The organism is Bacillus hominis (assembly GCF_030348325.1).
Lineage (GTDB): Bacteria > Bacillota > Bacilli > Bacillales > Bacillaceae_G > Bacillus_A > Bacillus_A hominis.
In genome coordinates, this window is record NZ_JAUCFS010000005.1 from 3,535,523 (window position 1) to 3,593,193 (window position 57,671).

At 36.2% G+C, this 57,671-nt stretch carries 64 protein-coding genes (2 of these 64 running past the window's edge); 15 read left to right on the forward strand and 49 right to left on the reverse strand.

The window, feature by feature from the left end; translation table 11 throughout:
• The 10 genes from spoVE to panE all read right to left on the reverse strand — a co-directional run.
• Positions 1 to 56, reverse strand: the start of a protein-coding gene (spoVE, locus tag QUF93_RS20735) for a stage V sporulation protein E (protein WP_002121901.1). The gene continues 1,036 nt to the left of window position 1, outside the view; 56 of the gene's 1,092 nt are visible here — the first part of the coding sequence; it begins with the start codon at positions 54 to 56; the stop codon falls past the left edge of the window.
• A 90-nt stretch (positions 57 to 146) separates the two neighbouring features.
• Positions 147 to 1,499: a UDP-N-acetylmuramoyl-L-alanine--D-glutamate ligase gene (murD, locus tag QUF93_RS20740; protein ID WP_289360054.1), complete on the reverse strand. Its 1,353-nt coding sequence runs from the start codon at positions 1,497 to 1,499 to the stop codon at positions 147 to 149.
• Positions 1,500 to 2,474, reverse strand: a complete 975-nt coding sequence (mraY, locus tag QUF93_RS20745; RefSeq protein WP_002121906.1) for a phospho-N-acetylmuramoyl-pentapeptide-transferase — start codon at positions 2,472 to 2,474, stop codon at positions 1,500 to 1,502.
• Between the two features lie 22 nt (positions 2,475 to 2,496).
• Complete coding sequence (murE, locus tag QUF93_RS20750) at positions 2,497 to 3,972, reverse strand: UDP-N-acetylmuramoyl-L-alanyl-D-glutamate--2,6-diaminopimelate ligase (RefSeq protein ID WP_002121908.1); 1,476 nt, start codon at positions 3,970 to 3,972, stop codon at positions 2,497 to 2,499.
• A gap of 211 nt (positions 3,973 to 4,183) precedes the next feature.
• Complete coding sequence (locus tag QUF93_RS20755) at positions 4,184 to 6,100, reverse strand: stage V sporulation protein D (RefSeq protein WP_289360056.1); 1,917 nt, start codon at positions 6,098 to 6,100, stop codon at positions 4,184 to 4,186.
• A gap of 81 nt (positions 6,101 to 6,181) precedes the next feature.
• Positions 6,182 to 8,332 carry a penicillin-binding protein gene (locus QUF93_RS20760; protein ID WP_434476084.1) on the reverse strand — a complete coding sequence of 717 codons (2,151 nt, stop codon included), beginning with the start codon at positions 8,330 to 8,332 and terminating at the stop codon, positions 6,182 to 6,184.
• Positions 8,333 to 8,354: 22 nt separating this feature from the next.
• Complete coding sequence (ftsL, locus tag QUF93_RS20765; protein ID WP_002014745.1) at positions 8,355 to 8,717, reverse strand: cell division protein FtsL; 363 nt, start codon at positions 8,715 to 8,717, stop codon at positions 8,355 to 8,357.
• A 15-nt stretch (positions 8,718 to 8,732) separates the two neighbouring features.
• Entirely contained in the window at positions 8,733 to 9,665 is a 933-nt protein-coding gene (gene rsmH, locus QUF93_RS20770) for a 16S rRNA (cytosine(1402)-N(4))-methyltransferase RsmH (protein ID WP_002014746.1), read from the reverse strand.
• A 366-nt stretch (positions 9,666 to 10,031) separates the two neighbouring features.
• Positions 10,032 to 11,648: a bacillithiol biosynthesis cysteine-adding enzyme BshC gene (gene bshC / locus QUF93_RS20775; protein ID WP_289360060.1), complete on the reverse strand. Its 1,617-nt coding sequence runs from the start codon at positions 11,646 to 11,648 to the stop codon at positions 10,032 to 10,034.
• 79 nt (positions 11,649 to 11,727) lie between these two features.
• Complete coding sequence (gene panE, locus QUF93_RS20780; RefSeq protein ID WP_289360061.1) at positions 11,728 to 12,615, reverse strand: 2-dehydropantoate 2-reductase; 888 nt, start codon at positions 12,613 to 12,615, stop codon at positions 11,728 to 11,730.
• Between the two features lie 294 nt (positions 12,616 to 12,909).
• Here panE and QUF93_RS20785 point away from each other — a divergent pair, with 294 nt between their 5' ends.
• Positions 12,910 to 13,383: an N-acetyltransferase gene (locus QUF93_RS20785; protein ID WP_002121924.1), complete on the forward strand. Its 474-nt coding sequence runs from the start codon at positions 12,910 to 12,912 to the stop codon at positions 13,381 to 13,383.
• Positions 13,384 to 13,417: 34 nt separating this feature from the next.
• Here QUF93_RS20785 and QUF93_RS20790 read toward each other — a convergent pair whose 3' ends face one another.
• From QUF93_RS20790 to QUF93_RS20800, 3 genes are all read right to left on the reverse strand, one after another.
• Entirely contained in the window at positions 13,418 to 13,924 is a 507-nt protein-coding gene (locus QUF93_RS20790) for an RsfA family transcriptional regulator (RefSeq protein WP_002121925.1), read from the reverse strand.
• Between the two features lie 129 nt (positions 13,925 to 14,053).
• A complete protein-coding gene (gene rpmF, locus QUF93_RS20795) occupies positions 14,054 to 14,227 on the reverse strand; it encodes a 50S ribosomal protein L32 (protein ID WP_001984764.1) in 174 nt (57 codons plus the stop codon).
• Between the two features lie 61 nt (positions 14,228 to 14,288).
• A complete protein-coding gene (locus tag QUF93_RS20800; RefSeq protein WP_002121927.1) occupies positions 14,289 to 14,789 on the reverse strand; it encodes a YceD family protein in 501 nt (166 codons plus the stop codon).
• Positions 14,790 to 14,942: 153 nt separating this feature from the next.
• Between QUF93_RS20800 and QUF93_RS20805 the strand changes: the two genes are divergently transcribed.
• Entirely contained in the window at positions 14,943 to 16,184 is a 1,242-nt protein-coding gene (locus QUF93_RS20805; RefSeq protein ID WP_289361005.1) for a nucleotidyltransferase, read from the forward strand.
• Between the two features lie 25 nt (positions 16,185 to 16,209).
• Here QUF93_RS20805 and QUF93_RS20810 read toward each other — a convergent pair whose 3' ends face one another.
• Positions 16,210 to 17,235: a SepM family pheromone-processing serine protease gene (locus QUF93_RS20810; RefSeq protein WP_002121931.1), complete on the reverse strand. Its 1,026-nt coding sequence runs from the start codon at positions 17,233 to 17,235 to the stop codon at positions 16,210 to 16,212.
• Complete coding sequence (locus QUF93_RS20815) at positions 17,228 to 18,019, reverse strand: patatin-like phospholipase family protein (protein ID WP_098778504.1); 792 nt, start codon at positions 18,017 to 18,019, stop codon at positions 17,228 to 17,230. The genes QUF93_RS20810 and QUF93_RS20815 overlap by 8 nt, the downstream gene beginning before the upstream one ends.
• 112 nt (positions 18,020 to 18,131) lie before the next feature.
• On the opposite strand from QUF93_RS20815, the gene ylbJ reads away from it, so the two are divergent.
• Entirely contained in the window at positions 18,132 to 19,361 is a 1,230-nt protein-coding gene (gene ylbJ / locus QUF93_RS20820; protein ID WP_289360063.1) for a dipicolinic acid transporter SpoVV, read from the forward strand.
• Here ylbJ and coaD read toward each other — a convergent pair.
• Complete coding sequence (coaD, locus tag QUF93_RS20825; protein ID WP_002121935.1) at positions 19,353 to 19,844, reverse strand: pantetheine-phosphate adenylyltransferase; 492 nt, start codon at positions 19,842 to 19,844, stop codon at positions 19,353 to 19,355. The genes ylbJ and coaD overlap by 9 nt on opposite strands.
• On the reverse strand, positions 19,841 to 20,407 hold the full coding sequence (gene rsmD, locus QUF93_RS20830) for a 16S rRNA (guanine(966)-N(2))-methyltransferase RsmD (RefSeq protein WP_289360064.1): 567 nt from the start codon (positions 20,405 to 20,407) through the stop codon (positions 19,841 to 19,843). Before rsmD ends, coaD begins: the two co-directional genes overlap by 4 nt.
• A gap of 515 nt (positions 20,408 to 20,922) precedes the next feature.
• Between rsmD and QUF93_RS20835 the strand changes: the two genes are divergently transcribed.
• Complete coding sequence (locus tag QUF93_RS20835) at positions 20,923 to 21,312, forward strand: DUF7147 family protein (protein ID WP_002014762.1); 390 nt, start codon at positions 20,923 to 20,925, stop codon at positions 21,310 to 21,312.
• A 54-nt stretch (positions 21,313 to 21,366) separates the two neighbouring features.
• On the opposite strand, the gene QUF93_RS20840 is transcribed toward QUF93_RS20835, so the two are convergent.
• The 6 genes from QUF93_RS20840 to QUF93_RS20865 form a co-directional block, all read right to left on the reverse strand.
• The gene (locus QUF93_RS20840; RefSeq protein ID WP_002088292.1) at positions 21,367 to 21,633 is read right to left on the reverse strand and encodes a YlbG family protein; all 267 of its coding nucleotides are present in this window, start codon (positions 21,631 to 21,633) and stop codon (positions 21,367 to 21,369) included.
• 127 nt (positions 21,634 to 21,760) lie between these two features.
• Positions 21,761 to 22,213, reverse strand: a complete 453-nt coding sequence (locus tag QUF93_RS20845) for a YlbF/YmcA family competence regulator (protein ID WP_128281152.1) — start codon at positions 22,211 to 22,213, stop codon at positions 21,761 to 21,763.
• 115 nt (positions 22,214 to 22,328) lie between these two features.
• Complete coding sequence (locus QUF93_RS20850; RefSeq protein ID WP_070144654.1) at positions 22,329 to 22,901, reverse strand: histidine phosphatase family protein; 573 nt, start codon at positions 22,899 to 22,901, stop codon at positions 22,329 to 22,331.
• Positions 22,902 to 22,978: 77 nt separating this feature from the next.
• The gene (locus QUF93_RS20855) at positions 22,979 to 23,224 is read right to left on the reverse strand and encodes a YlbE-like family protein (RefSeq protein ID WP_002121947.1); all 246 of its coding nucleotides are present in this window, start codon (positions 23,222 to 23,224) and stop codon (positions 22,979 to 22,981) included.
• Positions 23,225 to 23,235: 11 nt separating this feature from the next.
• The gene (locus QUF93_RS20860; protein ID WP_002121950.1) at positions 23,236 to 23,673 is read right to left on the reverse strand and encodes a YlbD family protein; all 438 of its coding nucleotides are present in this window, start codon (positions 23,671 to 23,673) and stop codon (positions 23,236 to 23,238) included.
• A 228-nt stretch (positions 23,674 to 23,901) separates the two neighbouring features.
• On the reverse strand, positions 23,902 to 24,936 hold the full coding sequence (locus QUF93_RS20865; RefSeq protein WP_002121953.1) for a CAP domain-containing protein: 1,035 nt from the start codon (positions 24,934 to 24,936) through the stop codon (positions 23,902 to 23,904).
• A gap of 208 nt (positions 24,937 to 25,144) precedes the next feature.
• Here QUF93_RS20865 and QUF93_RS20870 point away from each other — a divergent pair, with 208 nt between their 5' ends.
• On the forward strand, positions 25,145 to 25,510 hold the full coding sequence (locus QUF93_RS20870; RefSeq protein ID WP_289360066.1) for a YugN family protein: 366 nt from the start codon (positions 25,145 to 25,147) through the stop codon (positions 25,508 to 25,510).
• Between the two features lie 36 nt (positions 25,511 to 25,546).
• Here QUF93_RS20870 and ctaG read toward each other — a convergent pair whose 3' ends face one another.
• The 6 genes from ctaG to ctaB all read right to left on the reverse strand — a co-directional run bounded on the left by ctaG (position 25,547) and on the right by ctaB (position 31,455).
• Positions 25,547 to 26,452, reverse strand: a complete 906-nt coding sequence (gene ctaG, locus QUF93_RS20875; protein ID WP_002121958.1) for a cytochrome c oxidase assembly factor CtaG — start codon at positions 26,450 to 26,452, stop codon at positions 25,547 to 25,549.
• A gap of 81 nt (positions 26,453 to 26,533) precedes the next feature.
• Positions 26,534 to 26,866 carry a cytochrome c oxidase subunit IVB gene (gene ctaF / locus QUF93_RS20880; protein ID WP_289360067.1) on the reverse strand — a complete coding sequence of 111 codons (333 nt, stop codon included), beginning with the start codon at positions 26,864 to 26,866 and terminating at the stop codon, positions 26,534 to 26,536.
• A gap of 3 nt (positions 26,867 to 26,869) precedes the next feature.
• The gene (gene ctaE, locus QUF93_RS20885; protein ID WP_289360068.1) at positions 26,870 to 27,493 is read right to left on the reverse strand and encodes a cytochrome c oxidase subunit III; all 624 of its coding nucleotides are present in this window, start codon (positions 27,491 to 27,493) and stop codon (positions 26,870 to 26,872) included.
• Positions 27,493 to 29,328: a cytochrome c oxidase subunit I gene (gene ctaD / locus QUF93_RS20890; RefSeq protein ID WP_289361006.1), complete on the reverse strand. Its 1,836-nt coding sequence runs from the start codon at positions 29,326 to 29,328 to the stop codon at positions 27,493 to 27,495. Before ctaD ends, ctaE begins: the two co-directional genes overlap by 1 nt.
• 60 nt (positions 29,329 to 29,388) lie before the next feature.
• Positions 29,389 to 30,438, reverse strand: a complete 1,050-nt coding sequence (gene coxB, locus QUF93_RS20895; protein WP_002088304.1) for a cytochrome c oxidase subunit II — start codon at positions 30,436 to 30,438, stop codon at positions 29,389 to 29,391.
• 93 nt (positions 30,439 to 30,531) lie between these two features.
• On the reverse strand, positions 30,532 to 31,455 hold the full coding sequence (ctaB, locus tag QUF93_RS20900; RefSeq protein WP_002146014.1) for a protoheme IX farnesyltransferase: 924 nt from the start codon (positions 31,453 to 31,455) through the stop codon (positions 30,532 to 30,534).
• Positions 31,456 to 31,952: 497 nt separating this feature from the next.
• Between ctaB and ctaA the strand changes: the two genes are divergently transcribed.
• Positions 31,953 to 32,894, forward strand: coding sequence for a heme A synthase (ctaA, locus tag QUF93_RS20905; RefSeq protein WP_289360069.1), 942 nt, complete (start codon positions 31,953 to 31,955; stop codon positions 32,892 to 32,894).
• An 81-nt stretch (positions 32,895 to 32,975) separates the two neighbouring features.
• On the opposite strand, the gene pyc is transcribed toward ctaA, so the two are convergent.
• The 3 genes from pyc to QUF93_RS20920 form a co-directional block, all read right to left on the reverse strand.
• Complete coding sequence (gene pyc / locus QUF93_RS20910) at positions 32,976 to 36,422, reverse strand: pyruvate carboxylase (RefSeq protein WP_289360071.1); 3,447 nt, start codon at positions 36,420 to 36,422, stop codon at positions 32,976 to 32,978.
• Positions 36,423 to 36,754: 332 nt separating this feature from the next.
• Positions 36,755 to 37,933: a putative lipid II flippase FtsW gene (gene ftsW / locus QUF93_RS20915; RefSeq protein WP_289360072.1), complete on the reverse strand. Its 1,179-nt coding sequence runs from the start codon at positions 37,931 to 37,933 to the stop codon at positions 36,755 to 36,757.
• A gap of 125 nt (positions 37,934 to 38,058) precedes the next feature.
• Positions 38,059 to 38,346, reverse strand: a complete 288-nt coding sequence (locus QUF93_RS20920) for an Fpa/YlaN family protein (RefSeq protein WP_000135698.1) — start codon at positions 38,344 to 38,346, stop codon at positions 38,059 to 38,061.
• A 150-nt stretch (positions 38,347 to 38,496) separates the two neighbouring features.
• Here QUF93_RS20920 and QUF93_RS20925 point away from each other — a divergent pair, with 150 nt between their 5' ends.
• Positions 38,497 to 38,994, forward strand: a complete 498-nt coding sequence (locus QUF93_RS20925) for a peptidyl-prolyl cis-trans isomerase (RefSeq protein WP_144503936.1) — start codon at positions 38,497 to 38,499, stop codon at positions 38,992 to 38,994.
• 49 nt (positions 38,995 to 39,043) lie between these two features.
• Here QUF93_RS20925 and QUF93_RS20930 read toward each other — a convergent pair whose 3' ends face one another.
• Positions 39,044 to 40,372 carry a PhoH family protein gene (locus QUF93_RS20930; RefSeq protein ID WP_002088317.1) on the reverse strand — a complete coding sequence of 443 codons (1,329 nt, stop codon included), beginning with the start codon at positions 40,370 to 40,372 and terminating at the stop codon, positions 39,044 to 39,046.
• 247 nt (positions 40,373 to 40,619) lie between these two features.
• A complete protein-coding gene (locus QUF93_RS20935; RefSeq protein ID WP_289360074.1) occupies positions 40,620 to 41,075 on the reverse strand; it encodes a pyridoxamine 5'-phosphate oxidase family protein in 456 nt (151 codons plus the stop codon).
• A 145-nt stretch (positions 41,076 to 41,220) separates the two neighbouring features.
• On the opposite strand from QUF93_RS20935, the gene QUF93_RS20940 reads away from it, so the two are divergent.
• A complete protein-coding gene (locus QUF93_RS20940) occupies positions 41,221 to 41,421 on the forward strand; it encodes a YlaI family protein (protein ID WP_002111485.1) in 201 nt (66 codons plus the stop codon).
• Positions 41,422 to 41,456: 35 nt separating this feature from the next.
• Here QUF93_RS20940 and QUF93_RS20945 read toward each other — a convergent pair whose 3' ends face one another.
• The 3 genes from QUF93_RS20945 to typA all read right to left on the reverse strand — a co-directional run bounded on the left by QUF93_RS20945 (position 41,457) and on the right by typA (position 44,055).
• The gene (locus QUF93_RS20945) at positions 41,457 to 41,732 is read right to left on the reverse strand and encodes a hypothetical protein (RefSeq protein WP_002121986.1); all 276 of its coding nucleotides are present in this window, start codon (positions 41,730 to 41,732) and stop codon (positions 41,457 to 41,459) included.
• Between the two features lie 17 nt (positions 41,733 to 41,749).
• Positions 41,750 to 42,052 carry a YlaH-like family protein gene (locus QUF93_RS20950; protein ID WP_002066917.1) on the reverse strand — a complete coding sequence of 101 codons (303 nt, stop codon included), beginning with the start codon at positions 42,050 to 42,052 and terminating at the stop codon, positions 41,750 to 41,752.
• 158 nt (positions 42,053 to 42,210) lie between these two features.
• The gene (gene typA, locus QUF93_RS20955) at positions 42,211 to 44,055 is read right to left on the reverse strand and encodes a translational GTPase TypA (protein ID WP_071746870.1); all 1,845 of its coding nucleotides are present in this window, start codon (positions 44,053 to 44,055) and stop codon (positions 42,211 to 42,213) included.
• Between the two features lie 140 nt (positions 44,056 to 44,195).
• On the opposite strand from typA, the gene QUF93_RS20960 reads away from it, so the two are divergent.
• A complete protein-coding gene (locus tag QUF93_RS20960; protein WP_071746871.1) occupies positions 44,196 to 44,375 on the forward strand; it encodes a DUF5325 family protein in 180 nt (59 codons plus the stop codon).
• A 44-nt stretch (positions 44,376 to 44,419) separates the two neighbouring features.
• Here the strand turns inward: QUF93_RS20960 and QUF93_RS20965 are convergent, their stop codons facing one another.
• A complete protein-coding gene (locus QUF93_RS20965) occupies positions 44,420 to 45,211 on the reverse strand; it encodes an inositol monophosphatase family protein (RefSeq protein ID WP_289360076.1) in 792 nt (263 codons plus the stop codon).
• 88 nt (positions 45,212 to 45,299) lie between these two features.
• Positions 45,300 to 45,488 (reverse strand): YkzI domain-containing protein, encoded by a 189-nt coding sequence (locus QUF93_RS20970; RefSeq protein WP_002121995.1) that lies wholly within the window; start codon positions 45,486 to 45,488, stop codon positions 45,300 to 45,302.
• Positions 45,489 to 45,692: 204 nt separating this feature from the next.
• Here QUF93_RS20970 and QUF93_RS20975 point away from each other — a divergent pair, with 204 nt between their 5' ends.
• Positions 45,693 to 46,319: a YktB family protein gene (locus tag QUF93_RS20975; RefSeq protein WP_289360077.1), complete on the forward strand. Its 627-nt coding sequence runs from the start codon at positions 45,693 to 45,695 to the stop codon at positions 46,317 to 46,319.
• Positions 46,320 to 46,399: 80 nt separating this feature from the next.
• Here the strand turns inward: QUF93_RS20975 and QUF93_RS20980 are convergent, their stop codons facing one another.
• Positions 46,400 to 46,669: a UPF0223 family protein gene (locus QUF93_RS20980; RefSeq protein ID WP_002111491.1), complete on the reverse strand. Its 270-nt coding sequence runs from the start codon at positions 46,667 to 46,669 to the stop codon at positions 46,400 to 46,402.
• Between the two features lie 382 nt (positions 46,670 to 47,051).
• Between QUF93_RS20980 and speA the strand changes: the two genes are divergently transcribed.
• Complete coding sequence (gene speA / locus QUF93_RS20985) at positions 47,052 to 48,524, forward strand: arginine decarboxylase (protein ID WP_289360078.1); 1,473 nt, start codon at positions 47,052 to 47,054, stop codon at positions 48,522 to 48,524.
• Between the two features lie 499 nt (positions 48,525 to 49,023).
• Positions 49,024 to 49,854 (forward strand): protein-glutamine gamma-glutamyltransferase, encoded by an 831-nt coding sequence (locus tag QUF93_RS20990; RefSeq protein WP_151624433.1) that lies wholly within the window; start codon positions 49,024 to 49,026, stop codon positions 49,852 to 49,854.
• Between the two features lie 37 nt (positions 49,855 to 49,891).
• On the opposite strand, the gene QUF93_RS20995 is transcribed toward QUF93_RS20990, so the two are convergent.
• The 4 genes from QUF93_RS20995 to QUF93_RS21010 form a co-directional block, all read right to left on the reverse strand.
• The gene (locus QUF93_RS20995; protein WP_289360079.1) at positions 49,892 to 50,020 is read right to left on the reverse strand and encodes a GapA-binding peptide SR1P; all 129 of its coding nucleotides are present in this window, start codon (positions 50,018 to 50,020) and stop codon (positions 49,892 to 49,894) included.
• 44 nt (positions 50,021 to 50,064) lie between these two features.
• On the reverse strand, positions 50,065 to 50,193 hold the full coding sequence (locus QUF93_RS21000; RefSeq protein WP_002033839.1) for a GapA-binding peptide SR1P: 129 nt from the start codon (positions 50,191 to 50,193) through the stop codon (positions 50,065 to 50,067).
• A gap of 59 nt (positions 50,194 to 50,252) precedes the next feature.
• A complete protein-coding gene (locus tag QUF93_RS21005) occupies positions 50,253 to 50,381 on the reverse strand; it encodes a GapA-binding peptide SR1P (RefSeq protein WP_000536778.1) in 129 nt (42 codons plus the stop codon).
• 196 nt (positions 50,382 to 50,577) lie between these two features.
• The gene (locus tag QUF93_RS21010; RefSeq protein WP_000462037.1) at positions 50,578 to 50,874 is read right to left on the reverse strand and encodes a DUF3055 domain-containing protein; all 297 of its coding nucleotides are present in this window, start codon (positions 50,872 to 50,874) and stop codon (positions 50,578 to 50,580) included.
• Between the two features lie 132 nt (positions 50,875 to 51,006).
• Here QUF93_RS21010 and QUF93_RS21015 point away from each other — a divergent pair, with 132 nt between their 5' ends.
• Positions 51,007 to 51,399 carry a DUF1885 family protein gene (locus tag QUF93_RS21015; protein WP_002014853.1) on the forward strand — a complete coding sequence of 131 codons (393 nt, stop codon included), beginning with the start codon at positions 51,007 to 51,009 and terminating at the stop codon, positions 51,397 to 51,399.
• A gap of 1 nt (position 51,400) precedes the next feature.
• Here the strand turns inward: QUF93_RS21015 and QUF93_RS21020 are convergent, their stop codons facing one another.
• The 5 genes from QUF93_RS21020 to pdhA form a co-directional block, all read right to left on the reverse strand.
• A complete protein-coding gene (locus QUF93_RS21020; RefSeq protein ID WP_002122012.1) occupies positions 51,401 to 51,628 on the reverse strand; it encodes a hypothetical protein in 228 nt (75 codons plus the stop codon).
• 212 nt (positions 51,629 to 51,840) lie between these two features.
• Entirely contained in the window at positions 51,841 to 53,253 is a 1,413-nt protein-coding gene (gene lpdA, locus QUF93_RS21025) for a dihydrolipoyl dehydrogenase (RefSeq protein ID WP_289360080.1), read from the reverse strand.
• A gap of 5 nt (positions 53,254 to 53,258) precedes the next feature.
• Positions 53,259 to 54,551, reverse strand: coding sequence for a pyruvate dehydrogenase complex dihydrolipoyllysine-residue acetyltransferase (gene pdhC / locus QUF93_RS21030; protein WP_002033838.1), 1,293 nt, complete (start codon positions 54,549 to 54,551; stop codon positions 53,259 to 53,261).
• 93 nt (positions 54,552 to 54,644) lie between these two features.
• Entirely contained in the window at positions 54,645 to 55,622 is a 978-nt protein-coding gene (pdhB, locus tag QUF93_RS21035) for a pyruvate dehydrogenase complex E1 component subunit beta (RefSeq protein WP_000068166.1), read from the reverse strand.
• Positions 55,623 to 55,625: 3 nt separating this feature from the next.
• Positions 55,626 to 56,741, reverse strand: a complete 1,116-nt coding sequence (pdhA, locus tag QUF93_RS21040; protein WP_000536893.1) for a pyruvate dehydrogenase E1 component subunit alpha — start codon at positions 56,739 to 56,741, stop codon at positions 55,626 to 55,628.
• 513 nt (positions 56,742 to 57,254) lie between these two features.
• On the opposite strand from pdhA, the gene QUF93_RS21045 reads away from it, so the two are divergent.
• Both QUF93_RS21045 and def read left to right on the forward strand, forming a co-directional pair.
• Positions 57,255 to 57,404: a YjcZ family sporulation protein gene (locus QUF93_RS21045; RefSeq protein WP_000274565.1), complete on the forward strand. Its 150-nt coding sequence runs from the start codon at positions 57,255 to 57,257 to the stop codon at positions 57,402 to 57,404.
• A 166-nt stretch (positions 57,405 to 57,570) separates the two neighbouring features.
• A protein-coding gene (def, locus tag QUF93_RS21050) for a peptide deformylase (RefSeq protein WP_105584704.1) crosses the window boundary here: on the forward strand, positions 57,571 to 57,671 show its beginning. It continues 454 nt past the right edge of the window; 101 of the gene's 555 nt are visible here — the first part of the coding sequence; its start codon is at positions 57,571 to 57,573; its stop codon lies off the right edge, out of view.

Here is a 57,671-nt window from a genome sequence, read left to right on the forward strand (position 1 = left end):
ATTGTTAACAACGCAAGTGTAACGATGATGAGAATAAAATCAGGCGTTTTCTTCATTACCCATGAACACCACCTCTTTGGGCAGAACCTTTTGCCCTATGTAACAAAACATCAGTAGGTGTTAGCCTACTGATGTTTTGATTTACTTTATATAAGTTTATGCACAGCTTGTATAAAAATGTCTCCTCTTTCTTCAAATGTTTTAAATTGATCCCAGCTTGCACATGCTGGTGAAAGAAGAATAACATCACCATCGGTAGAATGAGCATAAGCCTTCACTACTGCATCATCTAAAGTATCGACACTTTCAATTACATCTAATCCTGCTTTTTCTGCCGCTCTTACTAATTTCGGTGCAGTTTGTCCAAATGTTACAATCGCTTTGACATGTTTAAAATATGGAATTAAATCATCAAATTCATTGCCACGATCAAGTCCACCTGCCAATAATACAATCGGTTGTGTAAATGCAGATAATGCTTTTTCTGTCGCTAGCATATTCGTCGCTTTTGAATCATTATAAAATTTACGATTATTAATCGTTGTTACATATTCTAAGCGATGTTTTACACCTGTAAAACTTTTTAATACAGTAGTAATTGCTTCATTAGAAACACCTAGTAATTTAGCAATACTCATTGCTGCTAAAATATTTTCTAAATTGTGCTTACCAGGTAAAACAATATCGCTTACTTTAACTACTTTTTCGCCTTTAAAATAAAGAGCGTTATCTTTTATATACGCACCATCTTCAATTTCTTTCGTCGTCGAAAATAATACTTTCTGCCCTTTACTATATGCCGATAATGCCATTACATCTGCATCATCTGCGTTAATTACACTATAATCTGTTTCAGTTTGGTTTTTGAAAATATTCGCTTTCGCCAAACCATACTCTTTCTTCGTCCCGTGATAATCTAAATGCGCTTCAAATAAATTTAAAAAGGCTGCAATTTTTGGTTGGAACGATTCCACTCCCATCAATTGAAACGATGAAAGTTCCGTAACGACAACTTCATTTTCTTCCGCCAATTGTGCAACTTCACAAGCTACAGTACCTATATTCCCCGCAATAACTGGGTGCTTTTGTCCTTCTTTTAACATTTCAAACGTTAACATTGTCGTTGTTGTTTTGCCGTTAGATCCCGTAATCCCAACAAACGGTGCTGCTGAAATACGATATGCTAATTCAACCTCAGTTACAATTGGAATTTGCTTTTCTTTCGCCGCCACTAAGAGTGGATTAGAATATGGAATTCCTGGGTTTTTTACGACAAGTGAAATGTTTCTCTCCAGTAATTCTAACGGATGCCCACCACATATAACATCCATTCCTTCCGCTTGTAACTCAGCTGCAAGCACATTACCCGCTAATGGTTTCCCATCATTTACAATGACGTTTGCCCCTAATTTTTTTAATAAAGTAGCTGCTGCATAACCACTTTTAGCAATACCTAATACAAGAACATTTTTATTTTGATATTCAGTTACAGTTTTCAATTACATCCACACCCCGATATAAATTCCTAGCACAGCTAATAAAAATCCTACAGACCAAAACGTTACAACAACGCGCCACTCTGACCAACCACATAATTCATAATGATGATGTAATGGACTCATTTTAAAGACACGCTTTCCTGTTGTTTTGAACGAAATAACTTGGATAATAACAGATAAAGTTTCCGCTACGAATACACCACCAATAATAACGAGTAACAATTCTTGTTTTAACAAAATCGCTACAGCTGCGATGGCACCACCTAAAGCTAGAGAACCTGTATCCCCCATAAATACTTTCGCTGGATTCGCATTGAATACTAAAAAGCCAAGTACAGCTCCTACAACTGCCATACAGAAAATCGCTACACCAAATTGTTCTTGAGCTACAGCAATAATACTAAACGCTCCGAATGCAATAGCTGCTGTTCCTGATAATAAACCATCTAAACCATCTGTTAAATTGACCGCATTTGATCCACCAATAAGCATAAATAATACAAGAACAAAATATGCCCAGCCTAATTCAAATTTAACATCAGTTCCCGGAATCATGATATAAGTGTGAAATGCTTGCCCTTTTCCAATTAAAAAGAACGCAATAGCAATTACAAGCTGACCAATCAATTTTTGCTTTGATGTTAAACCAAGATTTCTTTTCTTTACTACTTTTATGTAGTCATCTAAAAATCCGATTAATCCGTATCCAAATGTAACTAATAATAGCAATGATACTTCTGCACCTAAATGGTTAAATTTAATCGCCATAATAAGCGTAGTCACCATCATAGATACATATATGACAATACCACCCATCGTTGGTGTTCCTGATTTCTTTTGGTGTGACTTCGGTCCTTCGTCACGAATACTCTGTCCGAACTTTAACTTTCGTAAAAATGGAATAAATAATGGCGAAAGGGCAACAGAAATTAAGAATGCTACCCCAGCCGTTACTAATAAACCTTGTTCAAGCACATGTAGTCCTCCTCTCATGCTGTTACACTTCGTTGTTTAAACGCTCCGTGATTGCTTCTTTAGCGACTTCACGATCATCAAAATGATGAACTTCTTTACCAATAATTTGATACGTTTCATGCCCTTTACCAGCAATAATAATAATATCTTCTGCTTTCACTTTCGAGATAGCGGAACGTATCGCTTCTTTTCGATCAACAATTACTTCATAATTATTCCCATTTGCATCATTTACCATATCATCTAAAATAGCCTTCGGATCTTCACTTCTTGGATTATCTGATGTATAAATTGCATGAGTTGCATATTTGGTTGCAACACTTGCCATTATTGGTCTTTTCGTTCTATCTCTATCACCACCGCAACCAACGATACAATATACATCACCTTTTGCAAACTGTTTTGCTGTTTTTAGTACGTTCTCTAAGCTATCAGGTGTATGTGCATAGTCAACAATAACTGTGTAATTTTGTCCACCATCAACAACTTCAAAACGTCCAGGAACGCCAGCAAGTTCTTTAATCACATCAATAATTGTTTGTAAGCTCACACCTGAAACAAGACCTGCTGCTGTAGCAGCTAACACGTTGTATACATTAAACTTACCAATTAATTTCATCGTAACATTTACAGTTTCATACGGTGTTACAAGTGTAAATGTTGTACCGCCACTCGTCATTACGATATCTCGTGCCATAATGTCGCTTGCAACATCTATACCGTATGTTACAACAGTAGCTGCTGTACTTCTCATATACTCTTCTGCTACTGGATCATCACTGTTTAATATAGCGTATTTTTCACGATTATGATGATAACTATTGCCAAGCTGTGCAAAAAGCAACCCTTTCGCATGTTTATATTCTTCCATCGTTTTATGATAGTCTAAATGATCTTGTGTTAAATTCGTAAATACTGCAACATCATAATCGCACCCGTGTACACGACCAAGATCTAAAGCATGAGATGAAACTTCCATTACTGTGCTATCCACACCTTGTTCAACCATTTTTGAAAACGTCTGTTGAAGTGTTAGTGCATCTGGTGTTGTATTTTTCACCTCAAATGTTTCATCACCGATTTTCATATTAATCGTTCCAATTAGCCCTGTTTTATGACCATGTGCGCGCATAATTTCATCCATAATATGCGATGTTGTTGTCTTTCCATTTGTACCTGTAATACCGATTAAATGTAACTTGTGTGTTGGTTGGCCATAAAAATAATCAGCTAAAACCGCTAGCGAACGAAAAGTATTTTTCACAAGTACAACTGGAACGTCAACATCAATTGGTCTTTCCGCAACAATAGCAGCCGCTCCTTGTGCGGCTGCTTGCTTAGCAAAGTCATGGCTATCAACCGTATATCCTTTCATACATATAAATAAGCTTCCCTCTTTCACTTTACGTGAATCCGCTTCAATAGATGTTATTTCTGGATTTTCTGTTGGAACAACTGGAAAATCATGCAAACATGATACAAGTGTATGCAACTTCATTTCACTAAACCCTCTCTACATTGTTTATTTATCTCTTATTTTAGCAGGTAACACGTTACCTCCTAGTTATATAAAAATAGGAGGTAAGTGCTACCTATAGTCTAATCAATAGATTTATTTATTAATGAGACACTTATCGTCTCAAATAAAGCAATTTTTCTATAAAGAACTCACTTCCACCAATTGTACCATAAAACACAACCAGTTACCTTTAATTCCCGAAGTAAATTCTAACTTTTGAACCCTCTTTTACTTTAGCTCCTGCTTCTGGTGATTGTTTAATTACTTTCCCACCATCACCACTTATATCAAGCTTCAAGTCTACAAGTTGCGTTTGTAAATCTTTCTTTTTCATACCAATTAAATTCGGAACTTCCACAGTTGGTGTATCGCCCCATTTATATTCTTTCTCAACTTGCTCTTTTCTCGGTTCTACTCCCATTACAGGAAGTGCGTCACGAAGAATATTCCCAACAATAGGTGCTGCTACAACTCCACCAAATTGAGTGACTCCTTTTGGATTATCCACTGCTACATAAACAACAATTTGCGGATCGTCAGCTGGAGCAAAACCGATAAATGATACAATATAGTTATTATCTAAATATTTTCCATCTTTCACCTTTTGAGCAGTTCCAGTTTTTCCACCTACACGATATCCATCAATATAAGCCCCTTTACCAGAACCTTTCGCTACAACATTCTCTAACGCGTAACGAACTTTCTCTGAAGTTTCCTTGGAAATAACTTGCCTTTTCGCAACAGGTGTCTTTTTGCTGACAACTTGATTATTCTTTGGATCGATAAATTCCTTCGCTATATATGGCTGATACAAAGTTCCACCATTTACAGCGGCTGCTACAGCTGCTACTTGCTGAATCGGTGTAACAGAAACACCTTGCCCAAATGAAGTCGTCGCTTGCTCGACTGGACCAACTTTATCTAAATTAAATAAAATCCCGCTACCTTCACCTTGTAAGTCAATTCCGGTCTTCTGTCCAAACCCGAAATTACGAATGTATTTAAACAATCGATCTTTACCAAGACGATCACCGAGTTCAATAAATCCTGGGTTACAAGAGTTTTGAACTACCTCTAAAAACGTTTGGCTACCATGTCCTCCAGCTTTCCAACATCGCAATCTAGCCCCACCAACTTCAGCTGCTCCATCATCATAAAACGTATCTTTCTCTAAGTCTACTAAATTTTCATTCAAGGCTGCAGCTAATGTAATAATCTTAAATGTTGACCCCGGCTCATACGTACTCCATACAGGTAAGTTTCTGTTATATACTTCCGGAGAAACACTTTGGAAATCTGCTGGATCAAAACTTGGCCGACTTGACATACCTAAAATTTCACCATTTTTCGGATTCATTGCAATTGCTATCATACCGTCAGGATTATACGTTGATTCCGCAATATTCATTTCTCTCTCCATAATCCTCGTAATGCGTGAATCAATTGTTAATCCTAAATTCAAGCCGGCTTCTGGTTTTTTGAAATCATCTCCAACGTTAGGCATTCTCTGTCCTTTCGCATCTGCAAAAAATCGCACATGACCTTTATCACCATTTAGCTCTTTATCATAATATTTCTCTAGTCCCATAAGCCCTTGATTATCACTGCCCGCAAATCCTAATACGTGTGATAAAAAATTACCGAATGGATAGTACCGGATGGAATCCTCTGCGATATATACACCCTTTAAACTTAATCCGCGTACTTCTTTCGCTTTGTCATGCGATATTTTTCTTCCGCCTTTATCAAGCCTTACAATCGACTCTTTTTTTGTAATCCGCTTATAAATATCATCTTTTTCCACACCTAATACTGCAGCTAACTTCTCTGCAGTCTCTGCTGGTTTTTCAATTTGCCTCGGCACAACAAAGACGGTCGGTGCACTTTTATTCGTAGCAAGCTCCACACCATTTCGATCTAAAATCTTCCCTCGCTCTGGTTCAAAAGTAATATTACGACTCCATGAATCCTTCGCACGATCCGTTAACATATTTCCAAGAAAAAATTGTACATATCCAAGACGAATATCGATGATGGTAAAAATGAGTATACCCGATATAAGTATAAAAATAAGTCGTTTCCTAACTGTTACATTTGATACACGCATATTGGAACAAGCCTCCCTTACGCCTAGCTTGTTCCAATATATGCTTGTACTTATTTAATTAGAACTTCTTCCTTATTACCATTATGGCTTTTCTGCTTCTTGCTGCGGCTCAAGTGGTGGTACGAGTGTTACACCTAATTCTGTACCAGGTTGCAACAATGTTCCTTCCACCACACTTTGTTCCGTTACATATCCTGTACCAGAAGGTTTTAAGTTAAGCTTTAATGTTTTTGCTAAATTCATAACATCACGCAGTGCCCATCCCTGTATATTTGGCATTGTAGGCTTATCTCCTACTAAGAAGACTCGATCACCTTTTAATGTTTGTTCAGTTGCTTTTGGCACTTGCTGCTGTACTTTCCCTTCACCTAATACGATTGGACGAAGTTTTGCTTTATCAATTGCTTTTTTCGCTTCATCCATCGTTTTTCCGGTTACATCTGGAACGACAGTTTGCTGCTCTTTCACATATTTCTTCGGATCCTTTATTTCATTTGGTTTAATCTTTAAATACTCTAAACTATTTTTCGTTACATATTTAAAGATATCAGCTAAAGGTTTAGCCCCGTTTTCATCATCTTTTAATTTCGGCTGTTTAACGGCCAGATACACAACAAGTTGTGGATCGTCCATCGGTGCCATACCTAAGAATGAGAATATATAATTCTCTCTTCCTGTCATATAGCCACCTTTCCCGTCAGGAATTTGTGCTGTACCTGTTTTACCACCGACTGAATAGCCATCAATTTTATACGCAGTCCCTGTTCCTTTCGGTGATGTAACAACACGTTCTAGTAATTGCCTTACTTGCGCTGCTGTCTCTTTAGAAACAGGTTTTCCTACTTCTTCTGGTTTATGCTCTAGCTGTACTTTACCTGTTATTGGATCAACAATTTTGTCAATTGTATAAGGTTTCATCATTTTCCCATCATTTGCAATCGCTGTTGCAGCTTGTACAAGTTGAATTGGTGTAACTGTAGAACCTTGTCCAAATGCTGTTGTTACTTGTTGTATTTGTTGATCAAATAAAATTGTATTTGACCCTTCACCAGGTAAATCAATGTTTGTTTTTTCATCTAATCCGAAATTATGAATATATTTTCGGAAACGATCTGGACCAAGTTTTTGATCACCTAAAATCGCAAACGCTACGTTTGAAGATCGCTCTACCCCTTCATCAAAAGTAATAGAACCCCATCCAGCGCCGCCGTTATGATCTTTTATTTTTCGATTACCAACTTGATATGTACCAGACTGATAAAAGTCTTGCCCATTGTATACACCTTCATTAATGGCCGCCGCTAATGTGAAAATCTTCATTGTCGATCCCGGTTCAAATGCATTTGCAATTGCGTCGTTATAAAAGTAACCCATCTGCCCCTGGTTCGGATCATAACTAGGTTTACTAGACATCGCTAATATTTTCCCTGTTTTTGGATCTGCGACAATTCCAATTAAATTTTCTGGTTCATAATGTTTACTCGCTTCTTTCATTGCGTCTTCTAAATAACTTTGAATACGTTGATCAAGCGTTAAATATACATTATCTCCATTTTTAGGTGCCTTTACATTCACTTTCCCACCGTCAAGTGATACGCCTTTACGGTCCCCTGTATAAGCTACCTCTCCATTAGAAGCACCTAAGTATTTATCCAAACTCTTTTCTAAGCCAAATTGACCTACTGCGATTCCATCTGCATTCGGTTTCGCGTACCCAATAACGTAAGATGCGAAATCACCGTTTGGATAAACTCTCGCATTTTCAGTAACGAAAGAAATTCCCGGCAATTTTAATGCTTCTATTTGTTCTTTCTTTTCTTTCGTCAAGCCCTTACCTAATGTTCCAAATTCCACTTGACTTCTGCCTTCTTTATTTAAAGTAGCTAAAATTTTATCTTCATCTTTTTCGAGTACTCCTGCGATTTTTTTTGCAGTATCCTCTTTATCCTTAACGGCGTTGGCTCCTTTTAACTCAGCTACAAGTTTATAAGAATTTGCATCTTGCGCTAGGACATGACCATTTTGGTCATAAATTGTTCCTCGATTCGCTTCGAGAACTCCTTTTTTACTATGTTTCTGTTCAGCAAGTTTTTTCAAATCGTGATTGTCCACTGTTCCTGTTACTTGTATGTAAAAAAACCGGGCTAATAACAGCAAAAAGAGCAGGAGGAAAAATATCATAAAATAACCTGCTCCCTTATTGGTATGAAATTTGGTCATAGTTCTCTTCATCTTTTCTTCACACCTATTTGCCTTACTTTAGGCCTTTCACATTATTCGCATTAATTTCTAGCCCGTGTTTTTTTGCAACTTCAGCGATACGTTCATAACGACTTAACTTCTCTACTTCAGCCTGCAATTCTTGATTTTCCTTTTGTTTTTTCACAATTTGTTCTTCTATCGTCGCTGCTTCTACATTAACTTGATATAGACCCGCTTTATTCCCAATAAAAGCTACACAGGCATATAATAAAAATCCAATAAACGTTACGTACAATAGCTTTTCAATTCTCGTAATTTTCGTTTTAACTTTTGGCTTAACCATCTGCTGTGGCGGCGCTTGAATTTGTACCTCTTCTTGCGCCTGTTGTTTATACTTTACAGCTAAATTAGTCATACCTCTCTCTCCTTTTTATCGTTTTTCAGCGATTCTCAACTTCGCAGAACGCGCTCGATTATTTTCTTCTAATTCAATGTCAGAAGGTAAAATCGGTTTCCTTGTAATAAGCTTTAATTTAGGCTTAAATTCATCCGGAATAATCGGTAGTCCCTGTGGTAATTGCGGCGTTGTGCTATTTCGCTTAAACGTCGTTTTACAAATACGATCTTCTAAAGAATGGAATGTTATAACACTAACTCTTCCACCAGGCTTGACCATATCAATTGCAGATTCCAACGCTTCTTCAAATACTTTTAATTCATCATTTACAGCGATACGAATCGCTTGGAATACTCGCTTCGCAGGATGTCCACCTGTTCTACGTGCCGGAGCTGGAATACCTTCTTTAATTAATTCCACTAATTCTCCTGTCGTTTCAATAGCCTTATTCTCGCGATAAGCTTCAATTTTCCTTGTTATTTGCTTTGAAAATTTCTCTTCTCCGTATTGGAAGAAAATTCTTACGAGTTGTTCATATGACCAGCTGTTCACAACATCATATGCTGTTAATGGGGCATCTTGATCCATCCGCATATCTAACGGTGCATCATGATGATAACTAAAGCCACGCTCTGGTGTATCTAATTGTGGGGATGAAACACCTAAATCGAATAAAATCCCGTCTACTTCTGTAATACCTAATTCATGTAGTTTTTCAGATAAATAACGGAAGTTGCTCTTCACTGTTACAAATTGTTCACCATAAGAAGAAAATTTTTCCTTCGCATTTTGAATCGCTATTTCATCTTGATCAAATGCTATTAATTTTCCACCATCTGTTAGCTGAGATAATAAATAAGAACTATGTCCTCCTCCACCCAGTGTACAATCTACATATGTACCACTCGGCTTTATATCTAAGCCATCTACTGTTTCTTTTAAAAGTACTGTTACGTGTTTGAACATTGCTGCACCTACTCTTTTTCCAATTAATTATGTTAAATACATTTCTCACTCTACAAACAAAATTTACTACTAGAGGATGAAATGCTACTAAAGAACGACTCATTTAACTTCCAACAAGGTAGCACGCTATACAAATCGCTATTTTATTTTATTATATACTAAATTTTATCATTTTTTGCGGGAATTTAAACAAAAACCTGTCGAAAAAGATATTAATCCGTTTACATTTTGTGCTATTTTGTCATATATATATACCTGATACATAGCGATTCATTATATCAACACAAGATAGATAATTCAGAAATATTTCACTTCACAGTTAATTCAACGGAATAAAAATAAAATCCTGCTCAAAAGAGCAAGATTCTATAGTTTTATTACATGATGTTTTCCGTCCCACGAAAAAGATTGTTCCATTACCCGGTCAACAAAATCAAGACCGAACTGATTTAAATAATAACAGACATTCCACACACGTTCTTGCGGTGCCCCTAATGGACGAAGCGCAAATTGTAAACGGCGGAATTTATTCAGTTGAACTTCATGTTTCTTCTCAACATTTCTTTTCAACATTCTTTCTAACAGTTCAATTTGCTCATTAATTTTCAGTTCATTTTTCCCAGCAAACTCATTTAACCCTGGATCTATTTTTTTCACGAATTGTTGTAATGATGTATGAATATCCATTATTTCTTTTTTCGCTTCTATAAATCGCTCGTCTATCGGTTCCTCTATTTGATTAGAAAGCCAATTGTCACGCAGATTATCTATATTATTTAGAAATGGATCAATTTCTTGCAAATCTAAATCATATAAATCCGTCGCTATATCTCGCTCCATATAAGTAATCGTAAGACGCGGAACGACAGGTGGCATTTGGAAACCGGCCGTATGAAACACTTGTTGCAATTCACTCCAATAAGCTAACTCCCCCGGACCGCCAATAAACGCTAACGTAGGAAACACATATTCTTGCATAAGAGGGCGCGTTACAACATTATTGCTAAAACGTTCTGGACTTCTTTCCATCTCTTCCATCAATTCTTCATATGAAAATGAATGTACTCCATCTTTTCCAATAAACTTCCCTTGATTCTCTTCAAGCAATACTCGCTCATTATCAATTTCCATAAATATATGCACTGCATTTGTCTTCGTTTCAATAATCGGTTTAAATCCTAATTCCTTAATTACTTCCTGTTGATTACGAAGCCCTACTTGAATTTCTTTATATTTACTTATAATTTGTTGTAAAAACGGTACTTCTAATTTTCTTAATGCAGGATGATGTGAATCTACAAGAATTAAACCAGAATTTGCGAACATTTTCGTAATAAGGCGAGCAAAGAAATCTACATATGTATGCGATTTACCTAAAGAATCATCAACAAATTGTAATACATCCTTTGTAAAATTCGTTTCCGGATATGTTTTAAAAATCTCTTCGACCCATTTTCTACAGTCTTCAATAGAAAGCTCAGACTCAGAAGCACTCGCCTTTTTCGGATAACGATCATGAAAAATGGTCTTTTTTATTTTTTTATTTTTCGTTACAAATGTATGATTAATTTCATCCATATCATGGTCTTCACCAGCAATCCAAAAGACAGGAACAACCCGAACCCCTAAGCTCTCTTCTTTTTCTTTTGCAAGCTGTAAAATTGAAATGATTTTATGCACTGTATAAAGCGGACCAGTTAATAACCCAGCTTGTTGTCCAGCTATAACAACATATGTATTTTCATCTTCAAGCGCTTTTATATTTTGAATTGTAAATTCTCCCGCTTGCAATTGTGTATTATATTCTAATAAATGCGTTACTAAATCTTGACGGAAAAACTCTCTCTCACGTAAATCATGTAAACGCTGTTTAAAAGCATCCTCTGTTAACAGATAATCAAAACATGACTGTATCTCTTTTTTACCGTTCATATAGTCCGCTACAACACCTTGTAGTGGAACAGAGATTTCTTTTATCTCCATATAATTCTTCCTTTCGTATCCTGTTCTCTCACCAACCCACATTGTAGTCAATGTTTCACGTAAAAGCAAAGAAAAACACTTATAATTCCATTCCTTTTATTGCATTGAACAAAAATCGAAGTGTCGGAACAGATTGTTGTTGTTCCTTAGCTTCCTCTAGTACATATCCAACAATCGCATTAACTTCCGTTTGTCTATTCGCTCTTACGTCCGCTAACATAGATGAAGTATTATGAGATGTTTTTTCACATACTTGGCATACCATTTGCCATACCATTTCCTTATCTTCTTCTTTAACAAGAAATGCAATTTCCTGAAATACTTGCTCCATCATTTGATAAAAAAACGGATTTGAAATTAACTCTCCGTTCTCAACCCGCAATAATGCCGTCAATGGATTAATACATACATTGACTACTAATTTATTGCGCATAATCCCCTTCCAATCATCTTCTATCTGAATCGGAAAATAATCAAAAGGAAAACAATTAAATACCTTTTTAAAACAACTAGATTTACCACGCACTACACCAAACTTTGTAACACCTATTCCAGTATGATGAACTGTATGTCCATCCTCTTTTTTTGCACCATGCTCCACAATCCCGACTGCTATACGTTCATTTCCTATTTTTTGCATAATGTGAAGATGGGACATTCCATTTTGCAAAAAGATTAATGACGATTCTCCCTGCACAAAAGGTAATATGTCAGTTATATGATATTGCTTTACAGCAATAAATGTATAATCTAACTGTTTATCCAGCATACTTTCTATCGGTAAAATAGATGGAAATACTGTTTCACGTTCTCCATTCCTAATACAAGTTACACCCGTTAAGTTTAATTCCTCTGCTTGCTTAGCGTTTCTTGTAAACAACGTAACATCTTGATTGCTTTTTTGTAAATAAAATGTATATAGGAGACCAATAGCTCCCGGTCCAACAATTCCAATTTTCATCTTCACACAAAGAACTCATATTAACAGTGATATAAGTTCCCTTGCCCTTCCCCCTTTACATCTTATTAAATTACAATTACATAGTTAAGGATTTAATTATCTTTTACCAAATGCAACCTCTTCTTTCACTATGTATATACTACCTATATACATAGTTCTATTCTTAGTTTAGCAAATCCTCAAAAAAATAATGAAAGAAATATTCTATCTTCTTCATAAAAATTAAAAAATGAGTTATAATATTATTATAAATATTTTAACTTTTCTGCATTCAACAAGATAAGAAAAGGATGTGATGTAATGGGATTCCCAAAAGTTGAACGCTTGCTCATCAATTATAAAACATTAGATGAATTTAAAAAATTTAAAGGGTGCGGAGCTCAAGAACTATCCATGTTGGAAGAATTACAAGCAAACATTATTGAAAATGATAGTGAGTCTCCATTCTACGGTATTTATTATGGAGGATCGCTAATCGCACGTATGAGCCTATATATGAAAAGGAACGGTGGAGAACCATTTGAAATTACTGGTACTTACCTAGAACTTTATAAACTTGAAGTGTTGCCGACTTTTCAAAAACAAGGATTCGGACAAATGCTTGTTAATTATGCAAAACAACTACAATTCCCAATTAAAACGATAGCACGTATCCAGTCAGCTGGTTTTTGGGATAAATTAAGTTTCCAGCCAGTATCAGTAACTAATGGCGATTTTTATATTTGGCACCCAGAAACAAATTTGAATGCGATTACAAACGAAGAATCTGCATAAAAAATAAAAAAAACAGCTGTTACGCAGCTGTTTTTTATTTCTTTAATTTCTCTAATTCCCCATTCGAACGAGCACCATTTCTTTCTGCTACCATTACACTTCTTTTTTGATCGATATAATCCAGTAATGTTCTATATTCTTCCTCATATACTGATAATCGCTCCAAAAGACATTCTTTCTCTGTTTGTAACGATTCAATTTGTTGTTGCAACACCATTAAAGAGCTTTCATCTTTATAATTTCGCAAGAATTCAATAACATCATTCAACGTAATAGATTTTGGCTCTAATACCTTTGTCTCTTTCACTTCATAATTTTCTACCTTACGAAGTTGCTTTGCTTCTTCAATACGTTCTTTATACTGCTTTCTAACGTAAGAATTCCACCTAAATCCACAAGCTGCAGGTGTACGAGACAAATGCCTCCCCACTTCTTTAAAAGCGGAAAGTTGCGTTCCACCTTCACGAATATGCCGGAGTACTACTTCTGCCAGAAGCAAATCTTCATCATCAGTCCAAGCATCTTGTCTTGTTGTCGCCATCTCTCTAGTCCTCCCTATGCATTTTTTATTAAGCATATGCAGTTACTAGAAAAGATAGAATACAACAAATAAAGAATAAGGCAAAAAAAAATAAACGTAGAAGATATCTTCTACGTTTATTTTTCGCAATTACTTGCTGATTACTTCTTTACCTTTGTAAGTACCGCATGCTTTACATACACGGTGAGCTAATTTCGCTTCACCACAGCTTGGGCACTCTACCATACCAGGTACTGATAATTTGAAATGCGTACGACGCTTTCTTTTTACTGTTTTAGAAGTTCTTCTAAAAGGTACAGCCATTCTTCCCACCTCCTTAAAAGAAATAGTTATTTTCATATGAAGGCCTAAACCAGTCTTCCGATTATTTGTCAAAAAACTTTGCAAGTCCTGCCAATCTTGGATCAACAGGCTTTTCTTTGTTTTCTTCCGAAATCACTTGCCAGTCTTGACCTTGCATCGGTGCTCCACCAGAAACATCATCACTGAAAATTTGCATTGGAATCTCCAAAAGTATATTTTCCTTGATTACGGGCAGTAAGTCAAGTACTTCTCCTTCTAAACAATGAATTTCAGCTTCTGTTTCAAATTCTTCTTCTGAAGTTTGGAACACCTCAGTTGTTTTAATGTCAAATGGTAATGTCACATCTACTAAAGAGCGAGAACATGGTAAAACCATGCTTCCAGTTATATGTAGATGAAACGTAAACTTACCGGAGCCAAAATCAACTCTTCCTGTTACATGAACAGGATTAATTTCACGAATATCTTTCTCGACCTCTTTTAGCTCACTTACATCTACCATTTCATTTAATGTCAATCCTTTATTTCTCAATTTATTCAATTGATGGATGGACCATTTCATATCATATCACCTCAAGGCAACAAACAAAATTATAGCTAGCCATTTTATATTTGTCAATGTTTTTTCTTTACACTATAATGAAGTCATCATAGGAAATAATATATAGATTATCACGTTTTCCAAAAAGATGCTACATCGAAAGGAGAGATTACCATAAAATCCAGTGGTATTGTTGTTGAATATAACCCTTTTCATAACGGTCATGCTTATCATGTGCAACAAACAAAAAAGTTAACACAGTCTGATATTATTATCGCCGTTATGAGTGGTCCTTTTTTGCAGCGTGGTGAGCCCGCACTCATCTCCAAATGGTATCGTACTAAAATGGCCTTAACAAACGGCGTAGACCTTGTTGTAGAGCTTCCTTATGCATTCGCAACACAAAAGGCCGAAACTTTCGCAAATGGCGCAATTTCGATTTTAAACGCCCTTGGTGTTTCTGAAATTTGTTTCGGTAGTGAAGATGGACAAACTGAAAATTTCTACAATACCATCGCTATACAAAAAAATGAAGAAGAGACTTTTAATCGTCTTGTGAAGCAATTTATGAATGCAGGTAATAGTTATGCAAAAGCTACATCTGAAGCCTTTCTACACATCTTACCAGCCGAAAAAAACGTAGATATGTCACAACCAAATAACATTTTAGGCTTACAGTACATTAAGGCAATTCTCTTACAAAATAGTTCCATGCAAGCACAAACTATAAAAAGATTCGCCTCTCATTATCATGATGAAACATTTCATGATCAACATATTGCAAGTGCAACAAGTATTCGCAAACAGCTATTTAATGAAAACAGTTCCTCTACAACTATTGAGCCTTTTATCCCGAAAATGACTGCTTCTCTTTTAGAAAACTACAAACAAAACTACGGGACGCTACATAACTGGGAAAAATACTTTTCATTTTTTAAATACAAACTTATGACGATGTCTTCAGAGGACTTACAACATATATATGAAATGGAAGAAGGTTTAGAGCATCGTATTTTATCAAAAATACAAAACAGTTCATCTTTCTATTCATTCATGGAAGCATTAAAAACAAAACGTTATACATGGACTAGATTACAAAGAGCTTGTACACATATTTTAACAAATACAACGAAGGAAGAAATATATAAAGCAAATATAGAGCAACACGCGCCGTATATCCGTCTTCTCGGAATGTCACAAAAGGGACAAACTTATCTTTCTAAAAACAAGAAAAAAATAGAACTCCCAATCCTTACTCATACGAAAACATTCGAACATCCAACTTTAGACATGGAGCGAAAATCAAATGCTGTATATTTCTCCATAATGCAAGAACCTTTGCGGACACAACTGCTAAAACAAGACGCAACGCATCATCCAATTCGTTATGATGAAACAACTAAAAAATTCCTATAAAAAAACCTCTCTTTTTCAGAGAGGTTTACTTTGTTTTACCCATTTTTTCCAAATACGTTAATGCATCATCCAGTGTGTCCACCGGTACAATTTTCATCTTTGTTTTAATATCTTCCGCAGCTTCAAGAGCATCTTTATAATTCGATTTCTCTACACCTTTTTCATTTGGCGCAAAAAACACTTCAGCTCCTGCATCACTAGCAGCTACTACTTTTTGCTGAATACCACCAATTGGACCAATTTCTCCTTTATCATTGATTGTACCTGTTCCAGCTATTTCATGTCCGTTTGTTAAATCTTCTTCAACGAGCTGATTATAAATTTCTAGTGTAAACATTAACCCTGCTGATGGCCCTCCTATTTCATGGGAATCAATTTTCACTTTAGGATCTACTACTAACTCTCTTTCCGTAACGATAGAGACCCCTATACCGACGCGTCCATTCCCATTAGGGATTGTCTTTACATTTAAATTTTCTTTAAACTGTTTTCCGCCCCGCTTATATTCAATATTTACTGTATCCCCTTCTTTTTTCCCTGTCATATACTCAATAAATTGTTCCGTCTTGTCGAATGTTTTTCCATCGACAGCTACTATAACATCTCCAAGCTTAAGCTTTCCTTCTGACGGCATGCCCTTTGCTACACCAGCCACTAGTACACCTTTATTTTCAAAAGAAACAGAGCGATTTGCACGTTTATATGCATTATAAATTGCAGCGTTTTGTGAATCTTTCATTGCATAATTTTGGCGAAATTGATATTCTTCATCACTCTCACCTTTTTGCAATATTTCTTCCGCCTTCGAAACGTGTGTATATTTATTAAATTGCGCAGCAATTAAGTTCACCACATTGGCAGGTCCCATTGAGACAGTGACAAGCATGAAATCACCAGACTCTTTCGTTCCACCATCTACTTGGACGTATGGCGCTAATTTCGCCGCCATACCTGGTTTTGTCACATAATACGGCAAACGCACATAAACAAGTAGCATTGCCAATATAACCCCTATTAAAATTGCATATATAAACCGAAAACGCTTAAACATTATGTTTCTCCTTCCACTGCTCAATTAGTAAATAAATGTTTGAAATGTGTTTTTCTGCTTCCACTTCTCCGACCCGAATGATGTCTTCAATATGTGTAAAAGCACGCGAACTAAATTGTTCTACTGCTGGCCGCATCATTAAATCTGATGCTATTTGCCGATTCATCACAAGTTCATGCTGCATGATTTCAATACTTTGCATAATCACATCATAAATCGATGTAACCTCTCCATTCACCTTAATTGGAGATACATCAACAGCAATAACAATATCAGCCCCTAAATCTTTTACAACCGATACAGGAATACGGTCAATTACCCCTCCATCCACTAATAAGCGGCCATCTATTTTCTCTGGAACAAACACCCCTGGCACAGATATACTAGCTCGAACCGCCTCCGCAATCGGACCGCTTGTAAAAACAACTTTTTCCCCCTTCAAAATGTCAGTAGCCACAACAGCAGTCGGGATATCTAACTCTTCTAAATTTTTATTATATGTAAACATTTTAATCATATCTTTAATACGTTTTCCAGCAATAAATCCCATTTTAGGAACTGTAAAATCCAAATAATATTTCCTTTTAAAAACAGCTGCCAATTTATACAGTCTTTCAACGTTACAACTCGCTGCATAAAATGTACCAATTAGCGCTCCTATACTACTACCTGCTACCATATGAATAGGGATACCAGCTTCCCTTAACACTTTTATTACCCCTATGTGAGCAAAACCTTTTGCACCTCCGGATCCAAGTGCTAAACCAATTTTTGGTTCCTTCATTTTTCTCACCCTTTAATTTTTTTCATTCCTTTTTCATACTTATGGTCTAAATTCACCACATATCCACGTATACTGAAATGAACGTTTTTGGGACAAAGGGGGATTTTCTTACATGTACGAAAAATGGAAAACTGCTTTTCTTACCATATCAATGTTGTTTTTAACCTTTTCTCTTGTACTTCACCCCCAAGATGCTTTGCAAGCTTCAATTCGCGGGTTAAATATATGGTGGGAAGTTGTATTCCCTTCACTACTACCGTTTTTCATCATTGCGGAACTTCTAATCAGTATTGGTGTTGTAAAATTTATCGGTGTTATATTAGAACCACTAATGCGTCCACTGTTTCGTGTTCCAGGGGTAGGTGGGTTTGTTTGGGCAATGGGAATGGCTTCAGGATTCCCCGCTGGCGCCAAATTAAGCGCTAGACTACGCAGGAGCAATCAACTAACACAAATTGAAGCGGAACGACTCGTATCTTTCACAAATTCTTCTAATCCACTTTTTATTTTTGGAGCGGTTTCTATTGGTTTTTTCAATAATCCGAAATTAGGGCTCGTATTAGCAGCAGCACATTATATAAGTAACTTTATCGTCGGATTACTTATGCGCTTTTACGGTAATAACGATACTTACATAAAAGACAAACATACGAATCAAAAGCGTGCCTTTCAAAACCCTTTTTCCATACTCCACCAAACACGTATGCAAGAAAAAAGACCAATCGGAAAACTACTCGGTGACGCTATCGTTTCTTCTATTCAAACATTGCTCATGATTGGTGGGTTTATTATTTTATTCTCTGTTTTAAATAAAATGATTACTGTTTTCGAAATTACAGAAGCGCTTTCTTTTATTATGCAACATATTTTATCATTCTTCCAACTTACATCCCAATTTAGTATTCCGATATTATCCGGTGTTTTTGAAATGACGCTTGGAAGCCAAATGATTAGTCAAATTAATGAAACAACACTTCTTCAACAAGCGATGGTAACAAGCTTCATTTTAGCATTTAGCGGCCTTTCTATTCAGGCACAAGTAGCAAGCATATTAGCGGAGACAGATATCCGCTTTAAGCCATATTTTTTAGCTCGAATTATTCAAAGTATTCTCGCTCCTATTTTCACTTTTATATTTTGGGGACCATTTTATGAAAAAGTTCATTCTTTCTCGCCTACGCAAGAAGATCTTCCCGTATTTTTATTGAATCATTCTTACACACTAACTGATATTTGGACATCATTTATACACTACGGACCAATCTTCACCTTATTTTGTTTATATTTATATGTTATCTTATTGTTTTTACGCATTTATAAAGAAAAACCCCGTTCACTTTAACGGGGTTTGAAACTTTTCTTTTAAAGCACGCTCTACCATCGGAGGAACAAGGTCTACTACACTTCCCCCATATCTCGCAACTTCTTTTACAATACTTGAACTTAAAAATGAATATTGATTATTTGTCATAATAAAGAAGGTTTCGATATTTTCGTCTAATTTTCGATTCATTGAAGTAATTTGCATCTCATATTCAAAATCAGAAACCGCTCGCAAACCACGTAATATTGCATTTGCATTACGCATTTTTGCATATTCCACCAATAATCCACTATGTGAATCAACTTTTACATTCGGAATATCCTTTGTCGCCTCTCGAATTAACTCTAGGCGTTCTTCTACCGAAAAGAATGGTTTTTTTGATGAATTGTTTAAAACAACTACATATACTTCATCAAATACTTTTGCTCCCCTTTTAATAATATCCAAATGTCCAAGGGTAATTGGATCAAAACTCCCTGAAGAAATAGCTATACTTGTCATTCTGTCCCCTCACCTTCATACTTATAAATCGAAATTGCTGTAATCCCATAGTTTTCTGCCCGTACTTTTACAAGTTCTCCTATAGAATCAGGTAAAACTACGTCATCCCCATGCTCTGCCATAATGATTCCATCTTTATTTAACAATCCATGTTGATCCATCACACTAATTAAAGACACAATTTTTTGACCTTTATATGGAGGGTCTATTAGTATAAGATCGAATGATATTTCACGCTTTATAAGCGCCTTTATCGCACGTTCCGCATCATTTCGGTACACTTCGGCTTGTTCTTGTATTCTACAGCTTTCTAAATTTTGATGAATGATTTTTATCGCTTTACTATCTCGGTCAACAAAAATCGCTTTATCAATCCCTCTACTTATGGCCTCAATTCCAAGACCACCACTACCACCAAATAAATCAAGAGCGATACCACCATCATAATAAGGACCTATCATATTAAAAATAGATTCTTTCACTTTATCTGTCGTTGGACGTGTTGTATTACCAGGTACCGCTTTAAGTGGGTGCCCTTTACATTTTCCTGAAACTACTCTCATCTGTTGTCACTACCTTTATTTCAATCTATCGAGCGATTACAGTAAATCCATCTCAAGTCGGTAACCGCTACCAAACCATACAATTCTTCACTAATTCGTTACTTAACCTATAGAGAACTTTAGTTAAAATAACCGTTCGCTCTTTCTCGCATATTCATCTCACTATTTGCGAACAAAAACCCTTTATGTACATCAGTTCCACTTTACCTTTTTTATCCTATCATAAAATAAAAAAAAGAAAAATAAAAAGCCTAACATAAATTTTAATTTCATTATGTATATCTTCATTTAGATTGGACATAAATAAATATAACAACATCACATTCGATGTTGTTGCCAACCGCGGAGAAGACTTACGTTTCCCCATAAGTTCTTCCTCCGGTTTCTCCTCTCCCTTTGCCTTCTTACTAGTACATACTAGTATTAGAAGGGCCCTGCTTTGCAGGGTTTTTTTATTTGTCTACTTTTCATTTAAAAAGTGAGGTGGTACAGTAAAAGAAAGAGGAGGAAAAAATATGATTCAACGCTTTATAGAACTCGGAGAAGGCTACTCTGACTTATATGAATTACTTGAAATTGCCAAAACAAACCAAGAACGTGTAACACATATGTTACAATTCGAAACTGTAAAAAACGAAAAAAAAGTGTGTTCACTTGTTGTAATACTAAAACCGACAACTACTGGTGATTTCCAACCATTATACATATGTCGTGAAGGCATTCCTGTACTTGAAAATAAAAAAAGTAAACGTGTCGTTTTATTTGAAGAAATGGCGGAACAAATAGGGAAAAAAGTTACTCCCTTTACTGTAAAACCATCAACAACTTTTCCTGAAAAAGAACTATTTTTTAATCATCTAATTGGTATTTTACGAATGAACAATTTCATTCCTCCAATGAAATAACACGTTATTTCAAGTAAAAAATCCCCAGCTAAATTTAGCTGGGGATTTTTTTACTTAGCTATAATCGTATTCTTTTGCCCGATCAGGACGCGAATTTTCGAATTCCGTTTTTAAAAATGGGCGATACGACTGTTCTACTTTTTTTACAAAAGGAAGCTTATTCAATTTTTGCATCATATGCTCAATTTGTTCCATATCACAATAAACAACGGCATATTTCAATCGTTTTGATATGTAATGAATGTTACCATATTTCCTTAAAATCTTGGCATGTTTCAATGAATGTAAATAAACAATCATACTTTGTCGTTGCCCGAACATAATCTTCTCCATCTTCTCCTTTTAAAAACTTATATTCTTATATTTTATGAAAACCAATCAAAAATTTATGACATTAAAGGACAAACTCTGTATACGTTTTCTTCTATATTCTAAAAAACAGGGTAAATTACCCTGTTTTTTTACAACCACAACCGCCTCCGGTACCACAACCACCGCCACAGCCACCCGCATCAAAAAACGGATTTCCTGTTGGAACTTTAACGGAAGAAGACACCTCAGAACCAATTGCTACACTAACTTCATCTAATAACTTTTGTAAAGTAGTTTCTGCTCTTTTAAAGGCTGCAACCTTATCATGCATATCTACAGAACGCTTTAATTCCCTCATTTTCGTCGAAACGAAAGTATAATCAGGATGATATTTACCAAAACGTTGCACTTCTTCATATCGCTCTTTCATCGCTGTAAATTGCTGAATTAGCGTCTGGACTTCTATATCTTCTTGTAAATCCTTATAATACTTACGATAATCTTCTGCTATATCTGAACAGATAATCGCTTTTGCAAGCTGCTCTGCCTTATCTAAAATCAATACGCTTTCCAGCGTCGCTACAATCATGAGAGACACCTCCGAGTATTCATCATAACACATTTGGAACAGAACTACTAATTGAAGTGTCTCACCTAAAAGAAAGATATGATTCTAACTACTTTTCATACAATCCCTTGCACTCTTATACACTAATATGCTCCGCAATATTATATTTAAGAACATCCCATTTCCCGCTATTCTCTTTCACGTAGCTAATACATGCGTTTTTTAACGGCGTTTTAAATGTAATTTCATCTGGTGCAATTGCGTGTAAAATAGCTTTTATTGCATGTGAATGCGCAACAATGATAATACGTTTATCTCCATGTGCTGCTGCAACCTCTTGTAAAGCCGTAAAACAGCGCTCTACAATTTCTTCATCCTGCTCCATTCCTTCTACATTACCTTCTGTAATTAACTCTCTAACGGCCGCAACTGGTTTCCCAGAAGCTTCCCCAAAATTACGTTCCATAAATCGCTCATCTAATAAAATAGATGGTAATCCAATAGCCCCAGCAATTTCCTTAGCTGTTTCTTGCGCTCTAATTAACGGGCTACTTATAATTATATCCCACGATTCCGCTTGCAAAGCAGCTGCACTTTGACTCGCTTGCTTCTTCCCAACTTCGTTGAGTGGAATATCTTCGCGCCCTTGAATAATCTCTTGAAAGTTCCAATCAGTTTGTCCATGTCGTACTAAACAAATTTCCGTCATGCTGCAACTCCTTTTTTAAATAATCCGATTCTATTGTAACAAAAGTTTTGCACAACGGACATAGTTTTCCCTTCCAATTACGTCGTATTTTGCTGCTTCATATACTGGAACATATCAATCATAATTGAAGCAACCGCCAATTGATTTTGAAATTTTTCCACTTTATCTGGTATCGTTTTTTTGAAATGCTGCATGGCAGCTAACTCAAAAGCTTCTTTTTCTTCTGGGTTACGCGTCAATTTCCGGTACCAGTATGGCTGTTCCCGAATATAGCGAGCTAAATCCTCATCAGCTTTTATAAACTCCATAATTTCCGCTCTCATCCTCTTTCCCCCTAATCCTTTTGAAAGAAAAAAGGATTATTTTCAGAAGTACTTTGTTCTTGCTGCGTGCGATTTCCTTGAAACTGTTGAATAACTTGTTGCACACTCCCAATAGCACTCGTTACATTAGCTAAATGATGCTGCATTTGTTCCACATCCAACTTTTTAAAGAAAGAAAGCATTTGTCCCATCACATCAGCAGTTTTTTCCTCTTCAGTTCGATTATCTTTTTCTTCTTTATTTTCTTTTACCGAAGAAAAAGCAGGTGCTCCATCAGGTCTATACGCTGTCCATATTTGATCTTCTTCACCGAGTAAGTACCATTCTTCATAAAATTGCTGCCAAGTTTTTTGACCACTTCTAACCTCATGAACCATTTTAGGGTGATGGTTTACAAACTCTTTAAACTGTTGAACCGATGGATGTAACGGCCCTTTTGTTGTTGGCATAATCCTCACCTCTTCATGTATATCTACTATATTGTAAGAAAAAAAAGGCACATGGTTCGCCTATTTTCAGACGATTCATGCACCTTTTTATCTCCCTATTTGTGGACATAAGCCCCGCCTAACTTCTACGAATACGCGAAGTTAGGCGGGAGTCTTACTGCCCGTTAAAGCCCGATTGATGAAGGCTAATAATCAGCGAGGGATGCCCCCACTGATTAAAGTTTCATTTTATTTTCGGATAAAGTTTTGAGTATAAAATTTATCATATACCCCAACACCTAATCCAGTAAATTGTTCGTTTAATAAATTCTTTCTGTGACCCTCACTATTTAACCAACCTTGTACCGCCGCAATTCCATCACTATGTTGCGCCGCTATATTCTCACCAGCAAGTTGAAAAGCCACTTGCCCACGTTGCAAACGATCTCCTAACGTACCAAAAGCAGGTGAATCGTGCGAAAAATAATTATTATCCTTCATATCTTTACTATGGCCAAATGCAACATCTGCAGTTTGTTGGTCCCATGTTAACAACGGTAATTGATGACGACTTCGAATAATATTTGTTAAATCGAGAATTTGTTGCATATTCCCATTTTCTACTTGCTTCATTTTTTCTGGCGTCAGCGGCTGTTCCGCTATTAATTCACCCGAATAAACAAGTTGATATGGTCTTTGTCGTAATAACGTTTCATCATCCATATACCGAAGACCAACAAGCTCATGTGTAAAGTGATCAAAATATAATTGTGCCCATCCATCTTCTACAGGTACTAGCGGTTGTTCCATTACTTCCGTATCAGATAACTCAAATTGATAACTATTCTTTCCTCTTTTTAATGAAATCTCATGTGAAAGTGGATTCTTTTTATATACCTCTTCATACTTTTCATTTATATAATAGGGAGCCACCTTAACTTGCTCACCAGCAACATACGCCGTTACAACTTTACGTTCAGCAACTCCAAATTGAACATACTGAGCTAAATCTTGATTATACACCCACCATTCATATCCATAAGCAGACGGCTCTATTCGAGACGGTTCGCCCCACTTCGCTAATAAATTCTCAGAGTCCCCACCAATCATATTTAAAACAGTGTCTGTGGATTCTTCATTTACTTGCTTCTTCTTTTTCACAATTTTATTTTCTTGCTTAGAGTGAGATGGGGTTAATATATATTGTGACACGAGTAACTTCCCGTATAAATCAACAGCTAAAATTAAAAATGTAATCATTACGATACGCAATAATTTCTTCAAACGATATACCTCCTGAACAAAGCATAAAATCGAGATATACACAAATCCTTTTCTTTCCTTTTTTTGTGTGTACCGTACTCTTTTCACTATATCATATTTTCACGAAAAAAGTCTGGATTATCCCTTTTCTCGCAATAGGAATTGCACTTTCTTATTATTCATACTATTATAAAAATAATGAAATAACATTAAAAGAAGGAGGTATTCTATGCAATTTACAAATACAAACTTTAATGATGCAGTCGTTGATTTAACTCTTTTAACTACGATTATGGAAAACAATCATTTCGTACTTGCTGGACAATGGGATTACGAACGCGTTACATATGATTATAAATTTGAAATATTAAAGGATGTTTATTATTTACGTGTACAAGGATTTGCTGTTGAAGGTGACATTGGTGGCAGACACGCTCAAGTAAAACTATTGCCACCCTTATTAGGAAAACATTATTATCCTCATGGTGTTGAATATGGAGATGATGAGATTTTCCCAACGAATGTACTTCAAAAAAGCGAACAACTCCTACAAAATATTGAAAAAGAGTTAAAAGAATTTCAAATTATTGAATAACAAAAAAACTAGCGCATTAACACGATGCGCTAGTTTTTATTTCGTCTGCAAATAAGGAGGTAACTCTTGCAGCTGCTCTTTATCCTTTTCGCGCTCTCTACGTGCCCATTTAAAGAATACATAACCGATAATCGTACCGTACACTATTTCCTGGACAATTTTCATAATGATACCACCTGTTTGCTGGTCTTGTACTACCGGCATCCAATGTAAAAATTCTGGTCCAGTTATATTTAAATCTGATAAAGTACCCGCCGGTACACAGAGTTCCATTGCCTTCATCCAAGCGGCCGGATCTGTATATGTTGCAAATAATGGTGCAGTTGCAAAAATTATTAACGCACAAGCTGGCGTTAATAAAATACCATTAGCAAACATGTAACCAAGCTTCTTAATATCACTTAAAGTTTGATATTCTGGCAGCGGATTTAACATCGGCCACCACATCATCATTGCTGCAAAAAACAATATAGCAAGGCAAATAGGATGCGCTATTTGACTTTGTTTTACTGCATCAAAAACAATTGGCAAATGATAAAAGGAAAACAGGCCATTAAATACAAACAACGCAATAAGCGGCTTAGCAAAAAACTTTATCACAATTTGAACGAACTTAAAAGAAGTAATATAACGATATAACCAAACAGGTATACCAAGCAGTAATAACGGAGGCACCGCAATATACATTACTGCCATCTCAAACATATGTGCACTAAATATAATATGACCAATTAAATCAATAGGTCCTCCCTTTACAAAATACAAAAGAACAATTCCGGTCGTAAAATAAAAAATTTGCTTCTTACTTACCTTCGTCGCATTTTCAAATCGCGTTCTATATGGTCCAATAATTAAAAAATAACTAATAAGAATCGAGATCATAAATAATAAAAAAATCGGACTCCATAAAGCTTGAAAACCAAATACCCATAAGTTTTCCATTTCCACACCTACCTTTTCAAAATTCTTATATTTCATATAAAAAGAGGGCTATGATAAATCAGAGCCCCCTACTATCACTGTTTAAATCCACACAATTGTCATAAAGGCTAATATTGTTAATAAACCAATTAACAATCCAGAGTACAAGAAGAAACTCGCCGCTTCATGTCCTTTATGGCTCATATGCATGAAATAATATAACTGAAATATAACTTGAACAACTGCTAACAATAAAATAAATGGAACCGAAAAAATCGGGCTAAATGTCTTCGGATATGCTACCGCTGCAAATGCAACAAATGTCAAAAAAATCATTAGTGCAAACGTAATAACTTGGTGCTTCATTTCCTCCGCACTTTTTCTTTTCCGATAAACAAGATCAACCTTAGGATTATTCGTTTGCTTAATTGCCATTGTTTATCCCACCATTCCCATCAAATATACTACAGTGAAAATAAACACCCAAACTACGTCAATAAAGTGCCAATAAATTGACGCAACGTAAAACTTTGGTGCATTGTATAAATTTAAGCCCCGCTTTGCATTTCTAAAGATTAATGTCAAAATCCAACACAATCCAAACAATACGTGGAGCCCATGCGTACCAACAAGAGCATAAAATGCAGAACCAAATGCACTACTTCTCATAGTATGTTTGAATTCATGTGTATAATGATAAAACTCATATATTTCAAATCCCAAAAATCCTAAGCCAAGCAACACTGTTATAAGTAACCAAAGTTGCATTTTCTTAAAGTTGAAATTTTTCATATGATACATTGCATATACACTCGTTAAACTACTTGTTAACAAAAGCATCGTCATAATGAAAACGAGCGGCATTTGAAACATATCTTGAGATGTTGGTCCACCATTTGTAGAGTTTTTCAGCGCTAAATATGTGCCAAATAAGGAAGCGAACAACACCGTTTCGCCCCCAAGAAATAACCAAAAACCGACAAACTTATTTTTCCCCTCAAGGGTTGCTTTTTCAGGCTCTGCTGGAAATGTTTCATTCGTTAATTTTTCATCTACATGCATTATGCCTTGCCCCCCTTATCTTCTAAATCTTCCTTATGAATATGATATCCATGATCATCGATTACTGAGCGAAGGAACATTGCACCAAATGTAATGATTAAACCGATAATTGCTACTAATAACCAAAATTTATCTTTGCCGCCCTGCATATACATCGCACCGAAAGCGGCTATAAATAGACCTAGAGAAATGATAAATGGTGAAAATGAAGCATTCGGCATATGAATATCACCGACTGGTTCCGCCGCTGTCATCTCTTTATTACCCTCACGTTTTTCAATCCAAAATGGATCTAATCCACGAACAAATGGTAATTGTTTGAAATTGTATTCCGGTGTAGGCGCTGGCATTGTCCACTCTAATGTACGCGCATCCCATGGATCACGACCAGCTTTTTCTTTTGATACTGTTGTTTTTATAACATTGAACAAAAGAACAATTGTTCCAAGAGCCATGAAAACTGCTCCAATTGAACTAACCATATTTCCAACCTCTAATCCTTGCCCCTCTAAATATGTGTAATAACGACGAGGCATACCGATTAAACCAAGGAAATGTTGGATAAAGAACGTTAAATGAAAACCGATAAAGAATAACCAAAACGTTATTTTCCCTAACGTTTCATTTAATACTTTATTGAACATAAGTGGCCAATAATAATGCGCACCTGCAAGTAAACCAAATACAACACCACCGACAATTACATAATGGAAGTGTGCTACTACGAAATAATTATCATGAAATTGATAATCGGCTGGTGCCGACGCAAGCATAACTCCAGTAACTCCACCCATAACGAATGATGGAATAAAAGCTACTGCCCACATCATAGGTGTTGTAAACCGAATACTTCCGCCCCACATTGTAAAGAGCCAGTTAAATATTTTAATACCTGTCGGAACTGCAATCGCCATTGTTGCAACTGAGAAGATAGCATTTGCAACAGGTCCAAGACCAACAGTAAACATATGATGCGCCCATACCATAAATCCTAAAAACCCTATTAATACTGTCGCGAACACCATCGAAGAATAACCGAATAATCGTTTTTTCGAAAATGTGGCGAAGATTTCTGAGAATATTCCGAAAGCTGGGAGTATAAGAATGTATACTTCAGGATGACCGAAGATCCAGAATAAATGCTCCCATATAATCGTGTTCCCACCTAGTGCCGGATTAAAGAAACTTGTGCCAAATAAACGATCTAACATTAAAAGTCCTAATCCTACAGTTAATGGTGGAAATGCAAATAAAATAAGTGAAGATGTTACAAATGTTGTCCATGTAAACATTGGCATGCGCATGTACGTCATCCCTGGCGCGCGCATATTAATAATTGTAACAAGGAAGTTAATACCTCCAATTAATGTACCAATACCTGATATTTGCAAGCCGAGTACATAAAAATCAACACCATGTCCTTTAGAGGCTAAAGCTAAAGATGCATAAGATGTCCACCCCGCATCAGGCGCTCCCCCTAAAAACCAACTTAAATTTAAAAATACTCCACCAAAGAAAAATAACCAAAATCCGAGCGAATTCAAAAACGGGAACGCCACATCACGTGCTCCAATTTGAAGTGGTACAGCGGCGTTCATAAATGCAAACACGAGTGGCATAGCTGCGAGGAAAATCATTGTTGTACCGTGCATCGTTAATACTTGATTATAAGCATCCCCAACAAGAAAAGCATTGTTAGGAATCGCTAACTGCAGGCGAATAAATAGTGCTTCTATTCCACCTATTATAAAAAACAATCCACCTGCAATTAAATAGAGAATGGCAATCTTTTTATGGTCTACTGTCGTTAAATAATCCCATATGACAGCACCCATCCCCTGTTTTTTTGCTACAGAACTCACGTTTTCAACCTCCCCTTCGCAAATGATCCCTCTTTACTTTTCAATCTTTAACGTTTGTAAATATGCATTTAATGCATTAATTTGATCATCCGTTAAGTTGCCATATTTACCAGTCATTTTATTACCTGGTTTCATATTTTCAGGATCTTTGAGCCATTTTTTTAAGTTCTCTTCATTATTTTCGGCAATACCAGCAACCATATCGCGATCTGCAAAGTTTGCTAAGTTCGGTGCGATACGAGCAGAAGGTGGTCTACTATCATTTGATCCAACTGCATGACAACCAATACAGCTTTTATTAAATATTTCTTGACCTTCTTGCGCCTTTGTAGAAGCTACTTCTTTTTTCCCATCAATCTTCTTCATATCAGCAAGCCACTTTTTGTACTCGCTTTCATCCAGAGCTTTCACTTTGAACTGCATTAAAGAATGTGATGGGCCACAAAATTCTGTACAAAAACCATTATAAGTGCCCGATTTATCTGCCTTTAACCACATTTTGTTTACATTATCTGTATTTGTATCCATTTTCCCAGCTAAAGATGGAACCCAAAACGAATGTTTAATATCGGCACCCTTCAAATTCAAATACACTTTCTTACCTGTGGGGATAACTAAATCTTGAGAAGTTACTATTTTTTCTGATTTATAAGAAAATTCCCACCAATAAAGATTCGCTGTTACATCAACAACGATAGTATCTTTATCAATATTCTTTTTCTCCATCGCACTTACATCAGCAAGCTTGAATGTATATGTAACAGTCGGAACAGCCAAGATTAACAAAAGAATAATCGGAATAACTGTCCATATAATTTCTAGTTTGTGATTTCCTTCAACTTGCTCTGGAATATAATCTTCCTCACCTTTTTTTTGTCGGAAACGCACAATTACATATAAGAAAATAATAGTAACTACAAGTACTACTCCTACCATGATTGCACTCGCTAGCAAGAGCAAATCATATTGCATTTTTGCTACTTCCCCTTGCGGAATTAAAGTAGACTGAAAAGCTTTACCGCATCCCCCTAACAGTAAAGCCAGCAGTGAAACGAACGAAAGCAGTCGCCACTGTTTCTTCATACAAACAACCCCCACTTTCTTTGTGAATTAGATTGTACTTTATAGTTAAGTAAAGTAAATCTCAACGTAAAGAAATCCAATCATGTCGTTGTCTTAGAAGAATGTAACTACAATCATTGACACAAATAAGATTGTTAAGTAATTCAGGGAATAAACAAACATTTTCACGGACCATTTGATGTCATCTTGCTTACGGAAGCCATAAAACCCTAATGCGATCCATCCGATGTTAAGCAATGTTGCAATTACCATGAATGTTATTCCAAGCCCACTCATATAAAATGGTAGTGGTAATAAACATACTGTCCAAATCATAATCTGACGTTTCGTAATATCAAATCCCTGTACAACAGGAAGCATTGGGATTCCTGCATTTCGATATTCATCAACACGCTTCATCGCTAATGCGAGGAAATGTGGGATTTGCCAAATAAACATAATTAAAAATAACATCCAAGCAATTGGATGGCTTAAAGAAGGATCAATTGCCGCCCATCCAATTAAAGGTGGAACTGCTCCTGATATACTACCTACAACAGTATTTAACGTATATTTTCTCTTCGTCCATAACGTATATAAAACAACATATGTGAAGGCACCAATAAATGAGATTAACACTGCCATCGGTGTAGTAAGTAATAAAAATGCAAAGCCAAGAAGTAAAATTACAAGTCCAAATGCAAGTGCAAAGCCAGGTTTATATTTACCTGTTACCGTTGGACGGTTTTTTGTTCTTTCCATTAATGGATCGATATCTCGGTCAATGTAGTTATTTAAACAACATACCCCAGCCATAATTAATGCAGAACCAACGATTGTGAAAAATAACTTATCTAGATTGTCCATAACACTCAATCCATTAAAATGTAAAGCCAACCAAAATCCTGTAAATACAGTAAGTGTATTTGAGTTTACAATCCCCATTTTAACGAGCGCTGATAAATCTTGTAACCGAGTTGTTTCCGGTACACTTGAAACAGCTGACTCATCATGCAGCTCACTTGTTGCATGGTTCATCACTTTAACCCCCTCTTAAACCTATCATCTTTCTAAGCATATATTTCATGTGAAATATATCGCTTCTATATAGCAATATTATTACAGTAGAAATATTGTTAACCCATTCTACTACTAATCTACGCCCATACTCCAATATATTAAATCATATTTCCCGAACAATTTGTGAAGAAAACATGAACTTTTTGTGTCAAACATTAAAAAACTTTATTCTAATTTATCCTTATCATACCATGATGTTATCTTCTATAATAAACTATTTTGTCATATTTAGCATATATTCTACCCATTTCTTTTCAAAACAGACTAAATTCCACCTAAAATATGTATTTAAAATTCCATTTTTTTCTTTATACTACGTACGTTGTCCTCGCCCTTCATTTCTTTGCTATTTTATTATTTTTTATATATCATAGGACTGTAGCACGTTTTATTCTATACATAATGGAATGAAAATATTTCGAAATAACTTCATAGCAGAAAGATGGTGAAAGAGATTGCAACGCTTTATTAAATGGTTAGCAGTCATTACAAGTCTCGATTTATTAGTAGTTTTACTAGGAGGCGCTTTAGTTACAAAAACGGGTTCAGGCCAAGGGTGCGGCAAATCATGGCCTCTTTGTAACGGTGAATTTGTTCCATCTAATTTATCAATGGAAACCATTATTGAGCTAAGTCACCGCTTAACATCTGGATCAGCAGGAATCCTTGTTACTCTTCTTTGTATCTTGTCCTGGAAATATTATAAACATGTGCGCGAAACAAAGACGTTAGCAATTTTATCCTTCGTATTTTTAGTTGCACAAGCATTAATGGGGGCGGCGGCGGTTGTTTGGGGTCAAATGCCTGCTGTATTAGCTATTCATTTTGGTATTTCCTTAATTTCATTTGCTTCTGTCATCTTGTTAACGTGTCTTATTTTTGAAATTGATCAGAAATTTGATGCACGTTCACTTATTATGGACAAAAAAATGAAATTTCATATTTATGGTGTAACAATTTACAGTTATATCGTTGTCTACACAGGAGCTTTAGTACGTCACGAACGCGCTACCTTAGCCTGTCCAGACTTCCCTTTATGCAGTAAAAACAGACCTATGCCAACTCAACTACATGAGTGGGTCCAAATGGGGCATAGAGTTGCAGCTATGTTAATATTCGTTTGGATACTATACGCGATGTTTATAGCTATTCGTCATTACAAGCAGCAGCGTGTAGTATACTGGGGATGGATTATTTCATTTATCCTTGTTACACTTCAAGCTATAGTAGGGATTTTAGTCGTATTTACAAATGCTAGTTTAGCAATGGCATTATTACATTCACTCTTCATTTCTTGCCTGTTTGCTGTACTATGCTATTTAGTTATGATAGGTACAAGAAGTACAGTCAATGCAAAAGAAGCTGAATCAACTTCTAAGCAAAATAAAATAAAGTAAAACTTTAATACCTTGCCAATTCGGCAAGGTATTATTTACACACAAAAAAGAGCTGCTTTCGCACAGCTCTTTTTCTTTATTTTAATGATCTAATTCAATGAGTAAATCTCCCGTTTGAATTGCATCCCCATCATTTACATATACTTTTTTCACTTTACCATTAAATGGCGCTTGAACCGTCGTTTCCATTTTCATCGCTTCTGTAATTGCCATGGAATCACCTTTTTTCACTTCATCGCCTTCTTTTACAACTACTTTAATAACAGTTCCCGGCATCGTTGCGCTAATATGATTTGGATTTTCACGATTCCCCTTCACACGCTGTGCAACAGTTGCTTTCACACTTTCATCTTTCACTACGATTTCACGCGGTTGTCCATTAAACTCCAAGTAAAGCACACGATTTCCATCTGGCTGTGGCTCCCCAATGGAAACTAGTTTAACCATCAATGTTTTACCTTGTTCGATTTCTACATCAATTTCTTCACCAAGTCTCATTCCATAGAAGAAAGTAGGTGTATCAAGCACAGATACATTTCCATAAAGTCCAACAACTTTTTCGTAGTCCATAAACACTTTTGGATACAATGCATATGCGACTACATCAAAAATTGTTACTTCGCGTCCAAGTTTGTGGAATAACTCTTCTTTTAAAGCGTCAAAATCTACTGGCTCTAATAATTCACCTGGTCTTACTGTCAAAGGCTCTTTCCCTTTTAAAATAATATTTTGTAATTCTTTCGGGAAACCACCATATGGTTGACCTAAATCTCCAGAGAACATTTCAACAACAGATCCTGGGAAGTCCATAGCATGTCCACGTTCTAAAATATCTTGCTCTGTCAGATGATTTTGAACCATAAATAATGCCATATCACCGACAACTTTAGATGATGGTGTTACTTTTACAATATCTCCAAACATATCATTAACACGGCGATACATCACTTTAACTTCATCAAAGCGATCTCCTAAGCCAACCGCTTTCGCTTGTTGTTGAAGATTACTATACTGTCCGCCTGGCATTTCGTGCATATATACCTCTGTATGAGGAGCGTTCATACCACTTTCAAATGGAGCATAGTATTTTCGTACATCTTCCCAATAATGAGATAGTTTTTCTAATGAATCTATATTAACATCTGGCTGTCTTTCGTTTCCACCTAACGCATAGTATAGTGTGTTCGCACTTGGCTGTGACGTTTGACCAGCCATAGAACTCACCGCTACATCGACAATATCAACACCTGCTTCAATTGCCTTCGTATACGTTAAAATACCATTTCCGCTCGTATCATGTGTATGCAGGTGAATTGGAATCGAAACCGTCTCTTTTAGTGCTGAAACTAAATCATATGCTGCGTTTGGCTTTAATAAGCCCGCCATATCTTTAATTCCTAAAATATGAGCTCCTGATGCTTCCAACTCTTTTGCTAAATTTTTATAATAATTTAAATCATATTTACTACGTAACGGATCATGAATGTCTCCTGTGTAACACATTGTCGCTTCTGCAATTTTACCAGTATCTCGTACAGCATCAATTGCAACTCTCATACCTTCTACCCAGTTTAAGCTATCAAAAATACGGAACACATCAATTCCAGCTTGCGCGGAACATTCCACAAATTTTTGAATTAAATTATCTGGATAGTTTTTGTATCCAACTGCGTTTGAAGAACGAAGTAACATTTGGAATAAAACATTCGGCATTTTTTCACGAAGATCTAGTAATCGTTCCCACGGATCTTCTTTTAAGAAGCGATACGCAACATCAAACGTTGCACCGCCCCACATTTCAGCTGAGAATAGGTTTGGTAACATTCTCGCTGTTGGCTCTGCAATTTGATGTAAATCTTTTGTACGAATACGAGTTGCAAGTAATGACTGATGAGCATCACGGAATGTTGTATCCGTTAAAAGTACACGGTTTTGATCTTGTACCCACTTTACTAACCCATCCGCTCCACGCTCATCCAAAATTTGTTTCGTGCCATTTTGGATTGGTTCTGAATGCTTCACATCCGGTATACGAGCATCTGGGAAAATTGGTTTCTCTTTTTTCCCTACTCCTGGGAAGCCATTTACTGTTACTGAACCAATATAATTTAACATTTTTGTTCCGCGGTCTTTACGTTTCGGGAAAAAGAATAGTTCAGGTGACACATCAATAAACGAAGTATCATATTCTCCTGATAAAAAGTTTTTATGTTTTACTACATTCTCTAGGAATGGAATATTTGTTTTAATACCACGAATACGGAATTCTTTTAAGTTACGTTCCATTTTTGCAGCAGCTTGTTCAAAAGTAAGCGCCCATGTTGTAACTTTTACAAGTAAAGAATCATAGTAAGGTGTAATAACTGCACCTTGGAAGCTATTACCTGTATCAAGACGTACACCAAAACCACCACCTGATCGGTACGCCATTATTTTCCCTGTATCCGGCATGAAATTATTTAGTGGATCCTCCGTCGTTACACGCGATTGTATTGCAAATCCATGCACAACCACTTCCTCTTGCTTAGGAACACCTACCATTTTACTATGTAATGCATGTCCATCAGCTATTAAAATTTGCGATTGAACGATATCTACTCCTGTAATCATCTCTGTAATCGTATGTTCAACTTGAACACGTGGGTTTACTTCAATGAAGTAAAACTCATCACCTTTTACAAGGAATTCTACCGTTCCTGCATTTAAATAGTTTACATTTTTCGTTAACTTAACAGCAGCATCACAAATACGTTGACGCAAATCGTCTGAAAGCGACACGCTTGGTGCGATTTCGACTACTTTTTGATGGCGTCGTTGTACAGAGCAATCACGCTCATATAAATGTACAACATTACCTTCTTCATCTGCTAAAATTTGTACTTCTATATGTTTAGGTTTTTCAACGAATTTTTCAACGTACACTTCATCATTACCAAAGGCTGCTTTTGCTTCTGATTTCGCGCGATTATACGATTCTCTTAATTCTTCACTAGCACGTACAATACGCATACCGCGACCGCCGCCACCAAGAGACGCTTTAATAATAATCGGGTAATCATACTTTTCAGCAAATTCCGCGACTTCTTCTAGTGAATTTACTGGACCATCACTACCAGGAATAACTGGAATTTGTGCTAGCTGCGCTTGTGTTCTTGCTTTAACTTTATCTCCAAACATGTCTAAATGCTTACTTTTTGGACCGATAAAGATAATCCCTTCTTCTTCACAACGTTTTGCAAATTGAATATTTTCTGACAAGAAACCATATCCAGGGTGGATTGCATCTACATGATTACTTTTCGCAATCTCAATAATGCCTTCAATATCTAAATAAGCATCAATTGGCTTTTTCCCTTCCCCAACTAAATAGGACTCATCGGCTTTATAGCGATGATAAGAACCGCTATCCTCTTTAGAATAGATCGCAACTGTGTTTAATCCAAGTTCTGAACATGCTCGGAACACACGAATTGCTATCTCTCCACGGTTAGCTACCAATACTTTTTGAATACGTTGCAGCTTTGTCATGATTTTCCCCCTCTATTTTCCTACCACTCTAGAGATAAAATACATACACACTCTAAAGAGCGTGAAGTTCTTCACTTTCTACATTATATTATACTTAGAAAGCTTCACTTTATTTTTATCCATCATACCTTATTTTTCAACAAATGATAAGTTTTCTGATCAATTTGTTTCACAAAAATAGTATAGCATACCTCTTCCTTTTCTAACAACATTATTGTATATCACATTTATTTAAATGTAATATACTTTTTATTTTAAAAGAATCAATATTATATCACATTTAAAACCTAACAAAATAAAAAACACATTGAACTCTAGAGCTCAATGTGTTTTTATTTTACAACAACAAGATGCGGTCCACCCTGTTCTATTTCGTTAGTCAATTCGTTTTGTTGTTTCTCTTGTCGTTTTACATAACTAGCAACATTTAACAGTATACCCATTGCAAGTAGATTAGCTAATAAGGAACTCCCACCGTAACTAACAAACGGTAACGGTACCCCTGTAAGCGGTATTAACCCAGACATACCACCGACATTAATAAAAGTTTGAACTCCAAACAAACTTGCAATTCCGATGGCTATTAAACTTCCAAATGGATCTTTACACTTTTGTGCAACTCTAAATGCCCGAATAATAATAAGTAGTAAACAGATTAAAATGATAGCTACGCCTATAAATCCGAGCTCTTCAGATATAATTGCCATAATAAAATCTGTTTGCGGTTCTGGTAAGTATCCATATTTTTGCACACTGTTCCCTAACCCTCGACCATTTAGCCCTCCTGAAGCAATTCCAATAAAAGAATTTATTAATTGGAATCCATCATTTTGAGGATCGTTAAATGGATCAAGAAAAACTGAAAAACGTGCCTTTTGATACGGGCTTAATGCATAATTCCCGAGAAAATATAGTGCCGGAATCCACACTATAGAAGTTAAAACAATTCGTTTAATCCATAAGTTAATCCGGACTCCCGAACAAAGAAACATAATTCCTACCGTTCCCGCAATTAACAAATCGGTACCTAAGTCATTTTGAAGTAAAATTAATCCCATCGCTCCACCGACAACAGCTAGAGGAGGAATTATCCCTTGTACAAAAGCTGTTTGCGTTTCTTGTTTCTTAGCAAAAAAGTTTGCTAACGTAATAATAACCGTTACTTTCACAAACTCAGCTGGTTGTATACCTAATATCCATCCTTTTGCGCCATTTACATCCTTACCGAAAATCAAGGCTGCTAATAATAGACCAATACTCCCTATTCCCATTGCGATCAAAACTATTCGCTTTCTCCACAACTTATAAGGAATAGCAACGATAATCGCTAACATTATCGTTCCAATAGCTAAAGCAATTAATTGTTTTTTAAAAAAGTAATTTGCTGGCCAGTTATGCCTCGAAATCGCAACAATGGAACTAGAACTATATACCATTATAACTCCCAACACACATAAGATAATAAGAGGAAGTAATAATGAATAATCCATTGATTTCCATACTTTTTTCATTTCATTTCCTCTCTCTGTTTCAATTTAATTATTGTTGTATTCCATATGTACATTGATTCTTCCTGCTTTATTATACAAATAAAAAGCCCAAACTATTTCAGTTTGAGCCCCCCTATTTGAACCCGTTATTGTTGTTTGTTTGTAAATGCTTCATGAAGTGCAGATAACTCACGTTCGAGCTCTCCTAACATTGCTTTCCCTTGTTCTTCTGCAATAAGACCAAGGCGAACTGCAAAATCGACCTCGCGGGATAGTCCAAACATTTGTGTGTCTAACACTTCTTCATATAATGGACATTGCGGCATTGTAAGATTGTCCATTTGCACCTTAATAAGTCTTAAGATTTTCTCCGCATCCGCTTGTAGAAGGGCTAGTGCCTTTTCCTGATGATTTGATACTGTCTCAGACGCCAAATTGATTCCCTCCGTTTCCGTCCTACTCTCACCTATCTATTAATATTAGCGATAGTTTTAATAAATTGCAATAGAAACATTTTTTGTGACAACAGTGTCTAATACTATTATACTGAAAAGTGGGAGTATAACACAAATGGGGGAACAACAATGAGCGAAATTTTATTTATTAATGGAAAAGTACGTTTTCCAATCACTATTGATCCAACTGTTTGGATTTTTGATGATCGAAAAGTAGATTTGACAACTTACTTTGATGAAACTAGAGAAGAATCATCCGAATTAGAAACATACTTAAAACATACTTCAGAGCATTGGGATCGCGAAATCCGTGATGGCGCTGCCTTCCCACCAATACAACAAAGTGTAAAGAAATATAAAAAAGAACAGCTTATTAACGGGACATTTGGCATACCACTTCATCCATTTCTTAAAAATGCTGAAATTTTAGAAGATGCTACTCAAGTCGAAATTGAAACCACAGACAATTCAATTACACTTCCGTTAGAAACAGCCCATAAAGCAATTCTCGGTTTTTCAAAAGAAGGTAAACCATTACGAGAAGACGGGCCTGTTCATCTATATTTCCATGATGGCTCTAATAGACAAAATCCGATTCGTAACATCCGTAAATTTACAATCATTTAAATTGTATAATTAAAAGGCAAAAAAGGAGTGAGCTGAGGCTCACTCCTTTTTATAATAAATCCGCTGCTAGTTGTGCTAAATTAGAACGCTCTCCTTTAACAAACTTTACATGACCACTAATACGTTGTTCTTTAAACTTCTCTACAACGTATGTTAAACCATTATTATATTCATCTAAATACGGGTGATCAATTTGCTGAGGATCCCCCATTAATACAATCTTACTTTTTTCGCCTACCCTTGTTAATATCGTCTTCACTTCATGCTTCGTTAAATTTTGTGCCTCGTCAATAATAATAAACTGATCCGGAATACTTCTCCCACGTATATAGGTAAGCGCTTCTACTTCAATCGAACCCATCCCAGCTAAAATAGCATCTAGCTCCCCAGGCTTTTTCGTATTGAATAAATACTCTAGATTATCAAAAATCGGCTGCATCCACGGTCTTAATTTTTCCTCTTTCTCTCCTGGTAAATAACCTATATCTTTTCCTACCGGTACAATTGGTCTCGCGACAAGTAGTTTTTTATATAACCCTAAATCTTCCGTTTGCATTAGTCCCGAAGCTAATGCAAGTAACGTTTTCCCTGTACCGGCTTTCCCTGTTAACGTTACAAGTGGAATATCTTCCCGAAGTAGCAATTCTAATCCCATAATTTGCTGCACGTTTCGTGGACGTATCCCCCACACTTGCTCATTGTGAAAAATAAGTTTCTTTACCTTCTTACCTAAATGGTCCACAATCCCAAGTGCAGAACTAGAACCCCCTAGTGCATCTTTCATTACAACAAACTGATTTGGATAAAAAGGATGATTTGCGATTTCAGATAAAGGCAGTTCACCTTTTTCATAAAAATAGTCTAACTGTTCTTTTGATATATACCCTTCTAAAAATCCTGAATATATATTTTCCACTTCAATTACACGGTCACTTAAATAATCTTCAGCCTGCAATCCGATTGCATCGGCTTTTACCCTTACGAGTACATCTTTACTTACTAAAATAACTGATTTCCCGTCCTCTTTTTCTTGTTCTTCTAAAGATAGGTTTTTTGCTACCGCTAAAATTCGATTATCATTTGTTTTTTCTACAAAAATATCTTGTAGTTGAACAAATGAGCGATGATTTAATTCAATACGGAATGTACCGCCATTTTCTAACGGAATACTTTCATGCAGCTTTCCTATTTCACGAAATTTGTCTATTAACTTAGATACATAGCGAGCATTTCGTCCTACTTCATCCATATAACGTTTTTTCGAATCAACCTCTTCTAATACAACTGCTGGAATCACTACTTCATTTGTTGCAAATGAAAAAATAGATAAAGGATCCTGCAAAAGTACATTCGTATCTAACACATAAATTTTATCCAATCCGTTACCCCCTGACTCCACTTTTAAATTTGTAGAACAAGGGTTTCATCCATATAAATATGGACGAACCATTGTTATAATTATATGTACCGTAAAAACGAGGTAGAATCGAAATTCATAGAAATTAAACCTTTTCTTTATTTTTTATTCATTTCTATTCAATATATTACTTTTAATTATAATTTTTCACATTAAATCACAATACTCACTTGTAAAAGTTTATGCACGATGTTCCTATTCATCTTCTTTATAATTCTTTCATTCCTACTAATACTTGATTATCAAGCTTTTTAGCAGCTCGAAGATCATATGTTTTTTCATATGTTGGTTCAGTAGCAAGTTTCGCACCATAAAACATAACATCACGAACTTCTTGCACAGTCACTTCTACTACCGTTAATTTTAGAGGAATCCCTTCCATTCTATCTGTTAAAATTTCACTTTCACCACTTATGGAAAATACGGATTCATTCGCCATTATAGTCAATACAACCCCTGCACTATGCCGTATATTTCCCACAATACGTGAGCGTTGATCTACCGCAAATCGAATACTAGTTTCACTCACTGCATGTACCCAAGAAATAGCACTTACGTTAGGGATTTGTTTTTCGAAATCTGTTGTTGCTATCATAACGATACACTCTTTACGCAAAGATTGTACTAAGTCATCTGTCAATGTAGGCTCAACTACATTCGCCATATTTCCACCTCCAAATATTCTTTATATATCCTTATCATAACCTATTTTTCGAATTGCGAAAATATTATTTTTTCCCGCTATTATTCAAAAACATTATACTTCCATGATATACTTATACTGATAGAATTCGTATTGAGGTGACGAAATGAGAGTCAAATGTATGATTTGTGATAAAAAAGATATGTTAGATGACGAAAATCCTATGGCAAAAAAACTGCGTAATCGCCCTATTCATACATATATGTGCATGGAATGTACGGAACGAATTGCAGAGCGTACTATGGAACGCCATGCGAGTGGTAATTTCCGATTATATCGTGATAAAAAAGTAGAAGACGATTGGTAAACCGGAAATAAGTCCTTAATCATATAGATAAGGACTTATTTGTATTTTTCTGGTTCACGATTCATCTGATCCAAAAAACAATCAATGGCTTCTACCGGAAATCTTGCACACCTTATTTCTCCATCAATTTCATATGTAATCAAATACATTTCCTCGTTCTTTTCAACTTCTACATTTCGTAATTTATGCTCTTCATATATCATATTTTGAAATAATAAATACGTTTCTTGTGCAGCGCTATCATCTGGACGTGCTTCCGCAACCGTTTTAATTGTTAACCAATTATATAGTGCATCTTGTACTGAGCGCATAAAAACCCCTCCTTTTTTCACCCTGTTTTTTGTTGTTTAGCTTGACGTAAACGCAGTCTATAAATTCCAAGTACAATTGCCGCTACAACGAGCCCCTCTCCAACGGGTAAAAAAACTGCAAAAAAAGTTAATACCGTGCATCCAATTGCTAAAGATGTATATATCACTATATTTTTTAGTACCGATAGCTTCCTTGCAAATCCTAAATTATATACAAGTGCACTTAATAAAATTATTGTTCCATAAAGCAACCACATCCCTAACTCTGGATTTTCATCCACTTTACAAAGTTTCGCGAAAAATGACATTCTTTCTAACACTATCTTTCACCTCTTCTCATAAAACAAATTCTCTTTATGTACTTAATACAAGAGTAACTCGCAAAAAAAATACTGTCCACAAAAAAGAGTAAATATTCTAAAAAATAAACAAAAATAAAAAAAACAGCTCCCTTATAAAAGGTAGCTGTTTTAATATTTTACGCTTCTACAGATTTCTTTTTCTTAGCAGCTCTTTCGCGCTCGCTCTTATCAAGAATCTTTTTACGTAGACGAATTGATTCTGGAGTTACTTCACAGTACTCGTCTTCGTTTAAGTACTCTAATGACTCTTCTAAAGTCATTAAGCGTGGTTTTTTCATTGTTGAAGTTTGATCTTTCGTCGCAGAACGAATGTTAGTTTGTTGTTTCATTTTTACAACGTTAACTGTTAAATCATTTTCACGTGTATGTTCTCCGACAATCATACCAGCATATACTTCTGTACCTGGTTCAACGAAGATTACACCGCGATCTTCAACTTGCATAATACCGTATTGTGATGCTTTTCCTGTTTCAAGTGAAACTAGAACACCTTGGCGACGTCCACCAACTTGTCCAGCATGTACTGGTTGGTAGCAATCGAATGTATGGTTTAAAATACCGTAACCACGAGTTAATGTTAAGAATTCTGTTGTGTAACCAATTAAACCACGCGCTGGAACCATGAAAGTAAGGCGAACTTGACCGTTTCCGTTATTCACCATATCTAACATTTCACCTTTACGTGCACCCATTGATTCCATAATAGAACCAGTGTATTCTTCAGGCACATCGATTTGCACGCGCTCTACAGGCTCACATCTTACGCCATCAACTTCTTTAATAATTACTTCAGGCTTAGATACTTGTAGTTCATAACCTTCACGACGCATGTTTTCAATTAAGATAGATAAATGTAATTCTCCGCGTCCAGATACGATCCATGCATCAGGAGAATCTGTATTATCTACACGTAAACTTACATCTGTTTCTAATTGTGAACGAAGACGCTCTTCAATTTTACGAGATGTAATGAATTTACCTTCACGACCTGCAAATGGGCTGTTATTTACAAGGAATGTCATTTGTAATGTTGGCTCATCGATACGTAATAATGGTAAAGCCTCTTCATGCTCAACCGGACATACCGTTTCACCTACGTTAATGTCTTCCATACCTGAAACAGCTACTAAATCTCCAGCTTTTGCTTCTTCAATTTCTTGACGTTTTAATCCAATATAACCAAATAATTTAGTTACACGGAATTGTTTTACACTTCCGTCAACCTTCATTAATGCAACTTGTTGTCCTACTTTCATTGTACCACGGAATATACGTCCAACCCCGATACGACCAACATAGTCATTGTAATCAAGAAGCGCTACTTGGAATTGAAGTGGCTCTTCGCTGTTATCAACTGGTGCTGGAATATGTTCAATGATTGTGTCAAACAATGATTTCATATTCTCTTCTTGATTTGCTGGATTTGAATCTAAGCTTGCTGTTCCGTTCATTGCTGATGCAAATACAACCGGGAACTCTAATTGATCTTCGTTTGCACCAAGTTCGATGAATAAGTCAACTACTTCATCAACTACTTCATCAGGGCGAGCGAAGTCACGGTCAATTTTGTTTACAACAACGATTGGCGTTAAGTTTTGCTCAAGAGCTTTCTTTAAAACAAATCGTGTTTGTGGCATACAACCTTCATATGCATCAACAACAAGTAGAACACCATCAACCATTTTCATGATACGTTCTACTTCTCCACCGAAGTCAGCGTGACCAGGTGTATCTAAAATGTTAATTCGTTTATCTTCATAGTGAATCGCCGTATTTTTTGCTAAAATTGTAATACCGCGTTCTCTTTCTAGATCATTCGAATCCATTGCACGTTCTTCAACGTGTTCGTTTGCACGGAAAGTCCCCGCTTGACGTAATAACTGGTCAACAAGTGTTGTTTTACCATGGTCAACGTGGGCAATAATTGCTATATTTCGTAAATCTTGTCGTTTTTTCAACATGTCCAACTCCTAATGTCTTTTTAATCCTTCTCTATTATAAGAGCGAAGGGGATACTATGGCAATCAAAATAAAATCAAGAATGAAAATATAGTTGTATTCTTACTTTTGTGAAAGTAAAATGAGATTGGAGGGTGAAGAAATGGAACACATTCAATATCGCTTTTTATTAACTGCAATTATCGGTGTTATTTTCTTAATTGGTATCGGTATTATGATTGCTGAAAATAGTCCCATCGGTGTTATCATTTGCATTATCGGCACATTTGTTACAGTTGGATACGGTTTTGTAACAAAAAGAAAAATGCGTAAATCGCAATAACGTTAAAAAGTAAGAAGCTTCTTTTATAGCCTCTTACTTTTTTGTTACTGCGATACAAATGGTAATAACTCTTCATATACTCCTGGTTTTGCAACTAACACACTGCTCTTCTCTATGATAGAAAGAGGAGTTCCAGAGAAGGTTGTTACTCTCCCGCCAACTTCTTCTACAATAATCTGTCCCCCGCCAAAGTCCCATGGCGATAAACGCGGTGTTACATATGCATCTAATCTTCCCGTTGCAACATATACCATTTCTAACGCTGCACAACCATATGACCTCGTACCCCTCGCCTTCTTAACGAGCATCATCATTTTTTCCATATTAAGCAATGGATTATCAGTAAGCCATATCGCATTTAGAGCTATAATTCCCTGTCCTATTGTTCCTTCTTCTAGCATGGGAATAGGTAAATCATTACAAAAGGCCCCTTCTCCCTTTATCGCATGATATAATTCATCATGAACTGGATCATAAATAAGGCCAATCTTTCCGATACCGTTCTCATAAATTCCAATTGAGATTGCGAAATTTCTTTTTTGGTGAACAAAGTTCATCGTGCCGTCAATTGGATCAATTAACCAAACAACCCCATTAGAAGAGGTAATCTCATCTCCGTAGCCTTCTTCTCCTAAAATATTATGAGCCGGGAATGTTTCTTTAATTTTCCCAATTAAAAACTGCTCCGTTTCTCGGTCCATGTTTGTTACTAGATCAGCTGCATTTGACTTTGTTTCTATAACAAGTGTTTTTTTCAGTGACGCCATTAAATGTTCTCCCGCTTCTCGAATCCACTGTTTCGCGTGTGTATCGATGTCGTTCCATACTTCTTGCATGTTTAAACACTCCGATCTATACTGTTCACAGAAAAAACGAACCCTTTATAAGGTTCGCACCAACTAATTATTTATACATATACTATTATTACGCTTCTAAACGGATCATTTCAAGTCTTAACACTTCTAATTTTTGTACGCACTCTTCTTTTTTCTGTTTGTCGTTATCCATCATCGCATCATATAAAGTTGCTAATTCATAATCTAACTCCAAACGTAGCACCGGAATTCTCTTTTCAGCATCTGTTCTCTTTAACGCATTAATCACCTGTCTCATTTTTTTGCCTCCTCCCAATATTCGTCTGCCCTCGGACTGGAATTAATTCAATTTTCTGATTTTTTGTTTTATACTATACTATGTTGGATAAATCATCTATGCAACAAAATTATATTTTTTTATTTAAATTTTTTTGTGCTGTTTTTTTATGAATAGTACAAGCTATGCTAAAATTAAAACAAAATAGGAGTTGGAGGAACAATCATGACACTACAAACATTCACATCAACTGATTTTGAAGTCTTTACTGTTGATGGTCTTGAAGAACGAATGAGCGCAATTAAAACGAATATTCATCCTAAGCTAGAAGCTTTAGGGGAACAGTTTGCAGAATATTTATCCAAGCAAACCGATGAAAACTTTTTCTACCATGTAGCAAAACATGCACGCCGCAAAGTCAATCCACCAAACGATACTTGGGTTGCTTTTTCAACAAATAAACGTGGATATAAAATGTTACCACACTTCCAAATTGGTTTATGGGGTACTCATGCCTTCATATACTTTGGTTTAATCTATGAGTGTCCACAAAAAGTGGAGACGGCTCACGCCTTCTTAGAACATTTAAATGATTTAAAAACAAATATTCCAAATGACTTCGTTTGGTCCATTGACCATACTAAACCAGGTGTAAAATTGCATAAAACGCTTGAAACGGAAGACTTACAAAAGATGATTGAACGTTTAGCTACTGTGAAAAAAGCAGAATTATTAGTCGGTATTCATATATCACCAGAGGAGTTTTCAGCAATGACCAACGAACAATTCCTTGCTAAGATTGAATCTACGATGCAATCACTCCTTCCTTTATATGCACTCTGTAATCGATAGTAGAAAACGGACAATTTATATTGTCCGTTTTTAGTTGTTATCACATTATAGCACTTTGTATTTTATTTTTCAAAATATTTTTACATTTTAACAATCTTTTTTTCTGCTACTTCCTTTGCTTTTTGAATCGTACGATATATAGAATATCCACTTACTTCTTGAAATTCTTTATCAATTTTTTTCTCCGCTGCCTTCGATGGCACAATCTCTTTAAAACGACGATATAATTCCATCAAATCTTCTCTCAAAACTCCTTTTTCATATACCTTTTCAATCGCTTCATAAAACTTTACAACTGCTACCATTTCTTCATTTGACCAATCGTAATCAAGTGGATATTGATACTCCATTTTTGCACCTCATTCAGTATTCTTTCTTTTTCCATTATGCTACCTTTAAGAGAATCTTTTATTCTTCACTATAGCCACTCTGCATTATACACCATTTATCCATTTCAATGGAATTGTCTTCCTCTTTGCGGTATTTAAAATATAACTATTAAACATACTCACCTTGAAAATGAGATTTTTCTATACATCTATAATTATTGGTGATATAATGCTTTTGTTTTATAGAGAATAAAGTGAGACTACCATCCCCAAAAAGGCTTTTGCGAATGGCAGAAAAACAAGTCAAGTTCTAAAAGTTTACCATCTTAATTTCCTTTAGAATGAGATGAAATCATATAAAACAAACTCTAATAAATATTATGAAGAAGAAGGGGTGTATAGATTGTCCCAATACGAAACACCATTGTTTACCGCTTTAGTTGAGCACAGTAAGCGAAATCCAGTTCAATTCCATATTCCTGGTCATAAAAAAGGACAGGGCATGGATCCTATATTTCGCGAATTTATTGGGCATAACGCATTAGCAATTGATTTAATTAATATTGCGCCGCTCGATGATTTACATCATCCAAAGGGTATGATTAAAGAAGCACAGGATTTAGCCGCTGCTGCATTTGGTGCAGATCATACTTTCTTTTCTGTTCAAGGTACAAGTGGCGCTATTATGACAATGGTGATGAGCGTTTGCGGTCCTGGTGACAAAATCCTAGTACCACGAAACGTGCATAAATCAGTAATGTCAGCTATTATTTTTTCAGGTGCGAAACCTATATTCATGCATCCTGAAATCGATCCAAAACTCGGTATTTCTCATGGAATCACAATTCAATCTGTCAAAAAGGCACTTGAAGAGCACCCAGATGCGAAGGGCTTACTTGTTATAAATCCAACATATTTTGGGTTTGCTGCAGACTTAGAACAGATTGTACAATTAGCACATTCTTACGATATCCCTGTACTAGTCGATGAGGCTCATGGTGTTCATATTCATTTTCACGATGAATTGCCGATGTCAGCGATGCAAGCTGGTGCAGATATGGCAGCAACAAGTGTACACAAATTAGGAGGATCTTTAACTCAAAGTTCTATTCTTAATGTGAAAGAAGGCCTTGTGAACGTAAAACATGTTCAATCTATTATTAGCATGCTTACGACTACATCAACTTCTTACATCTTATTAGCATCTCTTGATGTCGCTAGAAAACGCCTTGCTACAGAAGGAACAGTGCTCATTGAACAAACAATACAATTAGCTGAACATGTTCGTGATGCTATAAATGCTATTGAGCATCTTTACTGTCCTGGAAAAGAAATGTTAGGTACAGACGCTACTTTTAACTATGATCCTACAAAGATAATTGTATCTGTGAAAGATTTAGGTATTACCGGCCATCAGGCTGAAGTATGGCTTAGAGAGCACTATAACATTGAAGTAGAACTCTCCGATTTATACAACATACTATGTCTTATCACTTTAGGAGATACAGAAAGTGATACAAATACACTTATTGTAGCATTACAAGATTTAGCAGCAGCATTTAGAAATAGGGCAGATAAAGGTGTTCAAGTACAAGTAGAAATTCCAGAAATACCGGTACTAGCACTTTCTCCTCGAGATGCTTTTTATTCGGAAACAGAAGTCATTCCATTTGAAAATGCAGCGGGTCGTATTATAGCTGATTTTGTTATGGTTTATCCGCCAGGGATTCCAATCTTTACTCCGGGGGAAATTATTACACAAGATAACTTAGATTATATTCGTAAAAATTTAGAAGCTGGGTTACCTGTACAAGGTCCCGAAGATATGACATTACAAACATTACGTGTCATTAAAGAGTACAAGCCTATCAGTTGATAGGCTTTTTTTTCACCTTTTTTCTCTTTTTTTCATACGATACTAAAGAATTTGACATTCCCACCCTTAATGGGGCCAGCTGACTAACGTCAGTGGGATTCTTGCTATCAAAGGCGAAATCCATTTCTGGTATCGCTGACGTGCAAGATTGTGGTGTGGCCATCACCACTCTCACAACAGACCGTATAGGTTCGTGAGCTACGCTACTATACCATACCGTACAGATTCGTGTTCAGCTGTTTTAGCGTCTTGTTCTTGACGACACATATCACTTTACCGATAGCGTACATTCGGCTATCGAACTCCATATGATATCTTTTTTTCAAGGAACACATTGGCGTTTTAAAGACTTGTACTTGTCTATAGTTAACGTATACCAAAATATAAATGTTTTTCTATAAAAAAGCGATACTTTCATCCTATGCCTAAAGGCGGACTAAAGTCCAATAGGGGCTTTCACGTATCGCGAAATCTGTAACATATAGGTGGGGATACCATTATGATTGTAATAGGCCGTTCTATTGTACACCCTTATATCACAAATGAATATGAGCCATTTGCAGCTGAGAAACAACAAATTTTATCCATAATGGCGGGAAATCAAGAAGTTTATTCCTTCCGAACAGCTGATGAACTCAGCTTTGATTTAAATTTGCGCGTTAATATTATTATCTCTGCATTAGAACTTTTTCAAAGTGGATTTCAATTTCGTACGTTCCAACAATCTTTTTGCAACCCCCAGTTTTGGAAAAGAACATCACTAGGAGGGTTCCAGCTCCTCCCAAACATTCCACCTTCTATTGCCATCCAAGATATTTTCAAAAACGGTAAACTATATGGAACTGAATGCGCAACCGCTATGATAATTATTTTTTACAAAGCTTTACTATCATTATATGAGGAAGAAACTTTCAACCGCCTATTTGCTAACCTTTTACTTTATACATGGGACTACGATCAAGATTTAAAGCTCATAACAAAAACAGGGGGCGATCTTGTTCCAGGCGATCTCGTTTATTTTAAAAATCCACAAGTGAATCCAGCTACGATCGAGTGGCAAGGAGAAAACACAATCTATCTAGGAAACTTCTTTTTTTACGGACATGGCGTAGGTGTAAAAACAAAAGAAGAAATTATCTACTCATTAAATGAACGAAGAGTCCCTTACGCTTTTATTTCAGCTTTTTTGACTGATACGATTACTCGTATTGATAGCCGTCTAATGAGTCACTACGCTTCTCCAAACACACCACAAACAGCCATAGGGTTTATTCCAATTAGAGATGATGCAATCGTTGCGACAGTCGGACATACAACTACAATCTATTAAAAAAACGCCTACATGTGTAGGCGTTTTTTCTTAATTATTAAGCTTTTGTATGTTCTTTATGCTCACATTCGCAATGAGATCCACATTTCCCATAAAGTACTGTTGATTTTTCATCTTCAAAATGTCCGATTGTTCCTTCACAAACTTGGCATACGATTGTTCCCATTTTCATTTCCCCCTGAGTTTTAAGAATAATCTACTTATATATGATTAAGCTTTCGCATTGTCTCTACTAGCACAGTCACAATTTGAACCACATTTCCCGTAAAGTACTGTCGTTTTCTCATCCTCAAAATGTCCGATTGTTCCTTCACAAACTTGGCATACGATTGTTCCCATTTTTCATTTCCCCCTAAGTTTATGGTCCTAAAAACTTTTAGCTGTCCATTTTCTATCAATTATTGGGCTTTTGTATGTTCTGTGTGATCACATCCGCAAGATCCACATTTCCCGTAAAGTACCGTTACTTTCTCATCCTCGAAGTGTGCAATTGTACCTTCACAATCTTGACATACGATTGTTCCCATTTTTCATTTCCCCCTAAGTTTATAATCCCAAAAACTTTTTGTAACCGCTTAACTTTCTGTCTTTATTTTAATATGTTATACTTTTTACGTCAATAGGTTTTTAGTATAACACATTAAATATTTTAAAATTAAATTAGTATGCGATATTAACACAAAAAAACAGCCATATCTCATACGTACGACTGTTTCTTGTTAATTATTCTTCATACTCCGCATGCAAAGAAGTAGACGGAACAAGAAATTTAAAAAACTGAGCTAATTCTTCCGCCTCCTCTTCCGATCCTAACTTAAAAGTTTCTTGTATATATGGAACATTTTCTACATCATCTCGCCCAAGCAAAGTAGATCTTCCTGTTTGCATACAAACAATAAGCGGCTTTCCAAAAAACATATTTGTATAAATAACTCCAAAATCATAACGTGTATCATGCGTCATAAATCCTAAAAATCGTACTTTCACACTTTCATGCTCATCATACAATTTTTCAAACATCAGTTTCCACCTTTCCAAATAACACTTCCTACTCATAATATATTAAACAAAAAAAGTAATACTCCTTTTAATTGTCAAAAAATTCAGTAGGATGTAGAATGATATTATTCTACTAAGCTAGGAGGAACTTGTATGCAACACGCCTTTATCACACTTGTACCTAAATCTAATCAACAATCTGTTTCAATAGAGGATGTAAAACACCTTTTTCATAACTATAAAACCGTTACTTCCAAGACTGGTGATCAAATTAATTATGCTTATACAAATACAGCTTTTCCTTATGAAATATTAGATACATCAGCAACAACACTAAAGCTCCAATCGAGTCACGATCGATATGATTCTATTTATGTGGGGATTGGAATAGAGAAGGAACAATCTTTCATTCAGGTTTCTTTACCTACTACAGCAACATTTGGTGATAAAGGAAAAGCAAATGAATTTAGCCGTTTTCTAGCGAAGAAATTAGAAGGAGAGTTACAACTATTTAATGGAAGAACAATGTATTTCTATAAACGTTAATTTAAAAAATAGAGAATAGAATTAAAAAGAGTATACAATTCGAACACGTAAGTAATAAAGCCTGCTTCCTTACGTGTAATAGAAAACATGCAATCACATATGCTAAATAAAGAAATACGAAAAAGAGAATTACTTTATAATGCAACTTATCACCATTCGATAATGTTAATACAATGGAAAAACCACTCCATAATAAAAAATGATAAAATATAACATGTAATATTTTCATGGAACCTTCTCCTTTGACATGCTCTATTTTATTAATATATGGGATTAAGTTTGAATCAATTACATATTATACAACGGCATATATTCTAACGGTTCATTTAAAGTATTATATATTCATTCGACAAGTACATATAAAGACCTTGCAAGTCATTTTATGAAAATAAAAATAACCCATCTCTTTAAACAAGAGATGGGTTATTTACATTACTTAAATTATTTTACAATGTGAATTGGCATTCCAAGAGCAACTTCAGCTGCTTCCATTGTGATCTCACCTAATGTTGGGTGAGCGTGGATTGTTTGAGCGATATCTTCTGCTGTCATACCAGCTTCGATAGCTAAACCAATCTCAGAAATAATATCAGAAGCGCCTGCGCCTGCAACTTGAGCACCTACAAGAAGACCATCTTCTTTACGTGTTACAAGTTGTAGGAAACCGTCAGTGCTGTTTAATGATAACGCACGACCGTTTGCAGCGAATGGGAACTTAGATACAGCTACAGTCATTCCTGCTTCTTCTGCTTGTTTCTTAGTGTAACCAACAGATGCTAATTCTGGATCAGTGAAACATACTGCTGGAATTCCGATGTAATCGATTGCTGATGCATGGCCACTAATTGCTTCAACAGCTACTTTACCTTCGTAAGAAGCTTTGTGAGCTAATGGTGGTCCAGGAACGATATCACCGATTGCATAGATGTTTGAAATATTTGTACGGCATTGCTCATCGATTTCGATGATACCGCGGTCAGTCATTTTAACTCCAACTTGCTCAAGACCGATTTCTTGAGTGTTTGGACGACGACCTACAGTTACTAATACGTAATCTGCTTCTACAGTTTGGATTTCACCTTTAACTTCAAAGCTAACTTTTACGCCAGTTTCTGTTTCTTCAACGCCTTTAGCCATAGCTTTTGTATGGATATTTACGTTACCTTTTTTCTGTAGAGCACGTTTAACAACAGAGCTCATAGCTTTTTCGAAACCAGCTAAGATTTCGTCGCCAGCTTCTACTACAGTAACTTCTGTACCGAAGTTAGCATATGCAGTTCCTAATTCCATACCGATGTAACCGCCGCCGATTACAACAAGTTTTTTAGGAATTTCAGGTAAGCTTAATGCACCTGTAGAGTTGATAACACGTTTAGAGTATTTGAATCCAGGAATTTCGATTGGTGTAGAACCAGTTGCAAGAACAGCATTTTTAAACGTATAAGTTTGTGCTGCATCTTCAGTCATTACGCGTAATGTGTTAGCATCTACGAAGTAAGCTTCACCGCGAATGATTTCAACTTTGTTACCTTTAAGAAGGCCTTCAACACCGCCAGTTAATTTCTTAACTACGCCGTTTTTCCATTCTTGAACTTTTGTAAAGTCAACTTTTACGTTCTCTGCAGTAATACCCATGTCATCAGAATGCATTGCATTCTCATAACGATGACCTGCATTGATTAACGCTTTTGAAGGAATACATCCAACGTTTAAGCATACGCCACCAAGGTTAGCTTTTTCAATAATCGCTACCTTTTGACCTAATTGTGCTGCACGAATTGCCGCAACGTATCCACCAGGACCTGCACCAACAACGACTGTATCTAATTCAATTGGGAAATCTCCTACTACCATTGTTATTACGCCTCCATTACTAATAATTGTGGGTCATTCAATAGACGTTTAATTTGGTTTAATGCTTTTTGAGCAGTTGCGCCGTCAATTAAACGATGGTCAAAGCTTAGAGATAATGCTAATACTGGAGCTGCAACGATTTCACCGTTTTTCACAACTGGTTTCTCAGCGATACGGCCGATACCAAGGATTGCTACTTCTGGGTGATTGATAACTGGAGTGAACCATTGTCCACCTGCAGAACCAATGTTTGTAATTGTGCAAGAAGCACCTTTCATTTCAGTTGGAGCTAAACGACCGTCACGTGCTTTACCAGCAAGTTCATTGATCTCGTTAGAGATAGTAAAGATAGATTTACGATCTGTATCTTTAACAACTGGTACTAATAGACCTTTGTCTGTATCAGCTGCGATACCGATGTTGAAGTAATGTTTATGAACGATTTCTTGAGAAGCATCGTCTAAAGCAGTATTCAACATTGGGAATTCACGTAATGCAGATGTTAAAGCTTTTACAACGTATGGAAGGTAAGTTAATTTAATACCTTTGTCAGCTGCAACAGCTTTGAACTTCTTACGGTGAGCAACAAGTTCTGTTACATCTACTTCGTCCATTAATGTTACGTGAGGAGCTGTATGCTTAGAGTTAACCATTGCTTTCGCAATCGCTTTACGGATACCACTCATTTTCTCACGAGTTTCTGGATATTCACCAGCTGGGATTGGTTGTGCTTTTGGTGCTTCTTCTTTCGCTGCTGCTGCTGGAGTAGCTTCTACTGCTGCTGGAGCCTCAGTTGCTGCTACAGTTTGTCCACCATTTGCAAATGCATCGATGTCAGTTTTCACAACACGGCCGTTCTTACCAGAACCAGCTACTTTATGAATATCTACACCTTTTTCACGAGCGTATTTACGAACAGATGGCATAGCGATTACACGCTCATTTACTACTTCTGCAGTTGCTGCTGGAGTAGTTTCCGCTGCTGGAGCTTCTACTGCTGCTTCTTCAGCTTTTGGAGCTTCATCATGATCGTCACCTTTAAATTTAAGGTTTTCGTATCCAGGAGCATCAAATTTAATTAATGTATCTCCTACAATTGCAACTGTTCCTTCTTCTACAAGTACTTCAAGTACTTTACCTTTAACAGGAGAAGGGATTTCTACTACTGCTTTATCATTTTGTACTTCAAGAAGTACATCGTCTTCATTTACTTCATCGCCTGGTTTAATAAACCATTTTACGATTTCACCTTCGTGGATACCTTCACCGATATCTGGTAGTTTAAATTCAAATGCCACGGAATTCAGCCCCCTGATTCATTTCATTATTATGGAATATGGCAAAAGAAATCAGCATGCGCTGATTTCTTTTGCACATGAGTAAGTAAAAAATTAGAAGTTCATTACTTTGTTAACAGCTTCAACAATATCTTTGTGGTTTGGTAACCATACGCTCTCAGCTTGAGAGAATGGGAATACTGTATCAGCAGCTGCAACACGTACAACTGGAGCTTCTAAGTTTAAGATTGCACGGTCGTTAATTTCCGCTACAACGTTAGCTGCAATACCAGCTTGTTTTTGAGCTTCTTGAACTACAACTACGCGGCCTGTTTTTTCAACAGAAGCGATGATTGTTTCGATATCTAATGGTTGAACTGTACGTAAGTCAACAACCTCTAAAGAGATACCTTCTTTTTCAAGTTCTTCAGCAGCTTTTAATGCAGCGTGAACCATAGCACCGTAAGCGATAACAGATACATCTGTACCTTCACGTTTGATATCAGCTTTACCTAAATCAATTGTGTATTCGCCTTCTGGTACATCTTGACGGAATGAACGGTACAATTTCATATGCTCTAAGTAGATAACTGGATCGTTGTCACGAATCGCAGAGATTAAAAGACCTTTTGCATCGTATGGAGTAGATGGAATAACAACTTTTAGACCAGGTTGTTGAGCCACTAATCCTTCTAAGCTATCAGCATGTAGTTCAGGAGTATGAACACCGCCACCGAATGGAGAACGAACTGTTACTGGAGCAGTCCAACGTCCACCTGAACGGTAACGCATACGAGCTAATTGACCAGAAATTGAATCCATTACTTCATAAACGAAACCGAAGAATTGGATTTCTGGAACTGGACGGAAACCTTCAAGTGCAAGTCCAACTGCAAGTCCACCAATACCAGACTCTGCAAGTGGAGTATCCATTACACGATCTTCACCGAATTCAGCTTGTAAACCTTCAGTAGCACGGAATACACCGCCGTTTACACCAACGTCTTCACCAAACACAAGTACGTTAGGATCATTTTTCATTTCAACGCGTAAAGCATCAGTGATTGCTTGAATCATTGTCATTTGAGCCATGGCTTACTTCGACTCCTTTTCTTTGTAAATTTCATATTGTTCAGCTAAGTTGTAAGGCATTTTTTCGTACATGATTTCCATTAAATCAGTAACTTTTTGTTTTGGAGCTTGGTCAGCCTTAGCAATTGCTTGTTTGATATCTTCTTTTGCTTCTTCGATTACTTTCTCTTCAACTTCTTGAGACCATAGGCCTTTGTTTTCTAAGAAAGCACGGAAACGTACGATTGGATCTTTTTGTTCCCATTCGTTTTCGATATCTTTTGTACGGTAACGAGTTGGGTCATCACCAGCCATTGTATGTGGACCGTAACGGAATGTTAAAGTCTCGATTAAAGTAGGGCCTTCGCCGTTTACTGCGCGCTCACGAGCGAAAGCAGTTGCTGCGTATACAGCTAATGGATCCATACCGTCTACTTGAATTCCGTAAATACCTGCTGCTACTGCTTTTTGAGCTACAGTTTTAGCTGCAGATTGCTTTTCTACTGGAGTAGAGATTGCATAACGGTTGTTTTGTACAACGAAGATTGCTGGAGCTTTGAATGCACCCGCAAAGTTCATACCTTCGTAGAAGTCACCTTGTGAAGCACCACCGTCACCAGTGTAAGTAATTGCAACAGATTTTTTACCACGTAGTTTCATACCTAACGCAACACCAGCAGTTTGGATGATTTGCGCACCGATAATGATTTGTGGAGCAAGTGCATTTACATTCTCAGGCATTTGGTTACCCATGAAATGTCCACGAGAGAATAAGAATGCTTGATATAATGGTAAGCCGTGCCATACTAATTGTGGCACATCACGATATCCTGGTAAGATGAAATCTTCTGCTTCAAGTGCGAAATGACTTGCTAACTGAGAAGCCTCTTGTCCAGCTGTTGGTGCGTAGAAACCTAAACGTCCTTGACGGTTTAAAGAAATAGAACGTTGATCTAGTACGCGAGTATACACCATACGGCGCATTAACTCTTTTAATTGATCATCAGATAATTCAGGCATAGCTGCTTCATTCACAACTTCGCCTTTTTCATTTAAAATTTGTAATGTTTCAAATTGAGCTGCGATAGCTTTCATTTGCTCATCAACATTAAATAGGGTCTTTTTTGTTTTAGTACCCATTCCGTTCACCTCTTCCTCTCTTGAACCATATTCTGAAACGCTTTCACTATCTACTAGCTAGACTGAAAGCGCAACAATGTAAACCAACAAATTTGTCTGTCGGTTGAGAATAATTTTGTGTACCTAACAATCTGTACTAATGTTTTTTCAAAAACATATTAATACAATCTTGATCACGTTTTTTAGTTTACAACTATTCTAATTACGATGTCAATTACTTTGAATACGTTTTTTTATAAATAATATGCAGGTTTCCTCTACACAAACGTGTTTTTATTTTTCACATCTGTATTAGTAAGCAATAACCTACTGTTATATTATTCCCTTTTTAACTTGCTTTTTCTCTTAGAATAATATGTAAACGATTTAATTCTCTTTAGTTTTTCTCTCTTCTCAATAAAATTATACAAACACTTCTTCCTTTTATAGGTAAATACCTATACATTTCTGATCATTCCTCCATACATTATAGTAACCGCAGTATTAGCGGGAAATGATAAAGGAGGTCATCTCATGTACGGATACTCATATTGCTATCCAACAACTTGTTCATATCCTTCCTACGGTTATGGCGGTTCTTGTGGCGGATCTGGACGCGGCTTCGCCTTAATCGTTGTGTTGTTTATTCTTTTAATTATCGTTGGTGCTGCTTGCATTCGCTAATTAATGTAAAATGAAACAACTATGGAAAGAAACAGACGGCTTTGCCGTCTTTTCTTTTTATTACATAACTTATCTATAGAAGATTTGTTTCCAAGTAGCCTTCCTTACTTGCCGATGACTTTTTTTATCTCCTTTGGTAGACTAAAGAAAAAAGGAGAGATTACATATGCTTACAATGAATGAGGTAATTCGTGAAGGAAATCCTATTTTGCGCGACGTCGCAGAAGAGGTCTCCTTACCTGCTAGCGAGGAAGATACAAATACCCT

Excerpts from the sequence above, each read along its gene's own strand:
- ctaB (WP_002146014.1), bottom strand. The coding sequence starts at position 31,455 with ATGAACCATGCAACAAGTGAGCTGCATGATGAGTCAGCTGTTTCAAGT.
- ctaF (WP_289360067.1), bottom strand. The coding sequence starts at position 26,866 with ATGGCAATTAAGCAAACGAATAATCCTAAGGTTGATCTTGTTTATCGG.
- QUF93_RS20980 (WP_002111491.1), bottom strand. The coding sequence starts at position 46,669 with ATGGAGTATCAATATCCACTTGATTACGATTGGTCAAATGAAGAAATG.
- QUF93_RS20855 (WP_002121947.1), bottom strand. The coding sequence starts at position 23,224 with ATGAGAGCGGAAATTATGGAGTTTATAAAAGCTGATGAGGATTTAGCT.
- QUF93_RS20845 (WP_128281152.1), bottom strand. The coding sequence starts at position 22,213 with ATGATTGTAGCGACGCTGGAAAGCGTATTGATTTTAGATAAGGCAGAG.
- QUF93_RS20785 (WP_002121924.1), top strand. The coding sequence starts at position 12,910 with ATGGGATTCCCAAAAGTTGAACGCTTGCTCATCAATTATAAAACATTA.
- ylbJ (WP_289360063.1), top strand. The coding sequence starts at position 18,132 with ATGTACGAAAAATGGAAAACTGCTTTTCTTACCATATCAATGTTGTTT.
- QUF93_RS20935 (WP_289360074.1), bottom strand. The coding sequence starts at position 41,075 with ATGGCGAATGTAGTTGAGCCTACATTGACAGATGACTTAGTACAATCT.
- rsmH (WP_002014746.1), bottom strand. The coding sequence starts at position 9,665 with ATGTTCAAACACGTAACAGTACTTTTAAAAGAAACAGTAGATGGCTTA.
- bshC (WP_289360060.1), bottom strand. The coding sequence starts at position 11,648 with ATGGAGATAAAAGAAATCTCTGTTCCACTACAAGGTGTTGTAGCGGAC.
- QUF93_RS20925 (WP_144503936.1), top strand. The coding sequence starts at position 38,497 with ATGAGCGAAATTTTATTTATTAATGGAAAAGTACGTTTTCCAATCACT.
- QUF93_RS20995 (WP_289360079.1), bottom strand. The coding sequence starts at position 50,020 with ATGGGAACAATCGTATGCCAAGTTTGTGAAGGAACAATCGGACATTTT.
- QUF93_RS20970 (WP_002121995.1), bottom strand. The coding sequence starts at position 45,488 with ATGAGACAGGTGATTAATGCGTTAAAGAGAACAGATGCTGAAAAGAGA.
- ctaD (WP_289361006.1), bottom strand. The coding sequence starts at position 29,328 with ATGGGTGCTGTCATATGGGATTATTTAACGACAGTAGACCATAAAAAG.
- QUF93_RS20760 (WP_434476084.1), bottom strand. The coding sequence starts at position 8,332 with ATGAAGAGAACTATGACCAAATTTCATACCAATAAGGGAGCAGGTTAT.
- QUF93_RS20860 (WP_002121950.1), bottom strand. The coding sequence starts at position 23,673 with ATGCCAACAACAAAAGGGCCGTTACATCCATCGGTTCAACAGTTTAAA.
- pdhB (WP_000068166.1), bottom strand. The coding sequence starts at position 55,622 with ATGGCTCAAATGACAATGATTCAAGCAATCACTGATGCTTTACGCGTT.
- murE (WP_002121908.1), bottom strand. The coding sequence starts at position 3,972 with ATGAAGTTGCATACACTTGTATCATGTTTGCATGATTTTCCAGTTGTT.
- QUF93_RS20835 (WP_002014762.1), top strand. The coding sequence starts at position 20,923 with ATGATTCAACGCTTTATAGAACTCGGAGAAGGCTACTCTGACTTATAT.
- QUF93_RS20975 (WP_289360077.1), top strand. The coding sequence starts at position 45,693 with ATGACACTACAAACATTCACATCAACTGATTTTGAAGTCTTTACTGTT.
- rpmF (WP_001984764.1), bottom strand. The coding sequence starts at position 14,227 with ATGGCTGTACCTTTTAGAAGAACTTCTAAAACAGTAAAAAGAAAGCGT.
- QUF93_RS20965 (WP_289360076.1), bottom strand. The coding sequence starts at position 45,211 with ATGCAAGAAGTATGGAACGACATCGATACACACGCGAAACAGTGGATT.
- QUF93_RS20790 (WP_002121925.1), bottom strand. The coding sequence starts at position 13,924 with ATGGCGACAACAAGACAAGATGCTTGGACTGATGATGAAGATTTGCTT.
- QUF93_RS20815 (WP_098778504.1), bottom strand. The coding sequence starts at position 18,019 with ATGAAGGAACCAAAAATTGGTTTAGCACTTGGATCCGGAGGTGCAAAA.
- QUF93_RS20755 (WP_289360056.1), bottom strand. The coding sequence starts at position 6,100 with ATGCGTGTATCAAATGTAACAGTTAGGAAACGACTTATTTTTATACTT.
- lpdA (WP_289360080.1), bottom strand. The coding sequence starts at position 53,253 with ATGGTAGTAGGAGATTTCCCAATTGAATTAGATACAGTCGTTGTTGGT.
- QUF93_RS21015 (WP_002014853.1), top strand. The coding sequence starts at position 51,007 with ATGCAACACGCCTTTATCACACTTGTACCTAAATCTAATCAACAATCT.
- coaD (WP_002121935.1), bottom strand. The coding sequence starts at position 19,844 with ATGACAAGTATAGCTATTTCTTCAGGGAGTTTTGATCCAATTACCCTT.
- QUF93_RS21005 (WP_000536778.1), bottom strand. The coding sequence starts at position 50,381 with ATGGGAACAATCGTATGTCAAGATTGTGAAGGTACAATTGCACACTTC.
- QUF93_RS20945 (WP_002121986.1), bottom strand. The coding sequence starts at position 41,732 with ATGCGCTCAGTACAAGATGCACTATATAATTGGTTAACAATTAAAACG.
- ctaG (WP_002121958.1), bottom strand. The coding sequence starts at position 26,452 with ATGGAAAACTTATGGGTATTTGGTTTTCAAGCTTTATGGAGTCCGATT.
- QUF93_RS21010 (WP_000462037.1), bottom strand. The coding sequence starts at position 50,874 with ATGTTTGAAAAATTGTATGATGAGCATGAAAGTGTGAAAGTACGATTT.
- pyc (WP_289360071.1), bottom strand. The coding sequence starts at position 36,422 with ATGACAAAGCTGCAACGTATTCAAAAAGTATTGGTAGCTAACCGTGGA.
- typA (WP_071746870.1), bottom strand. The coding sequence starts at position 44,055 with ATGTTGAAAAAACGACAAGATTTACGAAATATAGCAATTATTGCCCAC.
- QUF93_RS20870 (WP_289360066.1), top strand. The coding sequence starts at position 25,145 with ATGCAATTTACAAATACAAACTTTAATGATGCAGTCGTTGATTTAACT.
- pdhA (WP_000536893.1), bottom strand. The coding sequence starts at position 56,741 with ATGGGTACTAAAACAAAAAAGACCCTATTTAATGTTGATGAGCAAATG.
- QUF93_RS20940 (WP_002111485.1), top strand. The coding sequence starts at position 41,221 with ATGAGAGTCAAATGTATGATTTGTGATAAAAAAGATATGTTAGATGAC.
- QUF93_RS21045 (WP_000274565.1), top strand. The coding sequence starts at position 57,255 with ATGTACGGATACTCATATTGCTATCCAACAACTTGTTCATATCCTTCC.
- QUF93_RS20960 (WP_071746871.1), top strand. The coding sequence starts at position 44,196 with ATGGAACACATTCAATATCGCTTTTTATTAACTGCAATTATCGGTGTT.
- QUF93_RS20840 (WP_002088292.1), bottom strand. The coding sequence starts at position 21,633 with ATGTTCGGGCAACGACAAAGTATGATTGTTTATTTACATTCATTGAAA.
- ftsW (WP_289360072.1), bottom strand. The coding sequence starts at position 37,933 with ATGAAAAAAGTATGGAAATCAATGGATTATTCATTATTACTTCCTCTT.
- coxB (WP_002088304.1), bottom strand. The coding sequence starts at position 30,438 with ATGAAGAAACAGTGGCGACTGCTTTCGTTCGTTTCACTGCTGGCTTTA.
- QUF93_RS20990 (WP_151624433.1), top strand. The coding sequence starts at position 49,024 with ATGATTGTAATAGGCCGTTCTATTGTACACCCTTATATCACAAATGAA.
- ftsL (WP_002014745.1), bottom strand. The coding sequence starts at position 8,717 with ATGACTAATTTAGCTGTAAAGTATAAACAACAGGCGCAAGAAGAGGTA.
- QUF93_RS20810 (WP_002121931.1), bottom strand. The coding sequence starts at position 17,235 with ATGTTTAAGCGTTTTCGGTTTATATATGCAATTTTAATAGGGGTTATA.
- QUF93_RS21000 (WP_002033839.1), bottom strand. The coding sequence starts at position 50,193 with ATGGGAACAATCGTATGCCAAGTTTGTGAAGGAACAATCGGACATTTT.
- rsmD (WP_289360064.1), bottom strand. The coding sequence starts at position 20,407 with ATGAGAGTAGTTTCAGGAAAATGTAAAGGGCACCCACTTAAAGCGGTA.
- ctaE (WP_289360068.1), bottom strand. The coding sequence starts at position 27,493 with ATGCATGTAGATGAAAAATTAACGAATGAAACATTTCCAGCAGAGCCT.
- QUF93_RS21020 (WP_002122012.1), bottom strand. The coding sequence starts at position 51,628 with ATGAAAATATTACATGTTATATTTTATCATTTTTTATTATGGAGTGGT.
- QUF93_RS20800 (WP_002121927.1), bottom strand. The coding sequence starts at position 14,789 with ATGAAATGGTCCATCCATCAATTGAATAAATTGAGAAATAAAGGATTG.
- QUF93_RS20850 (WP_070144654.1), bottom strand. The coding sequence starts at position 22,901 with ATGACGGAAATTTGTTTAGTACGACATGGACAAACTGATTGGAACTTT.